47 protein-coding genes, 6 tRNA genes and 5 rRNA genes (2 of these 58 only partly in view) are annotated in these 57,671 nt (G+C 42.3%); 25 read left to right on the forward strand and 33 right to left on the reverse strand.

Annotated features, from left to right (window positions below):
- The 10 genes from L3V77_RS16905 to trxA all read right to left on the reverse strand — a co-directional run.
- A 23S ribosomal RNA gene (locus L3V77_RS16905) occupies positions 1 to 2,042 on the reverse strand (it extends 851 nt beyond the left edge of the window).
- Positions 2,043 to 2,478: 436 nt separating this feature from the next.
- Positions 2,479 to 2,554 (reverse strand) — tRNA-Val (locus tag L3V77_RS16910).
- A gap of 31 nt (positions 2,555 to 2,585) precedes the next feature.
- Positions 2,586 to 2,661: transfer RNA gene (locus L3V77_RS16915), tRNA-Lys, on the reverse strand.
- Positions 2,662 to 2,750: 89 nt separating this feature from the next.
- A tRNA-Glu gene (locus L3V77_RS16920) sits at positions 2,751 to 2,826 on the reverse strand.
- A 125-nt stretch (positions 2,827 to 2,951) separates the two neighbouring features.
- Positions 2,952 to 4,504: ribosomal RNA gene (locus L3V77_RS16925) — 16S ribosomal RNA — on the reverse strand.
- The 16S and 23S rRNA genes sit together here with 3 tRNA genes alongside, the layout of an rRNA operon.
- A gap of 619 nt (positions 4,505 to 5,123) precedes the next feature.
- Positions 5,124 to 5,834 carry an NAD(P)H-flavin reductase gene (gene fre, locus L3V77_RS16930; RefSeq protein WP_275135149.1) on the reverse strand — a complete coding sequence of 237 codons (711 nt, stop codon included), beginning with the start codon at positions 5,832 to 5,834 and terminating at the stop codon, positions 5,124 to 5,126.
- Positions 5,835 to 5,842: 8 nt separating this feature from the next.
- Positions 5,843 to 6,112: a 2Fe-2S iron-sulfur cluster-binding protein gene (locus tag L3V77_RS16935; RefSeq protein ID WP_275135150.1), complete on the reverse strand. Its 270-nt coding sequence runs from the start codon at positions 6,110 to 6,112 to the stop codon at positions 5,843 to 5,845.
- Complete coding sequence (gene ubiD, locus L3V77_RS16940; RefSeq protein ID WP_275135151.1) at positions 6,109 to 7,575, reverse strand: 4-hydroxy-3-polyprenylbenzoate decarboxylase; 1,467 nt, start codon at positions 7,573 to 7,575, stop codon at positions 6,109 to 6,111. Before ubiD ends, L3V77_RS16935 begins: the two co-directional genes overlap by 4 nt.
- A 211-nt stretch (positions 7,576 to 7,786) precedes the next feature.
- Complete coding sequence (gene rho / locus L3V77_RS16945) at positions 7,787 to 9,046, reverse strand: transcription termination factor Rho (RefSeq protein ID WP_195704683.1); 1,260 nt, start codon at positions 9,044 to 9,046, stop codon at positions 7,787 to 7,789.
- Positions 9,047 to 9,254: 208 nt separating this feature from the next.
- Positions 9,255 to 9,581 carry a thioredoxin TrxA gene (trxA, locus tag L3V77_RS16950; protein ID WP_195704684.1) on the reverse strand — a complete coding sequence of 109 codons (327 nt, stop codon included), beginning with the start codon at positions 9,579 to 9,581 and terminating at the stop codon, positions 9,255 to 9,257.
- Between the two features lie 113 nt (positions 9,582 to 9,694).
- On the opposite strand from trxA, the gene rhlB reads away from it, so the two are divergent.
- On the forward strand, positions 9,695 to 10,996 hold the full coding sequence (rhlB, locus tag L3V77_RS16955) for an ATP-dependent RNA helicase RhlB (RefSeq protein WP_275135152.1): 1,302 nt from the start codon (positions 9,695 to 9,697) through the stop codon (positions 10,994 to 10,996).
- A gap of 18 nt (positions 10,997 to 11,014) precedes the next feature.
- A complete protein-coding gene (gppA, locus tag L3V77_RS16960) occupies positions 11,015 to 12,508 on the forward strand; it encodes a guanosine-5'-triphosphate,3'-diphosphate diphosphatase (RefSeq protein ID WP_275135153.1) in 1,494 nt (497 codons plus the stop codon).
- A 30-nt stretch (positions 12,509 to 12,538) separates the two neighbouring features.
- Here gppA and L3V77_RS16965 read toward each other — a convergent pair whose 3' ends face one another.
- From L3V77_RS16965 to recQ, 3 genes are all read right to left on the reverse strand, one after another.
- Entirely contained in the window at positions 12,539 to 13,210 is a 672-nt protein-coding gene (locus L3V77_RS16965; RefSeq protein ID WP_275135154.1) for a 7-cyano-7-deazaguanine/7-aminomethyl-7-deazaguanine transporter, read from the reverse strand.
- A gap of 245 nt (positions 13,211 to 13,455) precedes the next feature.
- Positions 13,456 to 13,767: a DUF3630 family protein gene (locus L3V77_RS16970; protein WP_275135155.1), complete on the reverse strand. Its 312-nt coding sequence runs from the start codon at positions 13,765 to 13,767 to the stop codon at positions 13,456 to 13,458.
- Entirely contained in the window at positions 13,757 to 15,595 is a 1,839-nt protein-coding gene (recQ, locus tag L3V77_RS16975) for an ATP-dependent DNA helicase RecQ (protein ID WP_275135156.1), read from the reverse strand. The genes L3V77_RS16970 and recQ overlap by 11 nt, the downstream gene beginning before the upstream one ends.
- 173 nt (positions 15,596 to 15,768) lie before the next feature.
- Between recQ and rarD the strand changes: the two genes are divergently transcribed.
- Both rarD and L3V77_RS16985 read left to right on the forward strand, forming a co-directional pair.
- Positions 15,769 to 16,680 (forward strand): EamA family transporter RarD, encoded by a 912-nt coding sequence (gene rarD / locus L3V77_RS16980; RefSeq protein ID WP_275135157.1) that lies wholly within the window; start codon positions 15,769 to 15,771, stop codon positions 16,678 to 16,680.
- Between the two features lie 348 nt (positions 16,681 to 17,028).
- The gene (locus L3V77_RS16985) at positions 17,029 to 17,154 is read left to right on the forward strand and encodes a hypothetical protein (RefSeq protein ID WP_275135158.1); all 126 of its coding nucleotides are present in this window, start codon (positions 17,029 to 17,031) and stop codon (positions 17,152 to 17,154) included.
- A 178-nt stretch (positions 17,155 to 17,332) separates the two neighbouring features.
- Here the strand turns inward: L3V77_RS16985 and uvrD are convergent, their stop codons facing one another.
- Positions 17,333 to 19,504: a DNA helicase II gene (gene uvrD / locus L3V77_RS16990; RefSeq protein WP_275135159.1), complete on the reverse strand. Its 2,172-nt coding sequence runs from the start codon at positions 19,502 to 19,504 to the stop codon at positions 17,333 to 17,335.
- Between the two features lie 275 nt (positions 19,505 to 19,779).
- Between uvrD and L3V77_RS16995 the strand changes: the two genes are divergently transcribed.
- From L3V77_RS16995 to L3V77_RS17010, 4 genes are all read left to right on the forward strand, one after another.
- Positions 19,780 to 20,040, forward strand: coding sequence for a DUF2282 domain-containing protein (locus tag L3V77_RS16995; RefSeq protein WP_275135160.1), 261 nt, complete (start codon positions 19,780 to 19,782; stop codon positions 20,038 to 20,040).
- A gap of 79 nt (positions 20,041 to 20,119) precedes the next feature.
- A complete protein-coding gene (locus L3V77_RS17000; RefSeq protein WP_275135161.1) occupies positions 20,120 to 20,974 on the forward strand; it encodes a DUF692 domain-containing protein in 855 nt (284 codons plus the stop codon).
- Positions 20,971 to 21,732, forward strand: coding sequence for a DNA-binding domain-containing protein (locus L3V77_RS17005; RefSeq protein WP_275135162.1), 762 nt, complete (start codon positions 20,971 to 20,973; stop codon positions 21,730 to 21,732). Before L3V77_RS17000 ends, L3V77_RS17005 begins: the two co-directional genes overlap by 4 nt.
- A gap of 12 nt (positions 21,733 to 21,744) precedes the next feature.
- On the forward strand, positions 21,745 to 22,227 hold the full coding sequence (locus L3V77_RS17010) for a DoxX family protein (RefSeq protein WP_275135163.1): 483 nt from the start codon (positions 21,745 to 21,747) through the stop codon (positions 22,225 to 22,227).
- A gap of 29 nt (positions 22,228 to 22,256) precedes the next feature.
- Here the strand turns inward: L3V77_RS17010 and L3V77_RS17015 are convergent, their stop codons facing one another.
- Together L3V77_RS17015 and L3V77_RS17020 are read right to left on the reverse strand one after the other, a co-directional pair.
- A complete protein-coding gene (locus tag L3V77_RS17015; RefSeq protein WP_195704695.1) occupies positions 22,257 to 22,538 on the reverse strand; it encodes a hypothetical protein in 282 nt (93 codons plus the stop codon).
- Positions 22,539 to 22,649: 111 nt separating this feature from the next.
- The gene (locus tag L3V77_RS17020) at positions 22,650 to 23,834 is read right to left on the reverse strand and encodes a multidrug effflux MFS transporter (protein ID WP_275135164.1); all 1,185 of its coding nucleotides are present in this window, start codon (positions 23,832 to 23,834) and stop codon (positions 22,650 to 22,652) included.
- A 106-nt stretch (positions 23,835 to 23,940) separates the two neighbouring features.
- On the opposite strand from L3V77_RS17020, the gene L3V77_RS17025 reads away from it, so the two are divergent.
- Complete coding sequence (locus L3V77_RS17025; RefSeq protein WP_275135165.1) at positions 23,941 to 24,882, forward strand: LysR substrate-binding domain-containing protein; 942 nt, start codon at positions 23,941 to 23,943, stop codon at positions 24,880 to 24,882.
- Positions 24,883 to 24,965: 83 nt separating this feature from the next.
- Positions 24,966 to 26,753: an aminopeptidase P family protein gene (locus tag L3V77_RS17030; RefSeq protein ID WP_275135166.1), complete on the forward strand. Its 1,788-nt coding sequence runs from the start codon at positions 24,966 to 24,968 to the stop codon at positions 26,751 to 26,753.
- An 836-nt stretch (positions 26,754 to 27,589) separates the two neighbouring features.
- On the opposite strand, the gene crcB is transcribed toward L3V77_RS17030, so the two are convergent.
- The 7 genes from crcB to L3V77_RS17065 all read right to left on the reverse strand — a co-directional run bounded on the left by crcB (position 27,590) and on the right by L3V77_RS17065 (position 34,377).
- Positions 27,590 to 27,973, reverse strand: a complete 384-nt coding sequence (gene crcB / locus L3V77_RS17035) for a fluoride efflux transporter CrcB (protein ID WP_195704699.1) — start codon at positions 27,971 to 27,973, stop codon at positions 27,590 to 27,592.
- A gap of 747 nt (positions 27,974 to 28,720) precedes the next feature.
- A tRNA-Asp gene (locus tag L3V77_RS17040) sits at positions 28,721 to 28,797 on the reverse strand.
- A 94-nt stretch (positions 28,798 to 28,891) separates the two neighbouring features.
- Positions 28,892 to 29,007: ribosomal RNA gene (gene rrf / locus L3V77_RS17045) — 5S ribosomal RNA — on the reverse strand.
- 122 nt (positions 29,008 to 29,129) lie between these two features.
- Positions 29,130 to 32,022 (reverse strand): 23S ribosomal RNA (locus L3V77_RS17050).
- Between the two features lie 384 nt (positions 32,023 to 32,406).
- A tRNA-Ala gene (locus L3V77_RS17055) sits at positions 32,407 to 32,482 on the reverse strand.
- Positions 32,483 to 32,608: 126 nt separating this feature from the next.
- Positions 32,609 to 32,685, reverse strand: a tRNA-Ile gene (locus tag L3V77_RS17060).
- A 139-nt stretch (positions 32,686 to 32,824) separates the two neighbouring features.
- Positions 32,825 to 34,377, reverse strand: a 16S ribosomal RNA gene (locus L3V77_RS17065).
- A 642-nt stretch (positions 34,378 to 35,019) separates the two neighbouring features.
- Between L3V77_RS17065 and L3V77_RS17070 the strand changes: the two genes are divergently transcribed.
- Positions 35,020 to 35,568, forward strand: a complete 549-nt coding sequence (locus tag L3V77_RS17070) for a gamma carbonic anhydrase family protein (RefSeq protein WP_275136804.1) — start codon at positions 35,020 to 35,022, stop codon at positions 35,566 to 35,568.
- On the opposite strand, the gene L3V77_RS17075 is transcribed toward L3V77_RS17070, so the two are convergent.
- From L3V77_RS17075 to L3V77_RS17090, 4 genes are all read right to left on the reverse strand, one after another.
- Complete coding sequence (locus tag L3V77_RS17075) at positions 35,561 to 35,824, reverse strand: DUF1488 domain-containing protein (RefSeq protein WP_275135167.1); 264 nt, start codon at positions 35,822 to 35,824, stop codon at positions 35,561 to 35,563. The genes L3V77_RS17070 and L3V77_RS17075 overlap by 8 nt on opposite strands.
- Positions 35,824 to 36,657: a shikimate dehydrogenase gene (gene aroE / locus L3V77_RS17080; RefSeq protein ID WP_275135168.1), complete on the reverse strand. Its 834-nt coding sequence runs from the start codon at positions 36,655 to 36,657 to the stop codon at positions 35,824 to 35,826. Before aroE ends, L3V77_RS17075 begins: the two co-directional genes overlap by 1 nt.
- A 75-nt stretch (positions 36,658 to 36,732) precedes the next feature.
- On the reverse strand, positions 36,733 to 37,641 hold the full coding sequence (gene hemF / locus L3V77_RS17085; RefSeq protein WP_275135169.1) for an oxygen-dependent coproporphyrinogen oxidase: 909 nt from the start codon (positions 37,639 to 37,641) through the stop codon (positions 36,733 to 36,735).
- A 42-nt stretch (positions 37,642 to 37,683) separates the two neighbouring features.
- On the reverse strand, positions 37,684 to 38,241 hold the full coding sequence (locus L3V77_RS17090) for an L-threonylcarbamoyladenylate synthase (RefSeq protein WP_275135170.1): 558 nt from the start codon (positions 38,239 to 38,241) through the stop codon (positions 37,684 to 37,686).
- A gap of 170 nt (positions 38,242 to 38,411) precedes the next feature.
- On the opposite strand from L3V77_RS17090, the gene purE reads away from it, so the two are divergent.
- Complete coding sequence (gene purE / locus L3V77_RS17095) at positions 38,412 to 38,897, forward strand: 5-(carboxyamino)imidazole ribonucleotide mutase (RefSeq protein WP_275135171.1); 486 nt, start codon at positions 38,412 to 38,414, stop codon at positions 38,895 to 38,897.
- Positions 38,898 to 38,902: 5 nt separating this feature from the next.
- The gene (locus tag L3V77_RS17100) at positions 38,903 to 40,045 is read left to right on the forward strand and encodes a 5-(carboxyamino)imidazole ribonucleotide synthase (RefSeq protein WP_275135172.1); all 1,143 of its coding nucleotides are present in this window, start codon (positions 38,903 to 38,905) and stop codon (positions 40,043 to 40,045) included.
- A gap of 27 nt (positions 40,046 to 40,072) precedes the next feature.
- Here the strand turns inward: L3V77_RS17100 and L3V77_RS17105 are convergent, their stop codons facing one another.
- From L3V77_RS17105 to dprA, 3 genes are read right to left on the reverse strand one after another with little or no spacing between them, the layout of a single operon-like run.
- Complete coding sequence (locus L3V77_RS17105) at positions 40,073 to 40,648, reverse strand: topoisomerase DNA-binding C4 zinc finger domain-containing protein (RefSeq protein WP_275135173.1); 576 nt, start codon at positions 40,646 to 40,648, stop codon at positions 40,073 to 40,075.
- Positions 40,649 to 40,668: 20 nt separating this feature from the next.
- Complete coding sequence (locus L3V77_RS17110) at positions 40,669 to 41,142, reverse strand: DUF494 family protein (RefSeq protein WP_275135174.1); 474 nt, start codon at positions 41,140 to 41,142, stop codon at positions 40,669 to 40,671.
- A 2-nt stretch (positions 41,143 to 41,144) separates the two neighbouring features.
- Positions 41,145 to 42,251: a DNA-processing protein DprA gene (gene dprA, locus L3V77_RS17115; RefSeq protein WP_275135175.1), complete on the reverse strand. Its 1,107-nt coding sequence runs from the start codon at positions 42,249 to 42,251 to the stop codon at positions 41,145 to 41,147.
- A 226-nt stretch (positions 42,252 to 42,477) separates the two neighbouring features.
- Here dprA and def point away from each other — a divergent pair, with 226 nt between their 5' ends.
- The 6 genes from def to L3V77_RS17145 all read left to right on the forward strand — a co-directional run bounded on the left by def (position 42,478) and on the right by L3V77_RS17145 (position 48,809).
- Positions 42,478 to 42,990 (forward strand): peptide deformylase, encoded by a 513-nt coding sequence (gene def / locus L3V77_RS17120; protein WP_195704710.1) that lies wholly within the window; start codon positions 42,478 to 42,480, stop codon positions 42,988 to 42,990.
- A gap of 13 nt (positions 42,991 to 43,003) precedes the next feature.
- The gene (fmt, locus tag L3V77_RS17125) at positions 43,004 to 43,951 is read left to right on the forward strand and encodes a methionyl-tRNA formyltransferase (protein ID WP_275135176.1); all 948 of its coding nucleotides are present in this window, start codon (positions 43,004 to 43,006) and stop codon (positions 43,949 to 43,951) included.
- 108 nt (positions 43,952 to 44,059) lie between these two features.
- Positions 44,060 to 45,343, forward strand: a complete 1,284-nt coding sequence (gene rsmB / locus L3V77_RS17130; protein ID WP_275135177.1) for a 16S rRNA (cytosine(967)-C(5))-methyltransferase RsmB — start codon at positions 44,060 to 44,062, stop codon at positions 45,341 to 45,343.
- 56 nt (positions 45,344 to 45,399) lie between these two features.
- Positions 45,400 to 46,776, forward strand: coding sequence for a Trk system potassium transporter TrkA (gene trkA / locus L3V77_RS17135; RefSeq protein WP_275135178.1), 1,377 nt, complete (start codon positions 45,400 to 45,402; stop codon positions 46,774 to 46,776).
- Positions 46,777 to 46,794: 18 nt separating this feature from the next.
- The gene (locus L3V77_RS17140) at positions 46,795 to 48,240 is read left to right on the forward strand and encodes a TrkH family potassium uptake protein (RefSeq protein WP_275135179.1); all 1,446 of its coding nucleotides are present in this window, start codon (positions 46,795 to 46,797) and stop codon (positions 48,238 to 48,240) included.
- A gap of 14 nt (positions 48,241 to 48,254) precedes the next feature.
- Entirely contained in the window at positions 48,255 to 48,809 is a 555-nt protein-coding gene (locus L3V77_RS17145; protein WP_275135180.1) for a DUF3157 family protein, read from the forward strand.
- On the opposite strand, the gene L3V77_RS17150 is transcribed toward L3V77_RS17145, so the two are convergent.
- Together L3V77_RS17150 and L3V77_RS17155 are read right to left on the reverse strand one after the other, a co-directional pair.
- The gene (locus L3V77_RS17150) at positions 48,806 to 49,459 is read right to left on the reverse strand and encodes a hemolysin III family protein (RefSeq protein WP_275135181.1); all 654 of its coding nucleotides are present in this window, start codon (positions 49,457 to 49,459) and stop codon (positions 48,806 to 48,808) included. The genes L3V77_RS17145 and L3V77_RS17150 overlap by 4 nt on opposite strands.
- 100 nt (positions 49,460 to 49,559) lie before the next feature.
- Positions 49,560 to 50,363 (reverse strand): sporulation protein, encoded by an 804-nt coding sequence (locus L3V77_RS17155; RefSeq protein ID WP_275135182.1) that lies wholly within the window; start codon positions 50,361 to 50,363, stop codon positions 49,560 to 49,562.
- 301 nt (positions 50,364 to 50,664) lie between these two features.
- Here L3V77_RS17155 and L3V77_RS17160 point away from each other — a divergent pair, with 301 nt between their 5' ends.
- The 5 genes from L3V77_RS17160 to L3V77_RS17180 all read left to right on the forward strand — a co-directional run bounded on the left by L3V77_RS17160 (position 50,665) and on the right by L3V77_RS17180 (position 54,532).
- Positions 50,665 to 50,832 carry a hypothetical protein gene (locus L3V77_RS17160; protein WP_195704717.1) on the forward strand — a complete coding sequence of 56 codons (168 nt, stop codon included), beginning with the start codon at positions 50,665 to 50,667 and terminating at the stop codon, positions 50,830 to 50,832.
- A 92-nt stretch (positions 50,833 to 50,924) separates the two neighbouring features.
- Complete coding sequence (locus tag L3V77_RS17165; protein ID WP_195704718.1) at positions 50,925 to 51,191, forward strand: YihD family protein; 267 nt, start codon at positions 50,925 to 50,927, stop codon at positions 51,189 to 51,191.
- 202 nt (positions 51,192 to 51,393) lie between these two features.
- Positions 51,394 to 52,812, forward strand: a complete 1,419-nt coding sequence (gene ccoG / locus L3V77_RS17170; RefSeq protein ID WP_275135183.1) for a cytochrome c oxidase accessory protein CcoG — start codon at positions 51,394 to 51,396, stop codon at positions 52,810 to 52,812.
- 60 nt (positions 52,813 to 52,872) lie between these two features.
- Entirely contained in the window at positions 52,873 to 53,889 is a 1,017-nt protein-coding gene (locus L3V77_RS17175) for a serine/threonine protein kinase (RefSeq protein WP_275135184.1), read from the forward strand.
- Positions 53,890 to 53,932: 43 nt separating this feature from the next.
- A complete protein-coding gene (locus tag L3V77_RS17180; protein WP_275135185.1) occupies positions 53,933 to 54,532 on the forward strand; it encodes a thiol:disulfide interchange protein DsbA/DsbL in 600 nt (199 codons plus the stop codon).
- Positions 54,533 to 54,610: 78 nt separating this feature from the next.
- On the opposite strand, the gene L3V77_RS17185 is transcribed toward L3V77_RS17180, so the two are convergent.
- Positions 54,611 to 56,134, reverse strand: coding sequence for a YifB family Mg chelatase-like AAA ATPase (locus tag L3V77_RS17185; protein ID WP_275135186.1), 1,524 nt, complete (start codon positions 56,132 to 56,134; stop codon positions 54,611 to 54,613).
- 423 nt (positions 56,135 to 56,557) lie between these two features.
- On the opposite strand from L3V77_RS17185, the gene ilvG reads away from it, so the two are divergent.
- Positions 56,558 to 57,671: the 5' portion of an acetolactate synthase 2 catalytic subunit gene (ilvG, locus tag L3V77_RS17190; protein ID WP_275135187.1), read on the forward strand. It continues 533 nt past the right edge of the window; the window shows 1,114 of its 1,647 coding nt (coding positions 1-1,114); its start codon is at positions 56,558 to 56,560; its stop codon lies beyond the right edge, outside the window.

Genomic DNA, 57,671 nt, shown 5'->3' on the forward strand with positions numbered 1-57,671 from the left:
CTAGCCGCGGGTACACTGCATCTTCACAGCGATTTCAATTTCACTGAGTCTCGGGTGGAGACAGCGTGGCCATCATTACGCCATTCGTGCAGGTCGGAACTTACCCGACAAGGAATTTCGCTACCTTAGGACCGTTATAGTTACGGCCGCCGTTTACCGGGGCTTCGATCAAGAGCTTCGTCCGAAGACTAACCCCATCAATTAACCTTCCGGCACCGGGCAGGCGTCACACCGTATACGTCATCTTACGATTTTGCACAGTGCTGTGTTTTTAATAAACAGTTGCAGCCACCTGGTATCTGCGACTCCCGATAGCTCCATCCGCAAGGGATTTCACCGTCAAGAGCGTACCTTCTCCCGAAGTTACGGTACCATTTTGCCTAGTTCCTTCACCCGAGTTCTCTCAAGCGCCTTGGTATTCTCTACCCGACCACCTGTGTCGGTTTGGGGTACGATTTCTTATAATCTGAAGCTTAGAGGCTTTTCCTGGAAGCATGGCATCAATGACTTCATCACCGTAGTGACTCGACATCGGGTCTCAGCCTAACAATTTCCCGGATTTACCTAAGAAATTAGCCTACACCCTTGAACCTGGACTACCATCGCCAGGCTCACCTAGCCTTCTCCGTCCCCCCATCGCAATTATAAGAAGTACGGGAATATTAACCCGTTTCCCATCGACTACGCCTTTCGGCCTCGCCTTAGGGGTCGACTTACCCTGCCCCGATTAACGTTGGACAGGAACCCTTGGTCTTCCGGCGTGGGAGTTTTTCACTCCCATTATCGTTACTCATGTCAGCATTCGCACTTCTGATACCTCCAGCAGACCTTACAGTCCACCTTCAACGGCTTACAGAACGCTCCCCTACCCAACATAATAAATTACATTGCCGCAGCTTCGGTGTATAGCTTAGCCCCGTTACATCTTCCGCGCAGGCCGACTCGACCAGTGAGCTATTACGCTTTCTTTAAATGATGGCTGCTTCTAAGCCAACATCCTGGCTGTCTGAGCCTTCCCACATCGTTTCCCACTTAGCTATACTTTGGGACCTTAGCTGGCGGTCTGGGTTGTTTCCCTCTCCACGACGGACGTTAGCACCCGCCGTGTGTCTCCCGGATAGTACTTACTGGTATTCGGAGTTTGCAAAGGGTTGGTAAGTCGGGATGACCCCCTAGCCTTAACAGTGCTCTACCCCCAGTAGTATTCGTCCGAGGCGCTACCTAAATAGCTTTCGGGGAGAACCAGCTATCTCCAGGTTTGATTGGCCTTTCACCCCTAGCCACAAGTCATCCGCTAATTTTTCAACATTAGTCGGTTCGGTCCTCCAGTTGATGTTACTCAACCTTCAACCTGCCCATGGCTAGATCACCTGGTTTCGGGTCTATACCTAGCAACTCGACGCCCAGTTAAGACTCGGTTTCCCTACGGCTCCCCTATACGGTTAACCTTGCTACTAAATATAAGTCGCTGACCCATTATACAAAAGGTACGCAGTCACAGGACGCAATGCCTGCTCCTACTGCTTGTACGTACACGGTTTCAGGTTCTATTTCACTCCCCTCACAGGGGTTCTTTTCGCCTTTCCCTCACGGTACTGGTTCACTATCGGTCAGTCAGTAGTATTTAGCCTTGGAGGATGGTCCCCCCATATTCAAACAGGATATCACGTGTCCCGCCTTACTCGTTTTCACTTAAAATGATGTGTCGGTTACAGGGCTATCACCTTGTATCGCGATACTTTCCAGAATCTTCACCTGCATCATTAAAAGCTTAAGGGCTAATCCAATTTCGCTCGCCGCTACTTTCGGAATCTCGGTTGATTTCTACTCCTCCGGGTACTTAGATGTTTCAGTTCCCCGGGTTTGCCTTATTAACCTATGTATTCAGTTAATAATACTAGCTTTTGCTAGTGGGTTTCCCCATTCGGAAATCGTAGACTCAAGTGGCTTTTACTGCCTTATCTACGCTTATCGCAAGTTAATACGTCCTTCATCGCCTCTGACTGCCAAGGCATCCACCGTGTACGCTTAGTCACTTAACCATACAACCCCAAAGGGTTTCGCTTACGCGAAATAACAACGAATTGTTATTGTATTAGCAACCAAGGTTTCTATCGTTGCCTCATTATTTGAATGAGCGAGACAACATTTTCGATTTTGCCGGACTCAAATATTAAACATCTAACCGAAGTTAGGTGTTTCCAAGAACACTTGAATGTGTGTTGGTTTGTTATCACCGAAGTGACAACAAGATCCTAGAGTTTCCTTTTAAAAAAGGATCCAATAGGATTTGAGAACTTTTATTTTGATAAATAATAATCAATTATTTATCAGTCAGCTTTCCAAATTGTTAAAGAGCAAAATGTTCAATGCTTATAAAAATAAGCCAATCACATTTTCTAAAGACTTTCAGGGACCACAATAAACCAATAATTAGTAACCATTGGTTTGGATATGACACCAAAAATACTTAGAGAATGGTGGGCGATACTGGGCTCGAACCAGTGACCCCCTCCTTGTAAGGGAGGTGCTCTCCCAACTGAGCTAATCGCCCACGTTTGTTTTAATTCCTTCGTGGGAAAGAATGGTGGGTCGTGCAGGATTCGAACCTGCGACCAATTGATTAAAAGTCAACTGCTCTACCAGCTGAGCTAACGACCCAGTCTTGTTTTCTTCCTTAAGTAAGGCAAGTTGTAAGACAGTTTATATACAATAAACAGCGGGCAACTTAACGGATCATAAGGAGAAAATGGTATCCCGTAGGGGAGTCGAACCCCTGTTACCGCCGTGAAAGGGCGGTGTCCTAGGCCTCTAGACGAACGGGACACAGGTGCATAAAAGTGTTGGGCACTTTCACACTTATACCCGCAGTTAAGCAGGTACAAATACTCTCTTTACTTTTCTAAACCTATTTCAATCTGTGTGGACACTCATCATGTGCAATCATCGTTTAAGGAGGTGATCCAGCCCCAGGTTCCCCTAGGGCTACCTTGTTACGACTTCACCCCAGTCATGAACCACAAAGTGGTAAGCGTCCCCCCGAAGGTTAAACTACCTACTTCTTTTGCAGCCCACTCCCATGGTGTGACGGGCGGTGTGTACAAGGCCCGGGAACGTATTCACCGTAGCATTCTGATCTACGATTACTAGCGATTCCGACTTCATGGAGTCGAGTTGCAGACTCCAATCCGGACTACGACGCACTTTTTGGGATTCGCTCACTATTGCTAGCTGGCTGCCCTCTGTATGCGCCATTGTAGCACGTGTGTAGCCCTACTCGTAAGGGCCATGATGACTTGACGTCGTCCCCACCTTCCTCCGGTTTATCACCGGCAGTCTCCCCAAAGTTCCCGACATAACTCGCTGGCAATTAAGGATAAGGGTTGCGCTCGTTGCGGGACTTAACCCAACATTTCACAACACGAGCTGACGACAGCCATGCAGCACCTGTCTCAGAGCTCCCGAAGGCACGCCTGTGTCTCCACTGGCTTCTCTGGATGTCAAGAGTAGGTAAGGTTCTTCGCGTTGCATCGAATTAAACCACATGCTCCACCGCTTGTGCGGGCCCCCGTCAATTCATTTGAGTTTTAATCTTGCGACCGTACTCCCCAGGCGGTCTACTTAACGCGTTAGCTCCGAAAGCCACGGCTCAAGGCCACAACCTTCAAGTAGACATCGTTTACGGCGTGGACTACCAGGGTATCTAATCCTGTTTGCTCCCCACGCTTTCGCATCTGAGTGTCAGTATCTGTCCAGGGGGCCGCCTTCGCCACTGGTATTCCTTCAGATCTCTACGCATTTCACCGCTACACCTGAAATTCTACCCCCCTCTACAGTACTCTAGTTTGCCAGTTTCAAATGACCTTCCGGGGTTGAGCCCCGGGCTTTCACATCTGACTTAACAAACCACCTGCATGCGCTTTACGCCCAGTAATTCCGATTAACGCTCGCACCCTCCGTATTACCGCGGCTGCTGGCACGGAGTTAGCCGGTGCTTCTTCTGTAGCTAACGTCAAACAATAAGCGTATTAAACTTACTGTCTTCCTCACTACTGAAAGTACTTTACAACCCGAAGGCCTTCTTCATACACGCGGCATGGCTGCATCAGGCTTTCGCCCATTGTGCAATATTCCCCACTGCTGCCTCCCGTAGGAGTCTGGACCGTGTCTCAGTTCCAGTGTGGCTGATCATCCTCTCAGACCAGCTAGAGATCGTCGCCTTGGTGAGCCATTACCCCACCAACTAGCTAATCTCACTTAGGCTTATCCAATCGCGGAAGGCCCGAAGGTCCCCTCCTTTCCCCCGTAGGGCGTATGCGGTATTAGCTATCGTTTCCAATAGTTATCCCCCTCAACTGGGCAAATTCCTAAGCATTACTCACCCGTCCGCCGCTCGACGCCTATTAACGCTCCCGAAGGATTGTTAATTTCGTTTCCGCTCGACTTGCATGTGTTAAGCCTGCCGCCAGCGTTCAATCTGAGCCATGATCAAACTCTTCAATTTAAGTTCTTTTTGGCTCAATGAATACTGACTTTAAATTGCCTTTTACTTTAGATAACCAAAGGTTAAATAATAAAATGTTCTTTAAAGTTCTATCACTCCAACAGAGTGATATTTAAATAACTGTGTTCAACGTTAATTCGCTTTCACTTTTAAAAAAATAAAAACAAAGTAAGCATCAAATTAGGTCACTCAGTTCATTGAAACCGTTGTTGATTTCGTGCCCTAAAGCAGAGAATCATCTTCGATTGTCATCAACGAGTGCCCACACAGATTGATATAGGTTTAAATTGTTAAAGAGCGTTACTTCAATAGTAAGTAAATTATTACTTTTAAGCCTTTCGACTTTACCGTTGAAGTGGGCGGTCATTTTAGCGAGATAACTCTTCGTGTCAAACACTTTTTTAGAATTATTTCTCTAAGACCAAATTTTGTTCCTGTACGCTAATCCCTTTTCAAATAAGGTCTCGCCGTTAGGAGTTGCGCATTATAGGGAGATTTTTATGTGACGCAAGCCATTTTCTCAAAAAATTTCAATTTTTCTTTTTGATTGTTCTTTTTACCATCAAAAGTGAAAAGGGAGGTCGATAAATCTTCCTTTTACTTACATTTATATAACAAACTAGATAAATGAATAGGCGTCAGAGAACATTCGTTCTCTATTGGCATTTTTTTCTAGGCTAAATTGTTCTCTGGCTGCGCCTGCCATTTCAAATCGACCTGCTATATAGATATCAAAATCTTCTAAACTATCAAAATCGGCTAAAACAGCGGCCAATACATTACCTATTTTGCCATTCCATATATTAGGTGCGCTTTCTAAAACAGGTATAAAATGAATATTGCTGAACTTTTCAGATAACGTTTTCATTTCATCAAAGGCATAAAGTTGTCCGTCCGACCTTGCTCCCCAATAAAGATATATCGGATTTTCGATATTCTGGCTTACACAATGGTCGAGTATAGAACGCACATAGCTGAAACCTGTTCCACCCGCTATAAGCAATATAGGACGATTCCCTTCCTTAAGCCAAGCATCTCCGTGCGGCGCATCAACCTCAATGTAAATGCCTTTATCAAACGCGACTTTCATTTTATCGATAACTTCTGTCGCGTAAGCGTTCTCTTCGGCTGCACCTATATGAAGTTCAAGCTCTCCTTCATTCCGACAAGGGCTACTAGCAATAGAAAATGGGCGCCTATCTTTCTCTCCCATCACCACCATTAAATATTGACCCGCTTTAAATTCGACAGGCGTCTCTGGATGGAGCAATATTTTATAGGTATTGCATGCTAAGGGTTGAATGGACTTTACTTTACAACGAATAGTCATATTTCCTCTTACTCTTCAAAGGTAAGTTTAAGATTAGTTTCTGCAAATGCCTGACAAGGAAAGATCCATCCCTTTTGTATTTCTTTTTCAGTCAATACGGGGTCTAAATGATAAGAAACTTCACCTTCCACTTTTCGGCACATACACATCGCGCACACACCAACCTGACAACGATGTGGGAAGCTTATATTATTGTTGAGCGCGGCTTCTAGTATCGTCTGTCCTGTTGATACATCAAATTCCTTTCCACTAGGAAGTAGAGTGACTTTATGGCTCATAAAATACCGAGGTCATCCCAAATAGAATCTATTTTCTCTACTACTTTTGGATCCTTTTTGATGGGTCTACCCCACTCTCTTTGAGTTTCGCCTTCCCACTTATTGGTTGCATCTAACCCCATTTTTGATCCTAAACCAACGGTTGGAGATGCGAAATCAAGCGAATCTATCGGGGTATTATCAACCATCACTGTATCACGAACTGGATCCATCCTAGTCGTGATAGCCCAAATTACATCATTCCAATCCCGAGCATTCACATCATCATCACAAACAACGATAAATTTGGTGTACATGAACTGTCTCAAGAAAGACCACACTCCCATCATGACTCTCTTCGCATGCCCAGGGTATTGCTTCTTCATTGTCACTACAGCCATCCGATAAGAACATCCTTCAGGTGGTAAATAAAAGTCGACAATTTCAGGAAACTGTTTCTGAAGTATAGGAACAAATACCTCATTTAGCGCGACGCCTAGAACCGCGGGCTCATCTGGTGGTCTCCCAGTATAAGTACTGTGGTAAATGGGATTATTTCTCATGGTGATATGCGTAATAGTGAACACGCGATGTTGTTCTACTTCATTGTAGTATCCGGTATGATCGCCATATGGACCTTCAGCCGCAAATTCACTTGGATCGATGTAGCCTTCCAATACAATCTCAGCACTTGCCGGCACCTCTAATTCATTACTTATAGACTTAACGACTTCTGTTTTACTGCCCCGCAATAAGCCAGCAAAGGCGTATTCAGAAAGAGTATCGGGAACCGGAGTCACTGCACCTAAAATAGTTGCGGGATCAGCACCAAATGCAACGGAAACCGGGAATCGCTCTCCAGGATTACTTTGCATCCAATCTTGCAGATCAAGAGCGCCGCCTCTATGCGCTAACCAACGCATGATAACTTTGTTTTTAGACAGCTTTTGTTGGCGGTAAATACCCAAATTTTGACGTTTTTGATTCGGTCCCTTGGTGACAGTCAATCCCCATGTCAGCAGTGGCGCCACATCTTCAGCCCAACAACTCATTACGGGTAACTTGTCTAAATCAACGTCATCACCTTGCCAAATAACCTCTTGGCATGGGGCCTTCTTAAGCCTTTTGGTAGGCATATTTAAAACTTGTTTGAATACAGGGATCTTGTCAATCGCATCTTTAAAGCCCTTTGGTGGCTCAGGCTCTTTCAGGTAAGCCAATAACTTTCCAACCTCTCTGAGCTCAGAAACTTCCTTTCGCCCCATTCCCAGCGCGACACGTTCAGCTGTACCAAAAAGATTGGTTAGTACTGGCATGTCATACCCTACTGGATTCTCAAAGAGTAAAGCGGGACCACCAGCTCGCAAAGTGCGATCGCTAATCTCAGTCATCTCATAATGTGGGTCTATTGGGTGAGTAATGCGCTTAAGCTGACCCTTTTCTTCTAAAAGGGTAATAAAGTCACGTAAATCCTTAATACTCATAGGGCTCATTCGATTATTGAAATTGTTGCTATTTTATAACAAAAAAATAACGAAACCGACTTTTTAGCGTGGAATTGTTCGAAATATAATAAATAAGAGAGGTTCTTGGTTTTTAGATGCTGACTTAAAAACAAAAACGCCACTCGTATAAATACGCGTGGCGCTTCTTAGTAGCTCTATTCTTAAAAGCTATTAGTTCTAAAACGTGACGTTATTGTCTACGCATCGCATCGAAGAACTCGTTATTTGTTTTGGTCATTGCCAATTTGTCGATTAAGAATTCCATCGCATCAGATTCACTCATTGGGTGAACAATCTTGCGTAGAATCCACATCTTCTGAAGTTCATCTGACTTCGTTAGCAATTCTTCACGACGCGTACCTGAACGGTTAAAGTCGATGGCTGGGAATACACGTTTTTCTGCAATCTTACGATTAAGGTGCAGCTCCATGTTACCAGTACCTTTAAACTCTTCGTAGATGACTTCATCCATTTTAGAGCCCGTATCAACCAATGCAGTAGCGATAATCGTTAAACTACCACCTTCTTCAACGTTACGTGCCGCACCGAAGAAACGCTTAGGACGATGTAGTGCATTAGCATCAACACCACCCGTCAAAACTTTACCTGATGATGGAACAACGGTGTTGTATGCACGAGCAAGACGCGTAATAGAATCAAGCAAAATGACCACGTCTTTTTTATGTTCTACAAGACGTTTTGCTTTTTCGATTACCATATCAGCAACCTGTACATGTCGAGACGCAGGTTCATCGAAAGTTGACGCAATAACTTCACCTTTTACAAGGCGTTGCATTTCTGTCACTTCTTCAGGGCGTTCATCGATAAGTAAAACCATCAATATACACTCAGGGTGATTGTGAGCAATACTTTGCGCAATGTTTTGTAGCAACATTGTTTTACCCGCTTTTGGCGGAGCAACAATCAAACCTCGTTGGCCTTTACCAATAGGTGAAGCCAAGTCTAAAACACGTGCGGTAATGTCTTCTGTCGAACCATTACCACGTTCCATCGTCATGCGTTCATTTGCATGTAAAGGAGTCAAGTTCTCAAAGAGAATCTTGTTACGCGCGTTGTCCGGTTTATCGTGGTTAACAGTGTTAACTTTTAGCAAAGCAAAATAACGTTCGCCATCTTTAGGTGGTCGAATTTTACCCGCTATTGAGTCGCCAGTACGCAAGTTAAAACGGCGTATTTGGCTTGGTGATACATAAATATCATCTGGACCCGCAAGATAAGAACTATCTGCACTACGTAAAAACCCAAAACCGTCTTGAAGGATTTCTAATGCACCATCTCCAAAAATGTCTTCACCGCTTTTTGCGTGGGCTTTGAGAGTAGAGAAAATAATGTCTTGTTTACGTAGACGAGCAAGGTTTTCCAGACCGAGGCTTTCACCAAGCTTGACAAGCTCAGGTATAGGCCTGTTCTTCAATTCAGTCAGATTCATAGTAGTGGATGCTTTAGCTTTTGTTGTCAAAATAGGATCTGTTTGTTTAGTTATGATTTTTTCGGTCTAAGGAGCGACCAAGAAATGAACATTTGTTTATTTATCGTGCGACAAACTAGCACTAAATGAAAGACTAGTCTAGTTTTACAAAAAACAAAACCGCGCAAATGTTAAAGTGCACGGTTTCTCGCTCTATATCAAAACTAAACTACAGGTTTGTGTCTAAAAACTCTTTTAATTGAGATTTAGAAAGTGCACCAACTTTCGTTGCTGCTACACTACCATCTTTAAAAAGAAGTAACGTTGGAATACCACGAATACCAAATTTTGGTGGTGTACCAGCATTTTGGTCGATATTTAGTTTGCCGATAGTGAGTTTGCCTTCGTATTCATCTGCGATCTCATCTAGAATAGGTGCAATCATTTTACAAGGTCCACACCATTCAGCCCAAAAATCAACTAATACAGGCCCTGCAGCTTTGATTACATCGTTTTCAAAACTTTCATCTGATAGCTGCAAAAATTTATCACTCATCTTCCACTCCAATGTGTTTATATGCTACTGGTTGGATGATAACCAGGAAATAGATTCCCTATTGGAATGTATTTGCTTCCGTATTGCAACCCTTAACTGATATTCTATAACTTATGAAAAACACTCATATCACAGAGCACAAATTCGCCGACTTCGGTTTACTGCCGCAAGTCATTGAAGGTTTAGATAAAAAAGGGTTCGAATATTGTACCCCTATCCAAGCTTTGGCGTTGCCGGTACTGCTCACCGGCCAAGATATTGCAGGCCAGGCCCAAACGGGTACTGGTAAAACGTTAGCGTTTCTTACTGCTGCTTTCAACCACTTACTAACCACTCCGGAGCAAGAAGGGCGGAAACCAAACCAACCTCGCGCAATTATTATGGCGCCGACTCGTGAGCTAGCGATTCAGATCTACAACGATGCTGAGTCTCTAGTTGAATCGACAGGGCTAAAAGCTGGACTTGCTTATGGTGGCGAAAGTTACGATAAACAAGTATCAAAATTAGAACAAGGCGTAGACATCCTCATTGGTACAACAGGCCGAATTATAGACTTTTACAAACAAAAAGTTTTTAATTTGAACCACATCCAAGTCGTTGTACTTGATGAAGCCGATAGAATGTTCGACTTAGGTTTTATTAAAGATATTCGCTTTCTTTTCCGTCGCATGCCGGAACCGACTGATCGCTTGAATATGCTTTTTTCCGCCACACTTTCTTATCGTGTACAGGAATTAGCCTTTGAGCACATGCATAACCCAGAGCATGTTGTTGTTGAACCAGGACAAAAAACTGGGCATCGCATCCAAGAAGAGCTCTTCTATCCCTCAAACGAGCACAAAATGTCTCTTCTTCAGTCTATTATTGAAGAAGAATGGCCAGATCGCGCGATTATTTTTGCGAATACAAAATACAAGTGTGATTCAATCTGGGGTCATTTAGCTGCAGATGATCATCGTGTTGGCCTTCTAACTGGCGATGTCCCACAGAAAAAAAGAGAGCGGATCCTAGAGCAATTTACTCAAGGTGAAGTCGATATTTTGGTTGCAACGGATGTTGCTGCTCGTGGATTACATATTCCTCAAGTAACTCATGTATTTAACTACGATCTACCTGACGACTGCGAAGATTACGTCCATCGAATTGGTCGTACGGGTCGCGCTGGAGAAAGTGGCAATTCCATCAGCTTTGCTTGTGAAGAGTACGCGATTAACTTGACCGCAATTGAAGAATTCATTGAGCACACAATACCTGTATCAGATTATGACCCGAGCGCTTTACTCGATGATCTTCCACAGGCACTTCGTACGCGTACAAGACCTAGCAACAACCGTAGACCGACAGGTGGTCCACGTAACGGTAATCGCAGCAATAATAAGCGAAGTAACTACCGACCACGTCAACCACGTAGTTAAGGGATAGATAAAGTAAATATGGATCAAGCAATCTCATCACCGCTTTATGCGGCCATTGACCTAGGCTCGAATAGCTTCCACATGCTCGTTGTACGGCATATTGATGGAAGTGTTCAAACAATGGCAAAGATTAAGCGGAAAGTTCGCTTGGCTGCTGGACTCAATGAGAATAACGCTCTCAGCCCTGAAGCGATGCAACGAGGCTGGGACTGTTTAAGATTGTTTGCTGAAAGATTACAAGATATCCCTGAAGAGAATATCCGCATTGTTGGCACAGCAACACTACGAACGGCCACTAATGTGGATATTTTTCTGAAACGCGCAAATCATATTCTTGGATATGACATAAATATCATATCTGGTAAAGAAGAGGCTGGAACGATATATAAAGGTGTCGCTCATACATCTGGTGGCTTAGGTAGAAGGCTTGTTGTCGACATTGGTGGTGCAAGTACCGAACTCATCATCGGAGAAGGCTTCAACGCAAAAGCATTAACCAGTGTAAAAATGGGGTGTGTCACTTGGTTAGAAAAACACTTTAAAGATCGTCAGCTTAATACACACAATTTTGACGCTGCAATTGAGGCAGCAAAAACAACTTTACATCCAATTCTTAACCAATATAGCGATATCGGTTGGGATGTATGCGTAGGCGCCAGTGGAACTGTTCAAGCTCTGCAAGAGATAATGCTTGCACAAGGCATGGACGAAGTGATCACTCACTCCAAACTTAAGCGATTGCAAAAACAGGCGATGCAAGCCGATCATTTAGAAGAACTAGAAATAGACGGTTTGACCTTAGAAAGGGCGTTGGTATTTCCAAGTGGATTATCCATATTAATCGCCATTTTTGAACTCCTAAAGATCGACACCATGACATTAGCAGGCGGTGCTCTGCGCGAAGGAATGGTCTATGGGATGATGGCTGAAATGCAACACGATGATATTCGCTCTCGAACCATTAACAGCGTTCAGTCTCGTTATCAAATAGATAAACTCTATGGAGAGCAAGTGTTCAACGTATCACTTTCTCTACTTCAGCAGTGCGGTGCTAGTACTTGGGTACCTGAATCCCAAGCATCAATATTACTTGAAGCCGCAGCCAAGCTTCACGAAATAGGACTCGCTATTGATTTTAAAAAGGGTGGTCAGCACAGCGCCTACCTTTTGCAAAACCTCGATCTACCGGGCTTCACCCGTGCACAAAAATACTATATTAGCGAATTAACTCGTCGCTATAGAGATCCGCTCTCTTCATTGCCAGAGCAGCATGCTATTTCTGAACTAAGTGGTAAGAGATTACTCCGTCTACTAAGAATTGCGATTATCTTAACGCATCGAAGAAGCTCTGAATTAGAGCCACAATATCGTATTGAAGCGGATCAAAATTCGCTGATTATGTCGATTCAAAAATCATGGTTAGAACAAAACCCACTGACAACGGCTGAACTTGAAATAGAGTCTAACCGTCAATCCGATATAGGATGGCCGTTGATAATAAATGCTGAATAATCGGAAGTTAGAGTTAGATTATTTTAATGTCTAAACATTTATGCCAGTTACTTTCAAGTCAGAGTTCATCGCAGTCATTCTCTTAACTAAGTAGTTGAGAAACATACCGTACATAGGTACGAATAATCCCAAGCTGATAATTAACTTAAAACCATAATCAACCAAGGCGATTTCTTTCCAATGTTGAGCCATAAATGCATCTGGGCTTTGATAAAAAGCAATAGCAAAGAAAGCTAATGTATCAAGAGCATTACCAATTAAGGTTGAACACGTTGGTGCTATCCACCACTGTTTCAACTGACGCAGGCGATTAAATACATGGACATCGAGAATTTGACCCAATAGGTATGCCATGAAACTGGCAACAGCTATACGTGCAACAAATAGATTGAATTCCGTTAATTGTCCAAAACCTTGAAATTGTCCTTCAAAGAAAACCACAGACAATAAATATGAGACGATTAGAGCCGGTAACATTACTAAGAATATTATTTTCCTGGCCAACTTGGCACCAAAAACACGTACTGTAAGGTCCGTTGCTAGAAAAATAAACGGGAAGGTAAATGCGCCCCAGGTGGTATGCATACCAAAAATGGTAAATGGCAGTTGAACCAAGTAATTGCTAGACGCAATAATCACCAAGTGAAACAGAACAAGTATAGAGAGTGCTTTACGCATTTGCGCAGGGGTAAAATTATTCATTTTGTACCTTTTTAGTTTTGCTTGGGGTTGAGGGAACCCAAGTAGACAACATGTCTTCTTTAAAGCAGTTAACAATGCTCTTACGAGCGGGCGACGATTATACATCAATCAAATGAAGCTTCAAGAGCCTAAAAGAATAGCAAACGTTTAAGTCTGCAAATTTATTTATACTGGATGTTTGGTTACGCTACGACGGATTCCTTGATAATAATGAATTGGTCAGATAGTGATGAGCATCCTTAAAACTAAAATCCTTGTGAAAACAGACTCGCTAAATAAGCGACCTCTTCCCAGCTTTCTTCTTTGTACAAGGCCTCGAGCCACACAGATTCAGAGTAATGCTCTGCCCTTAAAAAAAAGAGACAACCTTCAAAATCAATCAACCAAGAATGGAGATCGGCATCAAGTTGCTTCTCTTTAATCTCAGCCGATAATAGACAGACTAGCTCTTCACCAACTTTGGGGAAAGAATCAACATCAAAAGATGGCGAAGACAAGATTAGCTTGCCTTCCACCTTTATATGTTCAATTAACCCCCAGCGTTTGTTAATCTCCATGGGTAACATGCTCCTGTATAGCATCTAAAAACTTGTCAGCGTACTTCTCGAGTTTGACCTGCCCCACGCCATTCACTGCAAGCATTTCACCATATGAAGTCGGTAAAATTTCAGCCATATCAATCAATGTCGCATCACTAAATACGACATACGGAGGTAAGCCAACTTCATCCGCGATAGACTTTCGCAGCTTACGTAACTTGGAAAATAATTTTTTGTCATAATTACGATTCGCGAGCTTGTTCGATTTCGCCGCCCTAACAGCCGTATCTAATCTTGGAACGGCGAGTTCAATTGCCATCTCTCCTTTTAAGAGTGGTCTCGCCTCTTCCGTTAGTTGCAATGTCGAATTACGAGTAATGTTCTGACATAGCATTCCTTTATGAATAAGCTGACGCATAATACTAATCCAGTAATCGTGACTATGTTCACGCCCTAGACCGTAAGTAGAGAGCTTATCGTGACCGTTCTCTCTAACACGTATATTTTGCATTCCTCGCAAAACTTCCACTACATAGCCCATACCAAAGCCTTGATTGACACGGTACACACAAGATAGTGCTTTTCGTGCTGCTTCTGTTGCATCAAAATGTTTTGGCGGATCCAAGCATATATCGCAGTTTCCACAAGGTTCATGCCTATATTCACCAAAATAGTTGAGCAATACTTGTCGACGACAAGTTTGCGCTTCAGCAAATGCACTCATGGCGTTGAGTTTATGTGTTTCTACTCTTTTTTGATCACCTTTTGGCTTTTCGTCCAATATTTTTCGTAACCAACCCATATCTGCCGGATCAAATAGCATCATAGCTTCAGCAGGAAGACCATCACGACCTGCACGTCCTGTTTCTTGATAATAAGATTCAATATTTCTTGGTATATCAAAATGAACAACAAACCGAACATTCGGCTTATTTATCCCCATACCAAAAGCAACGGTAGCAACCACAATCTGAACATCATCTCTTTGGAAAGCATCTTGAACATAGGCTCGTTCATCAGAATCCATGCCTGCATGATAACCTGCAGCACGAATGTGGTTATTGCACAGTTTTTCAGTCAGCATTTCTACTTTCTTTCGACTACCACAATAAATAATTCCACATTGGCCTTTTTGAGTTGCCAAAAAACGGACCACTTGTGAAACAGGTTTGTGTTTCTCTACAAGATTATAACGAATATTGGGACGGTCAAAACTCCCTAGATAGATCAACGCTTGGCTAAGATGCAGTCTAGAAACAATATCTTTTCTTGTTGCATCATCGGCTGTCGCAGTTAAAGCCATAAACGGAACGTTAGGAAATTGCATCCTTAATTGACCTAAGGCAGCGTATTCCGGCCTAAAATCATGCCCCCATTGTGAAATACAATGTGCTTCATCAACTGCAATCATTGAAACTTGCACCCACGACAATCGTTCAGTGAAATCTTGGCTTAACGCTCGCTCAGGAGAAACATATAACAGTTTCAGTTTCCCGTTGTTCATTCTAGCGAAAACAGTGCTCAACTCTTCCCTTGTCATTGAAGAATTCAGGCATCCAGCGGCAACACCATTTGCTTTTAACTGGTCGACTTGATCTTTCATCAACGAGATAAGTGGCGAGATAACTATTGTTAGCCCTTCCTTAACCAATGCAGGTATTTGATAACAAAGCGATTTACCACCCCCCGTTGGCATAATCACTAAACTATCTTGGTCATTTAGAACGGCAGTAATAACTTCCTCTTGGCCGTCACGATAATTCTGATAACCAAATACATCATTAAGTATCGACTTTGCATCAGGTTTATCAGCATCGATTTGCTGAGCTAAAAGCTTGGAAGTCATTAGTATCCTAATAGATAAAGTACGGAGTAGTCATTTAAGAAATGGGGTTCTTAATATAGCGAGACATTGTAGTTGGGTTTAGCAGGGAATAACACATCAAATTATTAGGTGAATATGTGATATCGCTTTTATACTTGCTCTCTTACTCCAAATAACTAATAAGTTTAAAAAGCATGACATCCGAACAACAGGCTAGATCAAAACAAGGCGTATTACTGGCGATTGCCGCATACACCATGTGGGGCATAGCGCCTATCTATTTTAAGGCCATCATTGAAGTTGCACCATTAGAGATACTTAGCCACAGAATTATATGGTCATTTGTCTTTCTTGCTTTTCTTTTGCACCTAGGTAAACGATGGAAAGTCGTCGCAAAAGTTCTGACCCATAAGAAAAGCATGCTTTTTTTAACTATTACTTCACTGCTTGTTGCGACAAATTGGTTAATTTTCATTTGGGCGGTGAATTCTGAACATATGATTGACGCGAGTTTAGGCTATTACATTAATCCACTCTTTAATGTATTGCTGGGCATGTTTTTTCTAGGGGAAAGACTCCGAAAACTTCAATGGTTCGCAGTGCTACTTGCCTTCATAGGTGTGGCTATTCAAATATTCGCGTTTGGTCGAGTTCCTGTCGTGGCTCTTGCTTTAGCGACTAGTTTTAGTTGTTATGGGTTACTTCGAAAAAAAATCAATCTAGATGCCCAGACTGGGTTATTTATTGAAACGATGATTATTCTACCCGCAGCGCTCATTTACCTCACCTTTATTGCTGATAGCCCAACCTCAAGCTTACTCAATAATGATTTGAATCTAAATTTACTCCTTCTTACTGCGGGTATTGTCACCACCCTGCCTCTGCTCTGCTTTAACGGCGCGGCGACTCGTATCATGTTATCAACATTAGGTTTTTTCCAATATATTGGTCCCAGCTTGATGTTTTTGCTTGCCGTGTTTATATATAACGAACCTTTCTCAGCAGACAAGGCGATAACTTTTGCCTTTATATGGGGTGCATTGTTCATCTTTAGTTTAGATGGCTTAAAGTTCGCCAATCAAAATAGAAAAAAACGAAAAGCCTAGAAATGTGCAAAATATGACTTTTCACTCCGTTTTTTATCTAAGAGATTAGACTATTTCTTTGTGAGAGATCTCTTACAATGGCGTAAGCCATTCCGTGTTTCTCTATTGAGAAACAGACTCTTACTTAACATTAATCCTTTAAAATCAATATCTAACAATGACAGGCATGACTTTTTAAAATTAGGAAGATATTTACCCCTCTTGTTGATAGGCAGATAATTGCTATTATTTGTCTTGTCGGAAGGATACTGACACGGAACAGGAAAGCACCAAGGATCAGGTGATCTTCAGGATGAAGATATGATTATTCAGGATGAGTAATCTGCAAGGAAAGCGATTGGACATTGAATGGACGCAATAGTAACTAGGATGGTTACTACTAAGGAAAGACAATGGACACCTCTGGAAGAGGCAAGGATTGAACATCAGGATGATGTAAAGGACACCGCTCAAGGATCAAGTGACGGACGCTGACGAGGATTGTTAGCAGATCAGGATAAGATCAAGGACACCGCTAGGAAGGCGATGAAAAGGAATACGCTGAAGGATTACAGCACACTATCATGGATTTGATGCATGGAGCATATTTAGTAGCCGGATTGCTGCAAGTAAGACTATGACCCCGATACTTTTGTATCGGGGTTTTTCTTTTCTACATTTTTTCTAATTTTGCGTATTGCGTAACCAGCCATTTTATCCCTTCACCATTAAAGGCAACTTGAACTCGGCTTTGTGGACCACTACCTTCAAAGTTTATAATTGTTCCTTCACCAAATTTGGGGTGAGTGACTCTTTGACCTAAACTAAATCCAGTTTCATTGAAATTCTCTTTCACTATTGTTTGGCTAAAACGTCCGCTTGTGGCTGGTCTGCTAATCTGGGCTTTCATGCGAACTTCTTCTATACAGCTTTCTGGTAATTCTTTTATGAATCGAGAAGGTTTATGGTATTTATCTTGGCCATATAAACGACGCATTTCTGCGTAGGTAATAAAGAGTTTCTCTTTCGCACGAGTCATGCCAACATAACAAAGTCGTCTTTCTTCTTCTAAGCGACCCGCTTCTTCTGCTGACATCTGGCTTGGGAACATGCCTTCTTCAACCCCAACCATAAAGACCATTGGAAATTCTAAACCCTTAGCGCTATGTAAAGTCATCAATTGAACGGCATCATCAAACTCATCGGCTTGCCCTTCACCCGCTTCCAATGCAGCATGTGATAAAAATGCTGACAACATTGTCATATCATCCGCTTCTTCAGGTTTTTCGAACTGTCTCGTTGCGGTGACGAGTTCTTCTAAGTTCTCAATACGGGCTTTGGACTTTTCTCCCTTCTCCTGCTCGTACATTGCAAACAAACCTGAAGACTTAATTACATGATCGGCCTGTTGATGAAGAGATAACTCAGCCGTGTCATCTTCAAGGGCATCAATCAGTTCGATAAATCGGCTTAAAGCGCCTGCTGCTCTGCCAGCAAGTACTCTTTCGTTAAGCAATGCCACACTTGCTTCCCACATCGTAGCGCCGCGCTCACGAGCAGCTAACCGTATTGTCTCTAACGTCTTATCTCCCATACCACGGGTTGGAGTATTAACTACCCGCTCAAACGCTGCATCATCTCGTCGATTTGCCGTCAAACGCAAATAACTCAATGCGTCTCTAATTTCTTGGCGTTCGAAGAATCGCATACCACCATATATTCGATAAGGCAATTTGGCCTGGATGAGCGCTTCCTCTAAAACTCGAGATTGGGCGTTATTTCTATATAGCATTGCAGAGTCGACAAGCAGGCCGCCTTTCTCTTGCCACTCTTTTATTTTACTCACAGTAAAGCGAGCTTCATCCAACTCATTGTAGGCAGAATAAACAGAAATCTGTTCGCCATCTTCTCCGTCAGTCCAAAGCTCCTTACCCATTCGTTCCGTATTATTTTCGATTAGCTCATTGGCTGCTTTCAATATTGTTTTGGTCGAACGGTAATTTTGCTCAAGACGAATAGTCGCGACGCTAGGGAACTCTTCGGTAAATTTGTGGATGTTTTCTATTTTTGCACCGCGCCAACCATAGATAGATTGATCATCATCCCCAACTATCATCACATGGCTTGTTTTGCCTGCCATCAATCGAAGCCAAGCGTATTGGATATTGTTAGTATCTTGAAACTCATCAACAAGAATATGTGAGAAACGAGCTTGGTAGTGTTCTCTGATAAACTTCTTATCACGAAGCAATTCTGTTACACGTAACAAAATTTCTGCAAAATCGACCAACCCAGCTCTATCACATGCCTCTTGATATGCAGAATAAACTTGAAGCCAAGTTTGTGTGATCGGATCTTGATAAGCATCTATATGCTTAGGTCTTAAGCCTTCATCTTTCTTGCCGTTTATCCACCAAGCAGCTTGTTTTGCTGGCCACTGCTTTTCATCTAGGTTCTGCGCTTTTATTAACCGACGAAGTAAACGCTGTTGATCATCAGAATCAAGGATCTGAAAATCTTGCGGTAAGTCAGCATCTAAATAATGAGCTCTGAGTATCCGATGACAAATGCCATGAAAGGTACCATTCCACATTCCAGAGGCACTGCCCTTCATCAATTCTTCAATCCGCCCTCGCATTTCTGCCGCGGCTTTGTTCGTAAATGTAACGGACATAACTGAAAACGGAGATGCATTTTCTACCGTCATTAACCAAGCAATTCGATGGACCAAAACTCTTGTTTTACCACTACCTGCTCCGGCTAATACCAGCATATTTTCTAACGGTGCGCCAACCGCTTCTCTCTGCTTATCGTTAAGGCCATCAAGTAGTAATGAAGCATCCATCGTTTATTCCTAAATACAGTTACTGGTTATTTATACATAAGTTAACGATTATACATTAAACATCTTATTTAGCGCCGTTTAGTCCAAATAATTTTTTAATATTTTATGTCTTTATTTTCAATCAGTTAAAATGGAAATGAGAATTAATTGTAAGTAGTTGAAATTTTTCGTCAAAAGAACAGCTCCTATTCAATAAGCAAGTTAATGAATGGCTCAACAATAACAATATTAACTCTGCCTAACTAAACTATGGAATAAGTTCAAAGGAAAATATTATGAAAAAGTCTAATCTAGCCGTTACAGCAGTCGTTACCAGCCTTCTAGCAATTGGTGCAACAACACTAACCACTACCCATGCCGTTGCTGCAGATAAAGAGAAATGCTTTGGGGTAGCTAAAGCAGGAAAAAATGATTGCGCAACGAAAAACAGCTCTTGTGCAGGAACTTCAAAAGAAGACGCCCAGAAAGATGCGTTCATCATGGTACCTGCAGGCCTTTGCGATCGTCTGGCGGGTAGCAGTACTTCATCTAGTTAATCTTTTCTCTAGAGCAATCTAATAATCTTTCCCGATTTAAATGATTGTTCTAGGTAAAAGAAAGTCAAAGGGTTCTATTATGCTATCTGATTTACATTACCAAGTTGGTGTTGGTCTTCGAACGCCACACATCGATTTTTTTAAAGAAAGTACACCAGAACTTAGCTGGTTAGAAATTCATAGCGAAAATTATTTTGATATACGCTCTCAACAAAGAAATGACCTTCACGTTTTACGTGAACATTACGATATTAGCTGTCATGGTATTGGCCTTTCTCTTGGATCTATCGCGCCTGTAAACGAAGGTCACATGGCAAAACTTAAAGCTTTGGTTGACGATATCGATCCTATCTTTGTTTCCGATCATCTAAGCTGGAGTGAGAATGGAGGACATTATTTCAATGATCTACTTCCATTACCTTACACTGAAGAAGCACTCCGTGTCTTTTGTCGAAATGTCTTAACAGTTCAAGATTATCTAAAACAGCCAATATTGGTCGAGAACCCTTCTAGTTATTTAAGCTTTAACCATTCGACAATTGATGAGTGGGTATTTTTGTCTGAAGTACAGAAACGCACTGATTGCCAGCTCTTGCTTGATTTCAACAATATACATGTATCCTCATTTAACCACGGTTTTTCTAGCGAGAAGTACCTAGATGGTATCGATGCAAATACAGTAAAAGAGATCCATTTAGCTGGATTTACGAGGAAAATCACCGAAAAAGGCGAAGTCTGGATAGACACACACAGCCGACCTGTGAGTGATGAAGTTTGGGCACTTTTCTCTAATTGGATAGCAAAGCATGGTTCGAGGCACACTCTTATAGAGTGGGACTTGGATATACCCGAACCGGACGTGTTGTTAGCTCAGGCTGAAATTGCTAGCCGCCATTTACATTCTTTGGGGAACCAGATACGGAAGGTATCATGACGTTATCGTTATCAGAACTTCAACGGAACTTCTCAAAAGCACTTCACTATAAAGCGAACGGTGATGATTGCGATATTTGCAGTAATCATTTCTCCTCTGACGAACGCTTGCAGATATATCGAAATAGTTTCATTATCAGCCTTAGTGAAGTTCTATGTTCTACCTATCCGATCGTCTTAAGCCTAGTAGGACAAGAATGCTTCGATGGCCTTGCTCGAAAGCATATCCTTTCCTACCCTCTGCAAGAGGGAAATGTTGCTGGTTATGGTGATGGTTTTTCAGAAACCATAAAATCCGTTGAGCAGGTTGTTGCAGCCGTGCCCTATTTGGCAGATATAGCAGCCTTGGAATGGGCAATCGATGATAGCAACCAAACGTGTAATCAACCTGCTCCAACACCAAACCTTTATACCTTCGATAGACTTCAAACATTCAGTGCAGAACAACAAGCCGATATATGCTTATTTTTAAATCCAGCACTTAATTTAGTCACCTCAAATTACGCTGTTTTTTCCATCAGAAAAGCGATCAAAAATAATAATTTTGTTAATTTGGAAATAAACCAACCAGAAAGCGGTATTGTATTAGTTTTAAACAAAGATGAATTATTAGTTGTAACACTTAATAATGAGGAAATATCACTTCTTGAGCAAGTTAACGCCAAGACGCCACTTGGTAAAATCAATCAGAACTTAGTCGTACACCTACAAAAATTAATATCTTTAAACTTATTTATCGGTTTTCAGGTACATATATAGTCAGGGGATAATATGCCAGTTTTAATTCAAAGAATATTTACACAATATCAATCCGCATCCAAGCAATTTCAACAGATTTCTATCCCTTTTCTTTTACTTTTTTGTCGGTTGTGGGTTGCGTGGGTCTTTTTAAATTCAGGACTCACTAAAATAGCTACATGGGATAGCACGCTCTATTTATTTGAATACGAGTACGTCGTTCCGTTCTTGCCGTGGGAACTTGCTGCATATTTGGGGACCGCGGCAGAATTAGCATTACCAGTATTTATCGCATTAGGGATATTAACTAGACCGATGGCGGTGGCGTTGTTTGGATTTAACATCATAGCGGTGGCCTCATACCCATTACTTTGGGAGAAAGGGTTTTATGACCACCAGTTATGGGGCTTGATGATATTAATAAATATTGTTTGGGGTGCAGGTGCGCTATCAATAGATTATTTAGTTAAATCTAAAGTTTTTAATATCAGATCAGAAAATAGCTACCTGAATTAGAATAAATAGGCTCTATCTAAAATAGGAGCCTATTTATCTAAGAATTTTTGTAACTCTTCTGCAGAAATTCCTTGCTCGGCTAGTTCCTTAGCCATAAGTTCAACCTGCTCACCTTTTCGTGATTCGATTACTCTTTGAAATTGATAAACGATATCTCGCAGTATATAAAGTGGTACTTGTTTGGCTGCGCTTCGAATTCGTTCTTCACTTTGATTACCTAACTCGTTGAGCAATTTGCCAAACATTATTTTTTCTGGCGATTCTTCTAGTTGCTCTAATATGCGAGCCATTTCATAAGTCGTTAATGACATTAGATGTATATATTTCCAACGGTTAATAGTAGGTATGCACGGTGTGCACTCTGAATATACACTGTATTCTTTGCTTGGAAAACAAACATTCTACTAATTGTTGGAATTATATTAATGACAAGGTTGATGCCACAATCTTCCACGCTTGCTAAATAAGATAATTAAAGCGGGCGCGATGAAAAACATCTGTAATGCAATCCCATTCTGAGCATCTAGACCCAATCTTTGTACCGTTCCAACAACAATACCTGCTCCACTCATTTGAAACAGTCCAACCAATGCTGCAGCTGTGCCCGCTCTATCACCAAATGGAGCCAGAGCTTTTCCTGCTGAGATCCCTAATACAAGTGCGAAACCGACAGATGATAAAAAAATTGGCAGCATAAACGCCCAAGGGTATTGGTGGCTCGGCAATAGCAGCATTAATGTGCCACCAAGAAGCATCGTTACAATGCCTATAATTAGCGCACTATGTGTTCCTTTACTGTCCATTAACCTAGGAGCCAAAAAGGCCGCGAGAATATTAACCACGGCATTAACACCAAACCAAAATGTAAACGCGTTCATACTCAACCCCATTTGCTCCATCAGTACAATTGGTGCTGATGTAACGTAGGCAAGGATTACCCCCATTGAAAGCATGCAAAGTGACGCATGAAACAAGAAATTTGTATTTGAAACTACACTTAAATATCGCTGTAACTTAAATACCTTTTGATTTTCTTGAATAGGATTCGTCTCTTTCATTCCAAGTAATATAAGACTACCCACTACGAGAGCGAATATAGCCATAAATGAGAAGTTACTACGCCAACCGAATTGCTGAGTAATATAACTGCCTAGTATCGGCGCAAGAGCGGGAATAAAGCATATGGCGCCATTAAGGTAGCTAATCATTCTGCCACTTTTTTCAGCACCAAACATATCCCTAACCGTCGCAAAAGCCGCAACAGCTGTCGCGCATGCTCCAAAACCTTGTAGTAATCTAGCAATAAGTAAGAATTCAATACTACTTGCTAACCAAGCTAAGTAAGCACTCACCCCGTATATCATAATTCCAGTCAACGCTATTTTCTTACGACCATATTTATCAGCTAAAGGGCCAGCGAACAGTTGTCCAACCCCCATAGAAAACAGAAACCAGGTCACCGTGTCTTGTGCCAACGCATGTTCCACGTGGAACGTTTCGGAGATTAAAGGTAGTGCTGGTAGGTAGATGTCGATAGCTAACGGGCTAAACAGAACCAACATGACTAATAATGCCATTTGAAACTTATCTGTCGTCTGATTATTCATTGTGATCACTTGCCATATCATGTTGTGGACTCGCATAATATAGAGCTACTGATATGAACTCAAATGGCTTATAATCATTACAACTATTCCTCCTTGGAATTTCACGATGAACCTAGAGAACCTGTCTCGGATAGATTTAAACCTTCTAGTTTGCCTTAAAGTTCTATTTGAAGAACTTAACGTCACAAGAGCAGCAAACCGTTTGTATGTCAGTCAATCGGCAGTGAGTAAGTCGCTTGCAAAATTACGCGTTCAATTTGAAGATCCTCTTTTCGTACGTACATCGCATGGTCTAAAACCAACACCGAGAGCACTTAATTTACACCCAAAGCTAGACCGTCTAATACATCAATTAGAACTTATTAACCAACCTGATATTTTTTCCCCAGATTCTTCTCGGATTAAGTTCAATATTGCTTTAGTTGAAAGCGCTTATCCCCTCATACTTCCACACTTTTTACCCGCACTGTTCAGTAATGCCCCCCACATCACCATAAGTTCTCATAACTGGACAGATGAAACATTTCAAAATATTCGTAACGGTGAATTGGATATTGGGATAACGGGTAGAGATATAGACATGACTCACGCCGCGTTAACGATGCCTACGCCGAAATATATCTCTGAAACCGAAATATACCGCGATAGACAGATGTGCGTCGTTAGAAAAAATCATCCAATATTGGATGAGGAGTGGACGCTAGATCGCTACCTCGCGCTTAGGCATATCCAAGTACGTTGTGATGGGAGTGATCGATGGTTATTGGACTACAAGTTGGCTGAACAGGGGTGCGAACGTGATATTGCTATCACTGTCCCAGATTTTAATAGTGCTTCTGCACTTTGTACCTATAGTGACTTTATATTTACTGCACCAAGCTATTTTACTAAACTCGTAGCGAATCATTATGACCTAACTTTAGTGCCTCTTCCTTTGGACTTTCCTCCTATGGCATACACACTTTTTTGGAGCGCTGAAAGGGAGAATGACCCAGCATTGAACTGGTTAAAAACACTTATCATAGAGAAAACTCGACATCTAAGGTAATGGTTCAAAATATATCAACTATAGCGTTCTGGTAACAGTTCGATTCTCAAACGTTCGACATCTATACATTAAAAGGAATGTTAATGAACACTACAATATCGCAAAGGGTTGAATCCTTACGTACGTGGCTTGCCACCCATAATTATGACGCAATTATCATTCCTCATGAGGATGAGTTCCTAGGGGAGTATATTCCCGCGCATAACGAACGACTCCATTGGGCGACAGGATTTACTGGGTCTGCTGGCGCAGCAATTATCACTAGGGACAACGCAGCCATATTTGTTGATGGTCGGTATACGGTACAAGTCAAAAATCAAGTACCTAGTGATATATTTGAATATCACCATCTAACCGAAGCACCCTATTGGCAATGGCTAAATGCCCACAAGAATTTGATTAAGACTGTCGCTTATGACCCTCGAATGCACCCAGCGTCATGGCTTGAAAATATTGGAAATCTGCTAGATACCGATATGCGATTGGTGGAAACGTCGAACAACGCTGTCGACGATTGTTGGGATGACCGGCCGAATGCAAGCCTGACGAACATGCGCCTTATGAGTAAAGATATTGTAGGTTTAGACAGTTTGTCGAAACGAGAAAGTATCGCTGAAATGCTTTCCGACAAAAACGCCGATGCGGCAGTCCTGACTCGTTTGGATACTATCTGTTGGCTATTGAACATACGAGGTTTAGATGTGTCTCGACTGCCAGTCTTGTTGTCACACGCCATTATCTATTCTGATGCTAGTGTTGATTTCTTTATTGAGCAAGAGCGTGTTTCCTCTAACTTTGATACGCATGTAGGCGGTGGTGTTACCATTGTCCATCCGACGCAACTCACCCGACACTTAGAGAATCTAAGTGGTAAAAGTGTATTATTTGACCCCACCTCTAGTAGCGCTTGGTTCAAGCTCCAGATGGATCATTTTTCAGTTAAAATGATAGATGAAGCTGATCCTTGTTTATTACTCAAAGCAGTTAAAAACTCGACCGAGATTAAAGGGATGATTTCAAGCCACATCACTGATGGCGTGGCAATGGTGAAATTCTTGAATTGGCTTGATACCGAAGTTGATTCTGGGAGATTACATAATGAAGCATATCTGTCAGATCGATTACAAAACTTCAGAGAAGAACATGAAGAACTGGTCGACCTTAGTTTCGATACTATTTCGGCAGCGGGTTCTAATGCTGCTATGTGTCATTATAATCATAACGATCAAGAGATTCCGGGGAGCCTAACGCTCAACTCACTCTACTTAGTTGACTCTGGGGGTCAGTATCCTAACGGCACGACGGACATAACACGAACCGTAGCTATTGGTACACCAACAGATGAAATGAAGACACTCTTTACTCTCGTGTTAAAAGGTCATATTGGGATCGCGACAGCCGTCTTCCCTCATGGTACAACGGGAAGCCAGATAGATGTGTTGGCTAGGCAACATCTGTGGGCTAATGGTTTTGATTTTGACCACGGGACCGGTCACGGTGTCGGCCACTTTCTAAGTGTTCATGAAGGACCACATAGTATATCTAAGAGACCGAATACCGTCGCTTTGTTACCTGGAATGGTCGTTTCGAATGAACCCGGTTATTACCGAGCCAATAATTTTGGTATACGTATCGAGAATTTAGAGCTTATTATTTCAAAGGTCACGACTGGCGACTTTTCTGGGCTTGGCTTTCAAGAATTAACGCTCTGCCCTATCGATCTAAGATGTATAGATGTTGATCTTTTGACTAAACCAGAATTACGATGGTTAAACGCCTATCATGAAAAAGTACGTACAATCTTATCTCCACTCGTAAACCGCGAGATTGGCGTATGGCTGGCCAATGCCACCTCGTCATTAAGTCATTAAGTCATTAAGTCATTAAGTCATTAAGTCATTCTTAAGTTGAAGTTAACATGCAGCGTAAAACGCTGCATGTTTCACGTGAAACGTATCAAGATAACCTCACCATGAATTACCTACGAGCAATATTCTATAGTAATGTTGTACGTCAAAGTTTCAATCGAACGAGTATCGATTAAGCCCAAACATACTCGTTCCAACTATTTCACGCTTCTTAAAATCGAATGATTCGAAACATCCCATTAGATGACTTGGAAACCCATAGTAAATGTAATTTAACGCCAAAAACATTAGAGGAAGAAGAATCTCGTTGCTCCAATTCGGTACTCAGCTAGATATAAACCCTCCGAAAAGGGCCTCTGACCATCTAAAATTCAGATCGATATCTAACTAGAATCTCAACAAATCTTATTGTCTCTCGAAAACAACTCGCCACATTTAGTAACCTACCTCAATACCACTCTCCAATAGGGCTATTATTGACGAATGATTATCGAAAATAGTTACCCTATTGAAAAATCGACAGCTAGTTTTTGATTGGGTAGAAAGTTGGTTTACCGCTTAATTTTGAAAAGTACAACCTCAGATCATAGAATGGTAGAGTAACTATCGTCTTTGTTTCACGTGAAACATTAGAGTGCATCAAATAGGCCTTAGATGTTAGATCGCTATTTAACAAGGGCACTACATAATAGATATTACCAACACATTTCAATAGCTATCATTAATGGGCCACCCAGGTCATTATCTTGGTTTAGCAAATATTAAGCATCAATTTTTAATATCACCTTAAACAAAAAAACATCGACAGTAATGTCTATTCGCCAGAATAATGACTCAATCTAGGTACGAGTCAGAAGCTGAAAACCTAACCATGCAGCTGAAATACTTAGAATTACATTAAGTAATATATTGAGTCCCATCTTAAAAAAAGCACCTTGCTGCAACAATAAAACGTTATCCATCGAAAAAGTAGAAAACGTTGTTAGAGCACCTAAAAAGCCAAGACCGATAACTTGTCTCCATGGAACCTGAGCCAATAACTCAGTTTCAAAAGCAGCAATGAGCAAACCCATAATGAAAGAACCCACAACGTTAACTGTTAATGTTCCATACGGGAATCCCCTCCCCATCAACATAACGCAAAGCTCGGAGATCAAATATCGAGAGCACGCACCAAACGCTCCTCCTATCGCGATAAAACCTAAGATTGTAAACTGACTCATAATTAACCAAAGAAAAGAAGCTTGACGATATTCTATAGATTTAGCTATAAATTAACCAATAAAAATAACGCATAAGCAGTATAGTTATGCCAACTAATTCGTTAGATTTTAAATGTTACAGGCGTAACTTAAGCTGTATATACATACATACTTAAGCTGATTGGTTAGTTTTCTTCTTAGGTTATCTAAGATTCACTATCTAACCCTTCATTCCTCGGAGCGTTATCGAAATCTGTGTTTTGAATCTAAGATCTAAGTTCATCTGATTATAAACTTCACGATTAGGAGTTACGTTTATTAAATTCGGAACTGCTAAGCATTAGAACGTTCTCTACACAATAAAAAGCTAACCAATTGAGTAACCACTTTAGAGGGTATTCTAAAGCGCCCGGCAAGTTTGTGACCATTTACTCAAGACGTCCCTGTACGCTCAACAATGAACCTCTTTGTCCTTTGAGCTCCGCCCCATGGTAATCATATTGTGGATTAGGTCATTTTCCTGATTCATGAGAAGCCTCAGCATGTCCGCTGAGGCTTCTTAACTTTTCTTGTGAGCTTGTGGCGGAGTGGACGGGATTCTCTCTCTGTGTACAACACGCGCGTCTTCCGGCGTGACAGGTAGGCTTCGCCAAACAAAAGTGAACCAACTGAACAACCACTCCTACTACACAGGGTATTCTTTTCTTCTATAAACGCAAAAAAGCCCCAGCATTTCTGCTGAGGCTTCTGAACTTTTCTTGTAAGAACTGGCGGAGTGGACGGGACTCGAACCCGCGACCCCCGGCGTGACAGGCCGGTATTCTAACCAACTGAACTACCACTCCACATGGTATTCTTACGCTAATTAAAGTCTCATAAACAATGCTTTAACTAGTTTTTGCCTTTATCTTTCCTAAAAAAGATAAAAACGATATTAAAACCTGGCGATGTCCTACTCTCACATGGGGAGACCCCACACTACCATCGGCGCTGTTGCGTTTCACTTCTGAGTTCGGCATGGGTTCAGGTGGGTCCACAACGCTATGGTCGCCAAGCAAATTTGGTCAAGCTTCCTATCACGATAGAAAACTCTAATAATCTGGATTACTGACTTAAATAAAAGTTCACACACATTCAATGTTCTTACATTGAGTCCACAAAACCCCTTGGGTGTTGTATGGTTAAGCCTCACGGGCAATTAGTACAGGTTAGCTCAACGCCTCACAACGCTTACACACCCTGCCTATCAACGTTCTAGTCTCGAACAACCCTTTAGGACACGTAAAGTGCCAGGGAAGACTCATCTCAAGGCTCGCTTCGCGCTTAGATGCTTTCAGCGCTTATCGATTCCGAACTTAGCTACCGGGCAATGCCATTGGCATGACAACCCGAACACCAGTGGTTCGTCCACTCCGGTCCTCTCGTACTAGGAGCAGCCCCTTTCAATCTTCCAACGCCCACGGCAGATAGGGACCGAACTGTCTCACGACGTTCTAAACCCAGCTCGCGTACCACTTTAAATGGCGAACAGCCATACCCTTGGGACCGACTTCAGCCCCAGGATGTGATGAGCCGACATCGAGGTGCCAAACACCGCCGTCGATATGAACTCTTGGGCGGTATCAGCCTGTTATCCCCGGAGTACCTTTTATCCGTTGAGCGATGGCCCTTCCATTCAGAACCACCGGATCACTATGACCTGCTTTCGCACCTGCTCGAATTGTCATTCTCGCAGTCAAGCGGGCTTATGCCATTGCACTAACCACACGATGTCCAACCGTGTTTAGCCCACCTTCGTGCTCCTCCGTTACTCTTTGGGAGGAGACCGCCCCAGTCAAACTACCCACCAGGCACTGTCCGCAACCCCGATAAGGGGCCGACGTTAGAACATCAAGCATACAAGGGTGGTATTTCAAGGTCGACTCCACTCCATCTAGCGACGAAGTTTCAAAGTCTCCCACCTATCCTACACATGTAGGGTCAATGTTCAGTGCCAAGCTGTAGTAAAGGTTCACGGGGTCTTTCCGTCTAGCCGCGGGTACACTGCATCTTCACAGCGATTTCAATTTCACTGAGTCTCGGGTGGAGACAGCGTGGCCATCATTACGCCATTCGTGCAGGTCGGAACTTACCCGACAAGGAATTTCGCTACCTTAGGACCGTTATAGTTACGGCCGCCGTTTACCGGGGCTTCGATCAAGAGCTTCGTCCGAAGACTAACCCCATCAATTAACCTTCCGGCACCGGGCAGGCGTCACACCGTATACGTCATCTTACGATTTTGCACAGTGCTGTGTTTTTAATAAACAGTTGCAGCCACCTGGTATCTGCGACTCCCGATAGCTCCATCCGCAAGGGATTTCACCGTCAAGAGCGTACCTTCTCCCGAAGTTACGGTACCATTTTGCCTAGTTCCTTCACCCGAGTTCTCTCAAGCGCCTTGGTATTCTCTACCCGACCACCTGTGTCGGTTTGGGGTACGATTTCTTATAATCTGAAGCTTAGAGGCTTTTCCTGGAAGCATGGCATCAATGACTTCATCACCGTAGTGACTCGACATCGGGTCTCAGCCTAACAATTTCCCGGATTTACCTAAGAAATTAGCCTACACCCTTGAACCTGGACTACCATCGCCAGGCTCACCTAGCCTTCTCCGTCCCCCCATCGCAATTATAAGAAGTACGGGAATATTAACCCGTTTCCCATCGACTACGCCTTTCGGCCTCGCCTTAGGGGTCGACTTACCCTGCCCCGATTAACGTTGGACAGGAACCCTTGGTCTTCCGGCGTGGGAGTTTTTCACTCCCATTATCGTTACTCATGTCAGCATTCGCACTTCTGATACCTCCAGCAGACCTTACAGTCCACCTTCAACGGCTTACAGAACGCTCCCCTACCCAACATAATAAATTACATTGCCGCAGCTTCGGTGTATAGCTTAGCCCCGTTACATCTTCCGCGCAGGCCGACTCGACCAGTGAGCTATTACGCTTTCTTTAAATGATGGCTGCTTCTAAGCCAACATCCTGGCTGTCTGAGCCTTCCCACATCGTTTCCCACTTAGCTATACTTTGGGACCTTAGCTGGCGGTCTGGGTTGTTTCCCTCTCCACGACGGACGTTAGCACCCGCCGTGTGTCTCCCGGATAGTACTTACTGGTATTCGGAGTTTGCAAAGGGTTGGTAAGTCGGGATGACCCCCTAGCCTTAACAGTGCTCTACCCCCAGTAGTATTCGTCCGAGGCGCTACCTAAATAGCTTTCGGGGAGAACCAGCTATCTCCAGGTTTGATTGGCCTTTCACCCCTAGCCACAAGTCATCCGCTAATTTTTCAACATTAGTCGGTTCGGTCCTCCAGTTGATGTTACTCAACCTTCAACCTGCCCATGGCTAGATCACCTGGTTTCGGGTCTATACCTAGCAACTCGACGCCCAGTTAAGACTCGGTTTCCCTACGGCTCCCCTATACGGTTAACCTTGCTACTAAATATAAGTCGCTGACCCATTATACAAAAGGTACGCAGTCACAGGACGCAATGCCTGCTCCTACTGCTTGTACGTACACGGTTTCAGGTTCTATTTCACTCCCCTCACAGGGGTTCTTTTCGCCTTTCCCTCACGGTACTGGTTCACTATCGGTCAGTCAGTAGTATTTAGCCTTGGAGGATGGTCCCCCCATATTCAAACAGGATATCACGTGTCCCGCCTTACTCGTTTTCACTTAAAATGATGTGTCGGTTACAGGGCTATCACCTTGTATCGCGATACTTTCCAGAATCTTCACCTGCATCATTAAAAGCTTAAGGGCTAATCCAATTTCGCTCGCCGCTACTTTCGGAATCTCGGTTGATTTCTACTCCTCCGGGTACTTAGATGTTTCAGTTCCCCGGGTTTGCCTTATTAACCTATGTATTCAGTTAATAATACTAGCTTTTGCTAGTGGGTTTCCCCATTCGGAAATCGTAGACTCAAGTGGCTTTTACTGCCTTATCTACGCTTATCGCAAGTTAATACGTCCTTCATCGCCTCTGACTGCCAAGGCATCCACCGTGTACGCTTAGTCACTTAACCATACAACCCCAAAGGGTTTCGCTTACGCGAAATAACAACGAATTGTTATTGTATTAGCAACCAAGGTTTCTATCGTTGCCTCATTATTTGAATGAGCGAGACAACATTTTCGATTTTGCCGGACTCAAATATTAAACATCTAACCGAAGTTAGCTGTTTCCAAGAACACTTGAATGTGTGTTGGTTTGTTATCACCGAAGTGACAACAAGACCCTAGAGTTTCCTTTTAAAAAAAGGATCCAATAGGATTTGAGAACTTTTATTTTGATAAATAATAATCAATTATTTATCAGTCAGCTTTCCAAATTGTTAAAGAGCAAAGATTCATCAAATGAACCATTTTTAAATATTCTTTTCTCTATGCAGAGTAAAAACACTTAAAGATGGTGGAGCTATGCGGGATCGAACCGCAGACCTCCTGCGTGCAAGGCAGGCGCTCTCCCAGCTGAGCTATAACCCCATCAGTTGGGTGTTTTTTTGATAACTCATTAAACTAAACTGAGAAAATTCTTTTTATGCAAGGCAAGTTAGGAGGAGGCATAATAATAATATGCGACGACTGACTTAACGCGGCAGAAGAAGATTTTGGTGGGTCTGAGTGGACTTGAACCACCGACCTCCCGCTTATCAGGCGAGCGCTCTAACCAGCTGAGCTACAGACCCATTCTTGCTTTATGTTTTCTCTTAGTTGAACGAAGAAAAATCATGACGCAATAACAGAAGATATTTCTGAGTTATCATCTCTTTGCTTTTCTAAACCTATTTCAATCTGTGTGGACACTCATCATGCGCAATCATCGTTTAAGGAGGTGATCCAGCCCCAGGTTCCCCTAGGGCTACCTTGTTACGACTTCACCCCAGTCATGAACCACAAAGTGGTAAGCGTCCCCCCGAAGGTTAAACTACCTACTTCTTTTGCAGCCCACTCCCATGGTGTGACGGGCGGTGTGTACAAGGCCCGGGAACGTATTCACCGTAGCATTCTGATCTACGATTACTAGCGATTCCGACTTCATGGAGTCGAGTTGCAGACTCCAATCCGGACTACGACGCACTTTTTGGGATTCGCTCACTATTGCTAGCTGGCTGCCCTCTGTATGCGCCATTGTAGCACGTGTGTAGCCCTACTCGTAAGGGCCATGATGACTTGACGTCGTCCCCACCTTCCTCCGGTTTATCACCGGCAGTCTCCCCAAAGTTCCCGACATAACTCGCTGGCAATTAAGGATAAGGGTTGCGCTCGTTGCGGGACTTAACCCAACATTTCACAACACGAGCTGACGACAGCCATGCAGCACCTGTCTCAGAGCTCCCGAAGGCACGCCTGTGTCTCCACTGGCTTCTCTGGATGTCAAGAGTAGGTAAGGTTCTTCGCGTTGCATCGAATTAAACCACATGCTCCACCGCTTGTGCGGGCCCCCGTCAATTCATTTGAGTTTTAATCTTGCGACCGTACTCCCCAGGCGGTCTACTTAACGCGTTAGCTCCGAAAGCCACGGCTCAAGGCCACAACCTTCAAGTAGACATCGTTTACGGCGTGGACTACCAGGGTATCTAATCCTGTTTGCTCCCCACGCTTTCGCATCTGAGTGTCAGTATCTGTCCAGGGGGCCGCCTTCGCCACTGGTATTCCTTCAGATCTCTACGCATTTCACCGCTACACCTGAAATTCTACCCCCCTCTACAGTACTCTAGTTTGCCAGTTTCAAATGACCTTCCGGGGTTGAGCCCCGGGCTTTCACATCTGACTTAACAAACCACCTGCATGCGCTTTACGCCCAGTAATTCCGATTAACGCTCGCACCCTCCGTATTACCGCGGCTGCTGGCACGGAGTTAGCCGGTGCTTCTTCTGTAGCTAACGTCAAACAATAAGCGTATTAAACTTACTGTCTTCCTCACTACTGAAAGTACTTTACAACCCGAAGGCCTTCTTCATACACGCGGCATGGCTGCATCAGGCTTTCGCCCATTGTGCAATATTCCCCACTGCTGCCTCCCGTAGGAGTCTGGACCGTGTCTCAGTTCCAGTGTGGCTGATCATCCTCTCAGACCAGCTAGAGATCGTCGCCTTGGTGAGCCATTACCCCACCAACTAGCTAATCTCACTTAGGCTTATCCAATCGCGGAAGGCCCGAAGGTCCCCTCCTTTCCCCCGTAGGGCGTATGCGGTATTAGCTATCGTTTCCAATAGTTATCCCCCTCAACTGGGCAAATTCCTAAGCATTACTCACCCGTCCGCCGCTCGACGCCTATTAACGCTCCCGAAGGATTGTTAATTTCGTTTCCGCTCGACTTGCATGTGTTAAGCCTGCCGCCAGCGTTCAATCTGAGCCATGATCAAACTCTTCAATTTAAGTTCTTTTTGGCTCAATGAATACTGACTTTAAATTGCCTTTTACTTTAGATAACCAAAGGTTAAATAATAAAATGTTCTTTAAAGTTCTATCACTCCAACAGAGTGATATTTAAATAACTGTGTTCGACGTTAATTCGCTTTCACTTTTAAAAAAATAAAAACAAAGTAAGCATCAAATTAGGTCACTCAGTTCATTGAAACCGTTGTTGATTTCGTGCCCTAAAGCAGAGAATCATCTTCGATTGCCATCAACGAGTGCCCACACAGATTGATATAGGTTTAAATTGTTAAAGAGCGTTGCTTCGATATTCCCGTTAAGGTCTGTCTTAAGCAAGGCGGCCATTCTAGCGATTTCACGTGAAGTGTCAAACACTTTTTTATTTATTTTTCACTTTACAAAAAATGAGAATAAACTTCGTTTCACTAGGCTGTTCACCTAACTGACATTCTGCGCTAACCCTTGTGGGCTGTGCCGTGTCAGTGTTGGCGCATTATAGAGAGCTCAAGGATATTGGCAACCCCTTTTTTAGGATTTTTACGATTTATTTACTGTTTGGACAGTTTTCATCCACTAAAGGCCAGTTTTACTAACTTTACTATTTGCATATACTCTATATAAGTAAATAAAAGGGATAAATGATGAGCAAATTGAAAAGCTTTAAAGGAATACACCCTGAAATTGGTACCTCCGTGTATATAGACGAGACTTCAGTTTTAGTTGGTGATGTAAAGGTTGGAGATGATTCGAGTATCTGGCCTTTTGTGTCAGCTAGAGGCGACGTTAATCATATTCATATAGGTCAACGCTCAAATATCCAAGATGGCAGTGTGTTACATGTTACTCATAAGTCAGAAGACAATCCCAGGGGTTACCCACTCATCATAGGAAACGACGTAACCATTGGACACAAAGTAATGTTACATGGATGCACAATTAACGATTGTGTACTTATCGGTATGGCTGCCATTGTTTTAGATGGTGCCACGATAGAGGAAAATGTCATGATTGGTGCAGGTAGCCTAGTACCACCAAATAAGATATTAGAAAGTGGCTACCTCTATGTCGGCAGCCCAGTTAAACAAGCCCGACCTTTGAAAGAACAAGAACTGGCCTTTTTAAAGAAATCGGCAGATAACTATGTAGCAAATAAAAACGACTATCTAGAACACGTCAACCCTATTAAATAATTTCAACTTGATCGAGGTCGTTAAAGCGTTCGTCCTCGATCATGTCTTCGGCTATCTCTTCAATATCGAATCGATACTCAGAAAAAACATCTAAAATAATATCTGAATGTAGCTCAATGGTTCCTGACATCGCTGTCAGTCGTTGTCGTGAGATAGTGCATTTAATTAACGAACCCGCCTGTTGCGCAGTAAATTCTACAACCTCTCGTTTGTCATTCCATTCTTGGATATCAGAGAACAATATCGATTGATTCATTACTGACCCTCCAAATTTTTTCGAAGCTCTCTTAGTATCTGTTTGGTTCCCGGACGTAGCCCTCGCCACAGCATAAAACTTTCGGCCGCCTGACCAACCAACATACCAAGCCCGTCATGAATCTGTGCAACACCATTCTCCCTTGCCCATTGGTTAAAGGTGGTCATCCCTGCGCTATAGGTCATATCATAAGCGACAGTGTTCGCACCAAAAATTTTAGGGCTGATACTCGGAACTTTTTTGTATAGGCTAGCAGAAGTTGAATTGATAACCACATCAAATGGACTATCTATTTCATCTATATATTCCGTAGTGACATTACCGAAAGGTGTAAATATCTGGGCAAGTTGTTCTGCTTTCTCGAATGTTCGATTGACTAAGGTAAGCTTACTTGGTTTTTGATCTAATAAAGGTTTAATCACGCCCCTCGCAGCTCCGCCAGCGCCGAGTAACAAAATACGGCGACCTTCTAGTGGCACTTGATACTGAATAAGATCCTGAACAAGACCCTCACCATCTGTGTTATCGCCGATTATCTCACCATCATCGAGCTTTTTAAGCGTATTGACCGCGCCAGCCAATTCCGCTCGTTTAGTCAGCCTATCAGCAAATTGAAATGCTTCTTCCTTAAATGGTGCCGTAATATTGCACCCTCTCCCCCCTTCCCTGAAGAACCGCTCCACGGCGGTTAAAAAAAGACCGACTTCAGGTCCACAGCTTGAATACTCCATGTTTTGCGCAGTTTGTCTCGCAAACAGAGTATGAATAAAGGGAGATTTGCTTTGTGAAATTGGGTTGCCAAATACGAGGTATTTATCAGTGGTACCAGCCATATCCTTGCCTACTGTAATAAATAAAAAGGGCCATCTAAGATGACCCTATCATTTCAAGTTCGCTTAGCCAATAACTTAAACCCACTCTTTGGGCTTCAAATACTCTTTATAGAGTAGCGCCTCTGCGCTATTGGCCTCTGGTTGAAAATCGTATTCCCATCTAACTAATGGGGGCATCGACATCAGTATCGACTCTGTCCTTCCTCCACTTTGCAATCCAAATAGCGTACCTCGATCGTACACTAAGTTGAACTCAACGTAGCGTCCACGTCGATATAGTTGAAACTGGCGTTCACGATCGCCATATTCCATTGACTTTCTTTTGTCTACTATCGGTAAATAGGCACAAGTGAACCCTTCACCTACGGCTTGAATATAGGAAAAGCATTTATCAAACTCCCATCGATTCAGGTCATCAAAAAACAGACCACCAATGCCACGCGTTTCATCTCTATGCGGTAAGTAAAAATAGTCGTCACACCATTTTTTGTGCTCGGCGTAAACCTCTTGTCCAAACACTTCACAAATAGATTTCGCTTTTTGATGCCATTGAATGCAATCTTCTTCAAAGGGGTAAAAAGGCGTCAGATCAAACCCTCCACCAAACCACCAAATGGGTTCTTCTCCTTCTTTTTCTGCAATAAAAAATCGAACATTAGCGTGAGATGTAGGGATATAAGGATTTTTAGGATGGATAACTAGTGAGACCCCCATAGCTTCAAATTTTCGGCCAGCTAATTCTGGCCTATGAGCAGTAGCAGAGGCTGGCATTTTTTCACCATAAACATGAGAGAAATTTACTCCCCCCTGTTCGAATACAACACCGTTTCTAAGAACTCGAGTTCGACCTCCCCCCCCAAGCTCTCTTTTCCAAGCATCTTGCTCAAATGTGGCTCCACCGTCTGCCTGTTCTACTTGGAGACAGATGCTATCTTGTAATCCTAACAAAAATGATTTTACTTGCTCTTTATTCACTGTAGACATAATTTTTCACCGCAGATGTAATTTTAATCACTGTAGATACCGCTATCCATGTCTTAATATTGTAGAACTACATGCATCTCTTATCTCTGAAGGTTTACTTCTACCTCCAGTATTGCCTTCCAACACAATAACACCAGTATTCCCAAGTTGAGCAGTAACTTCTTCTGTCGTCATGCACGCTGGTTGCCCCGATAGGTTCGCACTTGTCGAGGTAATTGGTTTCCCAAACGCCATACAAACTTTTTGAGCCAACGGATGATCGGTCACCCTAACCGCCACCGTATCGAACTGACCCGTAACGAGATTAGATGTCAGGTGACTAACAGGCATAACCCAAGTAACTGGTCCCGGCCACGATTCTTTAATTTCAATTAATCGTTCAGTACTCAATGAAGAGGTGTCAATGTAAGGAGCAAGCTGTTCGTAGGTGGCCGCAACTAATATAAGTCCTTTTTCTACGGCTCTTTTTTTTACATCGAGAAGCTTGTTTATTGCTTCATCATTATCTGGATCGCAGCCTACACCGAAAACACCCTCTGTTGGATAGGCAATTACGTTACCACTCATTAACGCTTCAATTACTTGGTCAAAGTTACTCATTTTTCTACTTTATGGCCCCAATACTCATCTTAGTGTACAAATTCTTATGCTAAGCCGCTAATGACTATTTAAAAATAACTAACGCAAACGTTTTCCTTGTGTCATTTTAACCTTATAATGCGCGGAAAATATCAACTAACAATGAATGAACTAATTTGTAGGAGTTAGCGATGAAAGTCGGAATTATTATGGGTTCTAAATCAGATTGGCCCACCATGAAACTTGCTGCTGAAATGTTAGATCTATTTGGTGTAGCTTACGAAACAAAAGTTGTTTCGGCTCACCGGACTCCGCAGCTATTAGCTGATTATGCAAACAGCGCAAAGGAACGCGGGCTAAAGGTCATCATTGCTGGCGCTGGTGGTGCGGCTCATCTTCCTGGTATGGCAGCGGCCTTCACTTGTTTACCAGTATTAGGTGTCCCCGTTCAATCCCGTGCATTAAAAGGAATGGACTCACTATTATCGATTGTCCAGATGCCAAAAGGTATTGCAGTTGGAACGTTGGCGATTGGCGAAGCAGGTGCAGCAAATGCAGGTATACTCGCAGCACAAATAATTGGAACGAATGATGAAGCAGTAATGGCAAAAGTAGAAGATTTTCGTAAAGAGCAAACCGAAACCGTTTTGGCGAACCCTAACCCTGCAGAGGATTAATACTAATGCACGTTCTTGTACTAGGTGCTGGCCAATTGGCCAGAATGATGTCACTAGCTGGGGCTCCTCTCAATATTCAAATCTCTGCATTTGATGTGACGAGTGAAAATATTGTCCACCCTTTGACTCAAGCACTACTTGGCCACGGGTTAGAAAACGCTATCGATCAAGCCGATGTTATCACAGCCGAATTCGAGCATATTCCGCATAACATTTTGGATATTTGCCAAGCAAGTGGAAAGTTTCTACCTAGTACTGAAGCCATTAAGATTGGTGGTGACCGTAGATTAGAGAAAGCCTTATTAGATAAAGCGGGCGTAGCTAACGCCAAATACCACGTAGTAAATACACAAGAGGACTTTGCAAAAGCCATCGAAATAGTCGGTATGCCCATGGTTTTGAAAAGCACGCTCGGAGGTTATGACGGAAAAGGCCAGTGGCGACTCAAGAGTCACTCAGAAGCAGACAATATTTGGCCCGAAGTAAAAGCTTGCATCGCTGAATCACCAAACCAAGCCATCGTTGCAGAAGCGTTTATACCATTTGATCGAGAAGTTTCTCTAGTAGGAGCCAGAGGTAAAGATGGCAAAATTGCTGTTTATCCACTTGCGGAAAACATCCATACCAATGGTGTTTTATCTCTTTCTACCGCAATAATCGACCCAGCCCTACAATCACAAGCTAAGCAAATGTTTACCAACGTAGCAAAGACATTAGACTATGTTGGCGTACTCGCTTTAGAGTTTTTCGATGTTGGCGGTAAATTGCTAGTCAATGAAATCGCTCCACGAGTACACAATTCTGGACATTGGACTCAACAAGGCGCAGAAGTATGCCAATTTGAAAATCATCTACGGGCGGTTTGCGGACTACCACTAGGTGGCACCAATCTAATTCGACCAACAGCGATGATAAATATTCTCGGTGAAGACTCGCTTCCAACGGGAGTATTAAAAGAACAAGCATGCCATATTCATTGGTATGGCAAAGATAAACGCCCGGGAAGAAAGATGGGACACATCAATGTCAGTGCTGACAATTACTATGAACTAAGTGAGCAATTACTTACCCTATCAGAGATACTGGATGAGGCTTCATTTCCTGCCCTCAAACACTACGCTATCAAACTAGAGCACAGCGGGAACTAAAATAAAAAAACGGCGCTATCTGCGCCGTTAGTTTTTTTGAATATGCTGACATTTTCGCTCGGCACATTGAAGACCAACTCCCTTAGAGCCGTTTTTTTCAACTAAAAGGGGATACCCGCAGTTTTCACATTTACCGTTCTTAGGCGGTTGATTAACTGCAAATTTACATTCGGGATAATTATCACAAGCCCAAAAAATCTTTCCAAAACGAGATTTTCGCTCGACAAGATGACCCCCAGCACAATCAGGGCACTTAAACGACTCTGTTTCTTCTTCGCTGGGCTGATCAAGTGATTCAATATGATGACATTCAGGATAACCGCTACAGCCAATAAACATGCCATAACGACCTTGTCGAAGAACCAACTCGTTTTCGCACTCAGGACATGGGATACCTAAAGGCTTAACGATATGTCCGTCATTATTATGAAGCGTTTTGATGTACTCACAATCGGGGTAGCGAGTACACCCAAGAAATCGTCCTGATTTTCCATGTCGAAGGGCAAGCTCTCCTCCATGTGTATCTCCACATAAAGGGCAAGAATCATGCTCTAGTGCATGTTCATGTGCTTCAAATAGCTGGTTATTTATCTTTCCGCTCATACATGCCTTGACGATCCAGTTTAGTGTAATATGCCCGTTTCTGCGGTATAGAGTAACTCTTCCATAAGCGTATAAGCATTCTCATTTCCAGGTACATTAAACAGCACCATTAAAATGATCCATTTTAAATCATCAAGCAGTAGCTCTTGTGTTTCTAACCCCATAACCCGATCAATAACCATCTCTCGAGTTTCAGTTGTTAACACATTAACCTGTTCTAAAAAGAGTAAAAAACCTCTGTTCTTAACATCAAGGCGACATTTTTCGTCTTCAGTGTAGATTCTTGTCGAGGTTGACGCGCCCTTTGCAATCGCAGAACGCTGATCACTCTGTTGAAGCGCCGCCAAATCTTCGAGCCAATCGAGCGCCTTATAGATTTCCTCTTGGTGGAAACCCGCCCTTAGTAACTCATCTTCAAGTTCGTCTTGGTCGACTATTAACTCTGCATCATTATGGATGTAGGTTTCGAACAGATACATCAAGATGTCCATCATAGCTAACCCCTCCTCGTTCGAATATAACCGCCAGATACAGCTGCAACATGCCCCTGAAGTTCTAGCTCTAGAAGCTGCATCATAATTTCATTCACTGGGATATGGGTCCTCTGTGCCAAAATATCAACCGATACAGCTTCTTCTCCCCCTACGTTAGCCAAGAGTGCCGAAAATGGCAATTGCTCTTTTTCATCTTCAGTAGAAAATAGCTCTCTTTGATTGTTAATCGACCAGTTCAACAAACTGTCTATCTCTTTCAGCATATCACTTGAGGACTGAACAAGGCTTGCTCCCTCTTTTATTAGCGAATTTCCTCCCTTGGCGTGAGGATTATGAATAGAACCTGGCAGCGCAAATACTTCTCTACCCTGATCATTCGCATACCTTGCCGTGATCAACGAACCGCTTTTTTGCGCAGCCTCGACAATAAGCACACCTAAAGACAGTCCACTAATGATTCTATTTCTACGAGGGAAGTGTTCGGGTTTAGGTAACCCATTAGGTCTAAACTCCGATACCAAAGCACCATTTTCTATAATTCTTTCCGAAAGGTCACGATGCTTAGCAGGATAAATACTCTCTAAACCCGAACCAAGCACTGCAATTGTTTTTCCTCCCGCTTTTAGAGCACCATCATGCGCGTGACCATCAATACCCAATGCTAACCCACTAGTAATCGTTATTCCCTTACGAGCCAAGTCACCAGAAAAAGCTTTCGCATTATTTAAACCATCAACGCTCGCATTTCGACTTCCAACGATGGCAATTTGTGGCTCAGACAGACAATCAACATCCCCTTTGATAAACAAGATAGGAGGAGGGAGCCCGATTTTCTTGAGGAGTTCCGGGTAATCATTATCGATTAAAGTCATCACTCTATTAGCTGAACCGGATTGTTGCCATGAAAGACAATAATCCACATCTTTCGCCGCATCTCGTTTGATGTAATCGATCTGTTGTGGTTTTAACCCTAAGTATTCTAATTCTTTTCGAGAAAAACTGACGATATTCTCCGGAGAAGAAATAGCAACTAACTTACTGAAATTACGACTACCTATATAGGGGGTAAAACTAAGTGTTAACCATGCCGAAAGCGTTTTTTCACACATTAATAACCTCTCTCTAGTGCAGATTTAGATCGAACTGGTATACAAAAAAAAGAAGAGACTAAAAAAAATACTAATTTCGAGTAAAAAAAGAGTAAAATAGTCAGATCGTGGCTTTTATTCCTGAATATTGAGATTTCAGGATGCTGTCATTTGATCTATTAAATGTCTAGAATTGCGTTATTCACTGTTTCGCGGTTTGGACACAGTTCAATTTTTAGAGTTATTTATGTCTGTATTAGAAGTATTAACATTCCCGGATGATCGCCTTCGCACTGTCGCTAAACCAGTCAAGGTAGTCACTCCACAGATCCAAAAATTCGTCGATGACATGATTGAAACCATGTACGAAGAAGAAGGCATTGGCCTTGCAGCAACTCAGGTTGATTTCCATCAACGTATCGTCGTTATCGATATTTCCGATTCTCGCGATCAGCCGATGGTATTAATTAATCCAGAAATCACTGATAAACGTGGTGATGATGGTATAGAAGAAGGCTGTCTATCCGTTCCCGGAGCAAGAGCTTTAGTCCCAAGAGCTTCGGAAGTATCGGTAGAAGCATTAGACCGCAATGGCGAAAAATTCAGTTTTGAGGCATATGACCTTTTAGCTATATGCGTTCAGCACGAATTGGACCATTTAGAAGGAAAGCTTTTTGTTGATTATTTATCGCCTTTAAAGCGTAAGCGAATTAAAGATAAGCTCGAAAAAATTAAACGCTTCAACGAAAAAAACAATTAACAACGAGGTTACCTTGAGCCAATCACTACGTATTGTCTTTGCCGGTACTCCGGATTTCGCCGCCCGCCACTTGGCGGCGTTGTTGTCTTCGGAGCACGAGGTCATTGCTGTATATACTCAACCAGATCGCCCAGCAGGTCGCGGTAAAAAGCTAACCGCTAGTCCTGTGAAAAATATCGCAATAGAAAATAATATTAGCGTTTTTCAGCCAGAGAATTTCAAGTCAGATGAAGCGAAACAACAACTCATTGACCTCGATGCCGACATAATGGTTGTTGTTGCGTATGGTTTATTACTACCACAACGAGTATTAGACACTCCAAAGTTGGGCTGCATTAATGTACATGGTTCGATTCTTCCGCGTTGGCGAGGTGCCGCTCCAATTCAGCGTTCAATTTGGGCTGGGGATGAGCAAACAGGTATCACTATCATGCAGATGGATATTGGGTTAGATACAGGGGATATGCTCAATATAGATACGTTGCCAATTGAAGCAACAGATACAAGCGCGTCAATGTACGACAAATTGGCTAATCTTGGACCGAGTGCACTGATTAACTGTTTGTCTGATATAGCGGGCGCTGAAGCAAATCCTATAAAACAAGATGATGCGTTTGCTAATTACGCAAAAAAACTATCGAAAGAAGAAGCAAAGATAGACTGGTCACTCGATGCAGAACAAATTGAACGTTGCGTTCGAGCTTTTAACCCATGGCCAATGAGCTATTTTAGTGTTGCAGATAACAATATTAAGGTTTGGCGTAGCAGAGTCGAAAACATCAAAAATGACAGAGAAGCTGGGACGATATTACAAGCCGATAAACATGGTATATATATCGCCACTGGAAATAATGTTCTAGTGCTAGAACAGATTCAAATTCCAGGGAAAAAACCCATGCCTGTTCAAGATGTCCTCAACTCACGCAGTAGTTGGTTTGAAGTAGGTAGACAATTACTCTAGAGACAGATAATTAAGGCTAGCCTCCCGCTAGCCTCTTCTTTTTAGATCATACTAATGTGCCCGTTTTTATAACGATCACTACTGTTAAAATGAAATTAGGTTTTTAAAATGAATGTTCGTGCAGCCGCAGCCACCGTTCTTTTCCAAGTAGTAGATAAAGGTCAATCTTTATCTACTGCTCTTCCTGCCGCCCAACAAACCATAAAGCCACGTGACCATGCATTACTGCAAGAAATTTGCTATGGCTCGCTCCGCTACTTGCCAAGGCTCGAAACCATTGCAAATAAACTAATGGATAACCCTTTAAAAGGGAAAAAACGAGTGTTTCATCATTTGGTGTTAGTTGGTATTTACCAATTAAGTTTTATGCGCATTCCTGCTCATGCGGCCGTTGGCGAAACGGTCGAAGCAACAAAAAACCTTAAAGGACAAAGCTTAAGCGGCCTTATCAATGCAGTATTAAGAAGCTACCAAAGAAATCAACAAGAATTAGACCAATTCGCAGTAAGCAATGACGCTGGAAAATATGGCCACCCAGGTTGGTTACTTAAGCTACTGAAAAGTGCCTACCCTGATAATTGGGAATCGATTATTGAGGCTAATAACAGCAAGGCACCAATGTGGTTAAGAGTGAACGAAGTACATCACAGTCGAGATGAATATTTAGCTTTATTAAAGAATGAAGAGATCAATGCAACCATTCACCCTCATGCTAAAAATGCCTTAAAGCTAGAAAAACCAACAGATGTCAGCAACCTCCCAGGATTTGATAAAGGTTGGGTTTCCGTTCAAGACGCGGCAGCACAGTTGTCGGTCGACTTCTTGAAACCACAAGAAAATGAACGCATTCTTGATTGTTGTGCCGCTCCAGGTGGAAAAACGGCTCATATATTAGAGCGCATCAAAAACAGTCAAGTCGTCGCCATAGATTCCGATGAATATAGGCTAAAAAGGGTCTATGAAAACCTTGACCGACTAAACCTAAGTGCAAAAGTAATATGTGGTGATGCCCGTAAACCAGAAGAATGGTGGACAGGTGAAAAATTTGACCGCATCCTTCTAGATGCTCCTTGTTCGGCAACGGGCGTTATTCGACGTCACCCTGACATAAAATGGTTACGTCGCGCCAATGACATTGTGGCTTTAGCACAACTTCAAAGTGAAATTATTGACGCTATGTGGCAGCAACTTAAAACAGGTGGCACAATGGTTTATGCTACCTGTTCAATTACCCCACAAGAAAACAGTGAACAAGTAATTGATTTTTTAAAAAGAACGAATAACGCAGAGCTTATCGGCTCTGATATTGAAAGCCCGGGGCGACAGATTCTCCCCGGGGAAGAAGATATGGACGGTTTTTATTATGCCGTACTAAAAAAGAATGCCAAATAAACTATTTTATTTGCATTAACAACGACATATTAGCTTTTTAAAGAGATGGCACAGTTATGAAAATCATTATTCTTGGAGCAGGTCAGGTTGGTGGCACACTCGCTGAAAATTTAGTGGGTGAAAATAACGATATCACCATCGTAGACAAAAACAGTGATCGCTTAAGGGAGCTTCAAGATAAATACGATTTACGAGTAGTCAATGGACACGCCAGTCACCCGAACACGTTACGCGAAGCCGGTGCCCAAGATGCGGACATGTTAGTGGCTGTGACCAACTCTGACGAAACCAATATGGCGGCTTGTCAGATTGCATTCACTATTTTTAATACACCTAATCGAATCGCTCGTATTCGTTCTCCTGAATATTTGAAAGAGAAAGAGACACTCTTCCACTCTGGCGCTGTGCCAGTTGATCACTTAATTGCTCCTGAAGAGCTCGTGACTAGTTACATCGAGCGTCTAATTCAGTACCCTGGCGCGCTGCAAGTTGTCAGTTTTGCTGATAAGAAAGTAAGTTTGGTGGCAGTTAAAGCCTATTATGGTGGCCCTCTCGTTGGTAACGCACTTTCCACTCTGCGTGATCACATGCCTCATATAGATACGCGTGTCGCCGCTATTTTCAGACAAGGTCGACCTATCAGACCTCAAGGTACGACAATAATAGAAGCGGACGATGAAGTATTCTTCGTAGCGGATAGCTATCATATTCGTTCTATTATGAGTGAACTACAAAGACTCGAGAAACCTTACAGACGTATTATGATCGTTGGTGGAGGTAATATCGGCTCTTCATTAGCGAAACGATTAGAGTTCGATTACAGTGTGAAACTAATCGAACGCAGTTTAGCTCGAGCAGAAAAATTATCGGAAGAACTAGAAAAAACCATCGTCTTTTGTGGTGACGCTGCCGACCAAGAGCTGCTGATTGAAGAAAATATTGATCAAGTGGATGTTTTCATCGCGTTAACTAATGAAGACGAAACCAACATTATGTCTGCCATGTTAGCAAAGCGTATGGGTGCAAAAAAAGTAATGGTACTCATCCAACGTGGCGCTTATGTTGACCTCGTTCAGGGAGGCAATATTGATGTGGCCATTTCACCTCAACAGGCCACTATTTCTGCTCTATTAACTCATGTAAGACGTGCTGATATTGTTAACGTATCTTCATTAAGACGCGGAGCAGCAGAAGCCATTGAAGCCATTGCGCACGGTGATGAAACCACATCAAAGGTTGTTGGCAGACCAATCGGTCAATTAAAACTACCTCCTGGTACCACAATAGGCGCAATTGTCCGTGGCGAAGAAGTAATGATTGCTCATGACAAAACGGTGATAGAGCAAGATGATCATGTTGTTATGTTTCTTGTGGATAAAAAGTATGTTCCTGACGTTGAACTGCTTTTCCAACCTAGCCCGTTCTTTTTATAACTAGGCTACGCGTTTATCATGGTTAACTTTCGTCCGATTATGTTTGTTATAGGGTTAGTATTATCCAAACTAGCCCTGTTTATGTACATTCCAACATTGGTCGCTTTCTTTTCTGGTACTGACGGTTTTCTCGAGTTTGGCAAAGCGGTTGTCATCACGCATATCGCTGCATTTCTATGTATTTCACTCGGTAAAACCGAACATTTCCGCCTTGGCGTAAGAGATATGTTTCTAATCACATCCTTGGTTTGGATGATAGCGAGCGTATTTGCAGCACTCCCCTTTGTGTTTATTAACCATATCAGCTTCACGGATGCTTATTTTGAGACGATGTCTGGCATTACAACAACAGGCTCTACCGTTTTAAGTGGCCTAGACAATATGGCACCAAGTATATTGTTATGGCGCTCAACCCTTCAATGGTTAGGAGGAATTGGTTTCATTGTCATGGCGGTAGCAGTCTTGCCAATGTTAAATGTTGGTGGTATGAGACTATTCCAGACAGAATCATCCGATTGGTCTGATAAAAGTTCACCTAGAGCAAAAACCGTCGCAAAAAATATTGTTGCTGTTTATCTTTCACTAACGGCAGCCTGCATTCTTGGTTACTTAATCACTGGTATGGGCTTCTTTGATGCGGTAAATCATGGGTTTACGACACTATCCACAGGTGGTTACTCAACATCAGATGGCTCAATGAACCATTTTTCTAATGGCGCTCATTGGGTTGCGACATTATTTATGTTTCTCGGTGGCTTACCTTTTCTGCTCTTTGTTAGCGTATTACGAAACAAAACCTTTACCGCCCTTTATCTCGATGCTCAAGTTCGTGGATTTGCCTTGTTATTTATCATCGCTAGTGCGGTGATAGCCAGTTGGTTAATTGTACATAACGGCTACACTACATCGGATGCTATTCGTGTATCCATGTTCAATATTGTCTCTATTATCACAACCACTGGTTATGGGTTAGAAGATTTTACGGCATGGGGAGGACTACCTACCGTTCTCTTTGCTTTTTTAATGTTAGTAGGCGCATGCTCCGGGTCTACCTCTGGTGGTATCAAAATATTTCGGTTCCAAATTGCGATGACGCTATTCAACAAACAAATGCTAAAGTTGATCCATCCATCCGGTATATTTGTACAACGTTACAATAAACGCCCTGTAAGTGACGATATCGTTCGCTCAATGGTCGCATTTGGTATCACCTTTTTTGCCACAATAATCATTATTGCAGGCTCTTTATCCGCCATAGGGTTAGATCCCATCACAAGCATTTCAGGTTCTATTACTGCCGTTGCTAATGTCGGCCCAGGCATGGGGGACATAATCGGACCTACTGGAAATTTTGCGCCGTTGCCTGACTTGGCAAAATGGATACTCGGATTAGGAATGTTAATGGGACGACTAGAAATACTCACTATTCTTGTACTCTTCTTTCCCGCTTTTTGGCGCACGTAAACTAAGGCTTATAAATGAAACAACTCTTATTGATAATCGCTATATTGGGAACCAGCCCTGTGTTTGGTTCTCAAAATCTAACCCTACCGGATGGTAGACAAGTACAACTTAACGATGACTTTACATGGCACTATAGTGAAGATATAAAATCAGTACCTAAGCAAAATAATATTGAGGAAGGTTCAGTAGCCCTCATTCCTGTAAAGAAAATCACGGCCACAACAATAGTTCCAAATAGCAATAAAAATACACTACAACTGTCTGACAGTGGTGTTGATGTTTTACTTGGTAAAGCAACCTATAGCGAAGGGAAACTAACAATACCTACATCAATAACAAATCAGGGTTCATCATCAATAATTCTAATTGAACTTGAATACCAAGTTTTTGATTCTGCCGGTAAAGCATTAATAAAAGACAACAAAGCTATTTGGCAATCCGTTAAGAGGATGTCTGATACCTATCTCAGACCAGATGAGTCAAAATTAGGTAAAGAACTAAAAATTGAACTTCCAGAACAACCACAATACCAAATGACGAGTAAGATTATTTCCGTTGAATTTCGCTAACTTGGATCGACATAATAGTAGATAGAAAGGAAATGACATACACACCCAGCCAATACAAAACCATGCCAAATGGCGTGATTAAATGGTATTTTTTTAGCCACATAAAAAATAACGCCTAACGAATAGACCACTCCTCCAACAGCCAATAGCGCTAATCCACCTATATCGATATTCATCGCTAGTTGATAAATTACAATTAGCGATAACCATCCCATCGTAAGGTAAATCCAAAGAGACAGTTTTTCAAATCGATAGATAAAGGCAAACTTAAAGATAATCCCAAACAAAGCTATCGACCAAATAACAGCCATTAATCCAATCGCTAATGGGGTTCTTAAACTCACTAATAAGAAGGGTGTATAACTGCCAGCAATGAGTACATAAATAGCACAATGATCAAAAGTCTTAAGTGCTCGCTTGGTTTTTTGATACGGGATAGAGTGATACAACGTTGAGGCCAAAAAAAGTACAATAACGCTGGTACCATAAAGACTCATGCTGATTATCGTTAACGTATCTGCATTGTTCTCAACAGCTTTTGTTACTAGAAAATAGGATCCAACGACACCAAAAATGACCCCGAGACCATGAGACACACCATTAGCGATCTCCTCCCATACACTGTATTCATTTTCTGGTTTAGTCGACATACTTCAACTTCCTCATAGAGCTAAGAAACAGAAGTATGTCACATTAAGCTTACACGTGTAAGCTGAAATTATTTGCATTGTTTGATAATTGAGACAATATTTAACTCGTCGAAACCAAATACTCTATAACCTGCTTACCGGCTTCACTGCCTTCTGTACCTTTAGGTATCAATAAATTTCTCTTTATTTTTCCTGCACCTAAAAGGTTCGAAAGCATACCTCCCAACCCTTGCTTCTGACGATCCACCTCAAACCAAAGTTCAAGTGCATCATCATGCTGATAAGCCACAATTTCCAACTCTCTCCATCGACCATGAAACTGACCCGTAGTAGGCACGAGTTCGAATTCTTGAACGAAAGGGAGAGCAAACCCTTTCGTCGCTTCACACTCCACCTGCCGAATACGCAAACCTTCTTCTTCAAGAGCAGTAAATACACCATCCAAAACAGGGGTTGGCCTTACCGTTAAAATATCCTTATCAGTAGGATCTTTAGCCAAGGAAATATCTAATCCTGTTTCCAACCAAACTTTGGTATCTCCTATTGTTACCGGAGTATTAGCAGGTAAATCTAGCTCAATATCAAAGCTCCTTTGTTGCCCAGACTCAATAGTAAAAGAATAAGGAAGCTTCCAGCTCGCCAATACATAATCACGGGGAACACGCCTCATTCTTCCCACATAGTTATCACTTTTACTTTTATCATTATCTGCAGGAACTTCGTCGATATATCGACAATAGATTTTCAGATCTATATTATCGATATCCTGAGGGGTGGAACCACCATAGACCTCGATTACAATCTTCGCCTTTTCACCTGGAATTAGGAATTCTTGCTGTAAGATTGAGTCAACTCTCGCTGAACCAACACCGAAACTGGCTAAAGTTTTTTTAAGAAACGACATTGCCTTACTCCTTTAGAAGACATCTTATTCATACTAACCACTCTAGACCAAAAAAACTCACCACAAAATAGCAAAATAGAACTAACCACACTCTTTACAACTAATTAGTGTTTAAAAAAACAACTATTTTTTGAACCATATCTCGATAAGATCCTATCTGGGTGATATTATTTATAACGATATGCAACGCATATTGTTATTCCTGATTATTTGTTGGAATGGTTTACACCAAAGAGATTTATCTCGTAGATAATCAGGCCATTAACTTGGCAAAGGAGTTGCCTGACTGTTAGGTATTTTGATGCGACCAACATCCGTCAGGTTTTCACGCACCACTAGAAGCGTGTCTCTACGTCGCTGTGGAGCTGTTTCAGCACCGATGGCTAAAGCTCCAACCTCTGCAAAGAGTTTGGTAGAAAAAAAAGCAATCAGTAAGCAGCATGATCAACAAATCATCCAAGCGGCATAATAAAAAAGCGCAGTCTTAATCTCTGCGCTTTTTTCTTTCCACTCTATTTGATAACGTGCACTGTACATCAATAAAAAAGTTGTGGAGAAATCATGAAGTGTCACCGAGTTAATGAGGTAATTGAGTTACTTCACCCTGAATGGCAAAAAGACCCAGAGACCAATCTGATTCCATTTATCCTTAAACTATGTAAAGAAGCAGGCTATAACGGTAAATTGGACGATCTCACCGATGATGTTTTGATCTATCACCTTAAGATGAGAAACAGCAACAAAAATGAGATGATACCCGGCCTTGCCAAAGATCAGGAAAATGACTTCAAAACAGCGATATTAAAGGCCCGTGGAATAATTAAATAGGTCAACTGGAATGAAGAATGTAGAGCGACACAAGTGTGTCGCTTTTTTGTTTCTAGATCACAATTTTTGTTAAAAATAGACATCAATAAAGAAACCGATTTGTTAAGGGATATATAATCGTCGTCTAATAAATACTAAAAGCATAAAAAGTAATGTCATATAAGTACGTATCGCTTAATCAAAAGCCCAAAAAGGAACATTCATGAGTCAAGATAAAATAGACATAAAAGATGTGACTCCCAAAATATTTAACCCTAAAACACATAAGGGAAAAAAAGATAGATTTAATCCTAGTGATGGTATTTATGTACGAGAAAGCAAAGGAACCTTTCAAAAATTAAGACGCTATGGCGCTTGGTTCTTACTCCTATTATTCGGATTGGTTCCTTGGATACCATACGGTGAAAGACAAGCTATATTGCTTGATATTGGCAATCAACAATTCAATTTTTTTGGTACCACCTTATACCCACAAGATTTAACCTTGCTTGCACTCTTGTTCATGATAGCGGCATTTGGCCTGTTTTTTATTACGACATTTTTAGGCCGAGTATGGTGTGGTTACCTTTGTCCCCAAACTGTATGGACATTTATGTATATCTGGTTTGAAGAAAAACTGGAGGGGGCGGCAAATAAAAGACGGAAACAAGATGGCGGTAAGATGACATCAAACCTTCTGCTGCGAAAAACCATCAAACATATAGCTTGGCTTGGTATTGCCCTTGTTACTGGATTTACTTTCGTTGGGTACTTTGTCCCGATAAAAGATCTTGTAGTCGACTTCTTAACGCTAAATACGACGTTCTGGGCTGGTTTTTGGGTTGTGTTTTTTGCGGTATGTACTTACGCAAATGCAGCTTGGATGCGATCTATTGTCTGTATCCACATGTGTCCTTACGCTCGCTTCCAATCTGCAATGTTTGATAAAGATACTTTTATTGTCGGTTATAACCAAGAACGAGGAGAATCTAGAGGCCCTCGTCCACGTAAGGCTGATCCGAAAAAACTGGGATTAGGTGACTGCATTGATTGTGATTTGTGTGTTCAAGTTTGCCCAACAGGCATTGATATACGTGATGGGCTTCAATATGAATGTATCAACTGTGGTGCATGTATTGATATTTGTAATCAAACAATGGATCGTATGGGTTATGAAAAGAATTTAATCAGTTATACCTCAGAGCATAAATTATCTGGTAAACAAACAAAAGTAATGCGACCGAAACTAATAGGTTACGGCGGTATCATGGTGTTAATGCTTGTCTTGTTTGCCCTTCAAATTGCCAGTGTAGAACCCGCTGGAATGAGTGTATTAAGAGACAGAAACCAACTATTTAAAGTCAATTCCGAAGGTTATGTCGAAAACACCTATAATCTAAAAATAATAAACAAGACTCAGCAACTACAGAACTACTCTCTGGATGTAACGGGTCTAAATGATATTACTTGGTACGGAAACCAAACCATTCAAGTCCAACCGGGTGAAGTTGTCAACTTACCAATAAGCTTAGGAGTAGCAACTGAAAACTTAAGCTCTCCTGTTGCTACGATTCAGTTTATACTCACCGATAGTAACCAATTTACTGTCGAAGTTGAGAGCAGGTTTGTTAAAAAACTGTAACTTAGCAAAACAATTAGAAAAAGGGCTCTAAAGGGCCCTTTTTTATTTCTGGATCCATTTATGACTATCGATTCTAACAATACAGACATTTCAAAAGACACTGCATTCAATTTTGATGCTCTTACACCAGACTTCATGTGGTACGCAATAGAAAGCATTGGAATAAGAGCTGAATCAGGTTTGCTTGCACTAAATAGTTATGAAAACCGTGTATATCAATTCGTGGATGAAGAAAAACAGCGTTACGTGGTTAAGTTTTATCGCCCACAAAGATGGACGACAGAGCAGATCCAAGAAGAACACGACTTTACGTTAGAACTACTTGAACAGGAACTCCCTGTCGCGCCTCCTTGCATTATTAATGGACGCACGCTTCATGAATACAAAGGTTATCATTTCACCTTATTTGTCAGTGTAGGAGGACGACAGTTTGAAGTTGATAATGCGAATCACCTTGAATGGGTTGGTCGCTTTATGGGTAGGATTCACAATATCGGTAAAAAACAAACTTTTATTCATAGACCAAGTCTCGGCTTAGATGAATACCTTTACCAACCCCGTAAGCTTTTACAGCAATCTACTTTTATACCGCCTCATTTAGAAAATAGTTTCTTTAGCGACCTCGATTTATTAATCGCGCGTATTGAAGACAATTGGAATGACGATTTCACCTCAATTCGCTTACATGGCGACTGCCATCCTGGTAATATTTTATGGCGGGATGGACCAATGTTTGTCGATTTAGACGATGCTCGCAATGGTCCTGCAGTACAAGACTTATGGATGCTTCTAAACGGCGATAGACATGACCGACTTGCTCAATTAGATATATTACTTGAAGGCTATGAGGAATTTTGCGATTTTAATCCGTCAGAGCTGAAACTTATTGAACCATTACGTGGATTGCGAATGGTACACTATATGGCTTGGCTCGCAAAAAGGTGGCAAGATCCAGCATTTCCACTCGCTTTTCCTTGGTTTGGCGACCCAAAATATTGGGAAAACCAAGTGCTTGGATTTAAAGAACAGATATCGGTTCTACAAGAACCCCCACTTTCACTAATGCCTCAATGGTAATATAAAAATTAAAAAAATAACGACAGATGGAGTCAAAGTTCAAATGAAAAAATTATTTATGTTACTCGCTACCCTGATATTAAGCACATCAATACAAGCCGCTCAGTTTAATGAAGGAACGCACTATGAAGTATTAGACTTGGAAAAGACTTCTACTCCAACAGTCACCGAGTACTTCTCTTTCTTTTGTGGGCACTGTAATAATTTTGAACCCGTAATTCAGCAGCTTAAAACAAAATTACCCAAGAACGCCAAATTTCAAAAAGTACATGTTTCCTTTATGGGTGGCAACATGGGCGTTCCAATGGCTAAGGCTTATGCAAGCATGATCGTATTAAAAGTTGAAGATAAAATGGTTCCTTACATGTTCAACCAAATACACAAACTTCGAACTCCACCCAAGACAGAAAAAGAAATACGCCAAATGTTTATCGACAATGGTGTAGACGCAAAGAAATTTGATTCTGCATACAAGGGATTTGCCATTGATTCTATGCAGAAACGTTTTGATAAACAATTTAAAGCCGTTAAGTTAAGCGGAGTTCCAGGGGTTGTTGTCAACAATCGTTATATTGTTAAAACAGATGGGATTAAAAACTACGACGAGTATTTTGACTTAGTTAATTATCTACTTGCGCTATAGGCGTCAAATTAGAAACGGAGCTTAAATGCTCCGTTTACAACCCATATTCGTAAACGTGATGGCCATTCTGGCCATATCCTAGATCACCTGAGCGTTTAATAATTTCAATAACCTATCCATAGAACGGTACCCCAGCGCTTCAGCTAAGTGTGCTCGACTAATTAGTTCATTCGACTCCAAATCAGCGATAGTACGAGCAACCTTTATTATTCGATGATATGCACGTATTGATAACCCTAACCTATGTAGCGCATCTTCTAAAAACTCGGCGTCTTGTTTGTCCAAAATACAAAATTTCTCTATTTCTCTACTTGTTAGAAGTGCATTTATTTTTCCTGATCTTCTTAACATATACGCTCGGGCTTCTTCTACCCTACCCTTTATAACATGGGTAGTTTCTCCTCTATCTCCACCTTCCGCTAGCATTCCTTTCGGCAATAAAGGGATCTCTAATGACATATCAAACCTATCCAATAGAGGCCCCGACAGCCGACTCAGATAACGAAGTACTACCTGAGGGTTTATCCGAGCCTTATCGCCATCATAATAACCTGTGGGACTTGGATTCAGTGCTCCAACGAGCTGGAATCGAGCTGGAAAACGGGTCTTTCCCGCCGCTCTAGAGATAACAATCTCTCCAGACTCTAGTGGCTCTCTCATTGAGTCCAACACCTTTCTTTCAAATTCAGGCATTTCGTCAAGGAACAACAATCCATTATGTGCCAAGGAAATCTCACCTGGACGAGGAATCGAACCACCACCAACTAAGGCCGCCATAGAAGATGAATGATGAGGAGACCGAAAAGGTCTTTTCTTCCAATTAAACTTATTTATGTCTTGCTCCGTTAAAGAAGCCACAGAGGCCGTTTCGAGCGCTTCGTCATCACTCATTTCAGGCAGTAAGTCACAAAGTCGAGAGGCTAGCATGGTTTTTCCTGTGCCTGGCGGACCGAGAAAAAGAAGATTATGTCCACCTGCCGCAGCTATCTCCAATGCTCTCTTTCCCTGTTGCTGACCAATGACATCTTGTAAATCTCGGCTGTGCACCCACTTATCTTCGGACCTTTCTACCTGAAATAAAGACAAGTTATCTTGCCCGCATAACGCCGAACACACCTCCAACAAACTTGCAGCGGATTTATGCCTCTCTTTGCCAACCAATGCCGCTTGATCTCCATTTTCTTCAGGTACAACTAAGCATCGTTGAATTTTATTGGCCGCCAACGCTGCAGGCAATACACCTTTGACCGGGCGTAACGCCCCAGAAAGCGCTAACTCACCAACAAACTCATATTCGCTAAGTTTATCAACGGCTATCTGTTCAGCCGCCGCGAGGATCCCTAGCGCGATAGGTAAATCAAATCGTCCCCCCTCTTTAGGTAAATCAGCAGGAGCAAGGTTTACTGTGATCTTTTTGCTCGGGTACTCAAAATTTGAGTTAATTATCGCGCTTCTAACTCGATCCCTAGACTCTTTTACGGTGGTTTCAGGCAAGCCAACAAGTGTAAAACCTGGCATACCATTGCTTATATGCACCTCAACAGTGACAGGAGGAGCGTCTACCCCAACACTTGCTCGGCTGTGAATGACCGCCAATACCATATCTATCCTTATAATTATTTAAAATCAAAAAATTACTTATAGTTCACACTATATAGCGTGCATTTAGGCTAAATAAATATGGAAAAAGACTGAATTTTTCCTTGTCAGCTAACAACAAATTATGTTACCACTAGAGATGCAAACACATTCGCTAGAAAAATAGACAACAAATGAAATTATCCGCTCACATAAATGTGCTCATTATCCTGATTATCGTGGTCATTATTGACACCGCGCGGGGGCGTATAAGCGGAACAAAATAACAAGAGTTAAAAAAAACCCCCGCACTGAAAAGTTCGGGGGTTTTTTACTATTCAATACAACAAACTTTGGCTTACATTTAGCAAAACCGGAAGTATAGGAGCACTGTATGTGCACAATTAAATTAGCGTTGAGAGCAACGCAAACAAGCTGGAGGCATGAATGAACGGATCCGACTTGGTAGTAGCGGCCCTTAAACAGCAAGGTATAACCACAGTATTTGGATACCCAGGTGGCGCCATCATGCCAATTTATGATGCCCTTTATGATGGTGGCGTTGAGCATGTACTTTGCAGACATGAACAAGGTGCTGCAATGGCTGCCATTGGTATGGCACGAGCAACACAAGATGTTGCTGTCTGCCTAGCCACATCTGGCCCCGGAGCGACAAACCTCGTGACAGGTTTAGCTGATGCACTTTTAGATTCTGTGCCACTCGTTGCCATTACTGGTCAGGTTGCTAGCCCACTCATTGGTACAGATGCATTCCAAGAAATAGACGTTATTGGTATATCTTTAGCTTGTTCCAAACACAGTTACTTAGTTACCGACATCGATGACTTAGCGCCAACGTTGGCTGAAGCCTTTGAGGTAGCAAAGTCGGGTAGGCCTGGACCGGTTGTGGTCGATATTGCTAAAGATGTCCAGTTAGCTGAAGCTCCGACTCATCTTCTTCCATTTATCGAACCACCCGCAATTCCAGTGGCCGATCCCAAAGCGCTAGAAAAAGCGCAAAGCCTGCTTAATAAAGCGGATAAACCCGTTCTTTACATTGGTGGGGGCGTTCAAATAGCTAAAGCGACGGATACGGTGCGACAATTTCTTATTAACAATCCAATCCCGACAGTGAGTACTTTAAAAGGCTTGGGTAGCGTCGAGCGTCACGATCCTAATTACCTAGGAATGGTTGGAATGCATGGAACGAAAGCCGCCAATCTAATCGTTCAAGAGTCCGATCTATTAATCGTGGTTGGTGCCCGTTTCGACGATAGAGTGACTGGCCGATTAGATTCGTTTGCCCCAGATGCGAGAGTCATTCATATCGATATTGATGCAGCAGAATTTAACAAGCTGCGCCGCTCAAATGCATCACTGCAAGGTGATATCAACGTTATTCTTCCACAACTTGCGCTTGAACAAGATATATCTCCATGGCTTAAACAAACATCTAATTTAAGAAAAGAGTTCAAATGGCGCTATGACCATCCCGGAGAGCTTATCTATGCGCCTCTACTATTAAAGCAACTTTCAGACTCAATGCCTGACAGCTCTATAG

The sequence above is a fragment of the Vibrio sp. DW001 genome, assembly GCF_029016285.1.
Lineage (GTDB): Bacteria > Pseudomonadota > Gammaproteobacteria > Enterobacterales > Vibrionaceae > Vibrio.

Excerpts from the sequence above, each read along its gene's own strand:
- fre (WP_275135149.1), bottom strand. The coding sequence starts at position 5,834 with ATGACTATTCGTTGTAAAGTAAAGTCCATTCAACCCTTAGCATGCAAT.
- L3V77_RS16935 (WP_275135150.1), bottom strand. The coding sequence starts at position 6,112 with ATGAGCCATAAAGTCACTCTACTTCCTAGTGGAAAGGAATTTGATGTA.
- ubiD (WP_275135151.1), bottom strand. The coding sequence starts at position 7,575 with ATGAGTATTAAGGATTTACGTGACTTTATTACCCTTTTAGAAGAAAAG.
- rho (WP_195704683.1), bottom strand. The coding sequence starts at position 9,046 with ATGAATCTGACTGAATTGAAGAACAGGCCTATACCTGAGCTTGTCAAG.
- trxA (WP_195704684.1), bottom strand. The coding sequence starts at position 9,581 with ATGAGTGATAAATTTTTGCAGCTATCAGATGAAAGTTTTGAAAACGAT.
- rhlB (WP_275135152.1), top strand. The coding sequence starts at position 9,695 with ATGAAAAACACTCATATCACAGAGCACAAATTCGCCGACTTCGGTTTA.
- gppA (WP_275135153.1), top strand. The coding sequence starts at position 11,015 with ATGGATCAAGCAATCTCATCACCGCTTTATGCGGCCATTGACCTAGGC.
- L3V77_RS16965 (WP_275135154.1), bottom strand. The coding sequence starts at position 13,210 with ATGAATAATTTTACCCCTGCGCAAATGCGTAAAGCACTCTCTATACTT.
- L3V77_RS16970 (WP_275135155.1), bottom strand. The coding sequence starts at position 13,767 with ATGGAGATTAACAAACGCTGGGGGTTAATTGAACATATAAAGGTGGAA.
- recQ (WP_275135156.1), bottom strand. The coding sequence starts at position 15,595 with ATGACTTCCAAGCTTTTAGCTCAGCAAATCGATGCTGATAAACCTGAT.
- rarD (WP_275135157.1), top strand. The coding sequence starts at position 15,769 with ATGACATCCGAACAACAGGCTAGATCAAAACAAGGCGTATTACTGGCG.
- L3V77_RS16985 (WP_275135158.1), top strand. The coding sequence starts at position 17,029 with ATGGACGCAATAGTAACTAGGATGGTTACTACTAAGGAAAGACAATGG.
- uvrD (WP_275135159.1), bottom strand. The coding sequence starts at position 19,504 with ATGGATGCTTCATTACTACTTGATGGCCTTAACGATAAGCAGAGAGAA.
- L3V77_RS16995 (WP_275135160.1), top strand. The coding sequence starts at position 19,780 with ATGAAAAAGTCTAATCTAGCCGTTACAGCAGTCGTTACCAGCCTTCTA.
- L3V77_RS17000 (WP_275135161.1), top strand. The coding sequence starts at position 20,120 with ATGCTATCTGATTTACATTACCAAGTTGGTGTTGGTCTTCGAACGCCA.
- L3V77_RS17005 (WP_275135162.1), top strand. The coding sequence starts at position 20,971 with ATGACGTTATCGTTATCAGAACTTCAACGGAACTTCTCAAAAGCACTT.
- L3V77_RS17010 (WP_275135163.1), top strand. The coding sequence starts at position 21,745 with ATGCCAGTTTTAATTCAAAGAATATTTACACAATATCAATCCGCATCC.
- L3V77_RS17015 (WP_195704695.1), bottom strand. The coding sequence starts at position 22,538 with ATGTCATTAACGACTTATGAAATGGCTCGCATATTAGAGCAACTAGAA.
- L3V77_RS17020 (WP_275135164.1), bottom strand. The coding sequence starts at position 23,834 with ATGAATAATCAGACGACAGATAAGTTTCAAATGGCATTATTAGTCATG.
- L3V77_RS17025 (WP_275135165.1), top strand. The coding sequence starts at position 23,941 with ATGAACCTAGAGAACCTGTCTCGGATAGATTTAAACCTTCTAGTTTGC.
- L3V77_RS17030 (WP_275135166.1), top strand. The coding sequence starts at position 24,966 with ATGAACACTACAATATCGCAAAGGGTTGAATCCTTACGTACGTGGCTT.
- crcB (WP_195704699.1), bottom strand. The coding sequence starts at position 27,973 with ATGAGTCAGTTTACAATCTTAGGTTTTATCGCGATAGGAGGAGCGTTT.
- L3V77_RS17070 (WP_275136804.1), top strand. The coding sequence starts at position 35,020 with ATGAGCAAATTGAAAAGCTTTAAAGGAATACACCCTGAAATTGGTACC.
- L3V77_RS17075 (WP_275135167.1), bottom strand. The coding sequence starts at position 35,824 with ATGAATCAATCGATATTGTTCTCTGATATCCAAGAATGGAATGACAAA.
- aroE (WP_275135168.1), bottom strand. The coding sequence starts at position 36,657 with ATGGCTGGTACCACTGATAAATACCTCGTATTTGGCAACCCAATTTCA.
- hemF (WP_275135169.1), bottom strand. The coding sequence starts at position 37,641 with ATGTCTACAGTGAATAAAGAGCAAGTAAAATCATTTTTGTTAGGATTA.
- L3V77_RS17090 (WP_275135170.1), bottom strand. The coding sequence starts at position 38,241 with ATGAGTAACTTTGACCAAGTAATTGAAGCGTTAATGAGTGGTAACGTA.
- purE (WP_275135171.1), top strand. The coding sequence starts at position 38,412 with ATGAAAGTCGGAATTATTATGGGTTCTAAATCAGATTGGCCCACCATG.
- L3V77_RS17100 (WP_275135172.1), top strand. The coding sequence starts at position 38,903 with ATGCACGTTCTTGTACTAGGTGCTGGCCAATTGGCCAGAATGATGTCA.
- L3V77_RS17105 (WP_275135173.1), bottom strand. The coding sequence starts at position 40,648 with ATGAGCGGAAAGATAAATAACCAGCTATTTGAAGCACATGAACATGCA.
- L3V77_RS17110 (WP_275135174.1), bottom strand. The coding sequence starts at position 41,142 with ATGATGGACATCTTGATGTATCTGTTCGAAACCTACATCCATAATGAT.
- dprA (WP_275135175.1), bottom strand. The coding sequence starts at position 42,251 with ATGTGTGAAAAAACGCTTTCGGCATGGTTAACACTTAGTTTTACCCCC.
- def (WP_195704710.1), top strand. The coding sequence starts at position 42,478 with ATGTCTGTATTAGAAGTATTAACATTCCCGGATGATCGCCTTCGCACT.
- rsmB (WP_275135177.1), top strand. The coding sequence starts at position 44,060 with ATGAATGTTCGTGCAGCCGCAGCCACCGTTCTTTTCCAAGTAGTAGAT.
- trkA (WP_275135178.1), top strand. The coding sequence starts at position 45,400 with ATGAAAATCATTATTCTTGGAGCAGGTCAGGTTGGTGGCACACTCGCT.
- L3V77_RS17140 (WP_275135179.1), top strand. The coding sequence starts at position 46,795 with ATGGTTAACTTTCGTCCGATTATGTTTGTTATAGGGTTAGTATTATCC.
- L3V77_RS17145 (WP_275135180.1), top strand. The coding sequence starts at position 48,255 with ATGAAACAACTCTTATTGATAATCGCTATATTGGGAACCAGCCCTGTG.
- L3V77_RS17150 (WP_275135181.1), bottom strand. The coding sequence starts at position 49,459 with ATGTCGACTAAACCAGAAAATGAATACAGTGTATGGGAGGAGATCGCT.
- L3V77_RS17155 (WP_275135182.1), bottom strand. The coding sequence starts at position 50,363 with ATGTCGTTTCTTAAAAAAACTTTAGCCAGTTTCGGTGTTGGTTCAGCG.
- L3V77_RS17160 (WP_195704717.1), top strand. The coding sequence starts at position 50,665 with ATGCGACCAACATCCGTCAGGTTTTCACGCACCACTAGAAGCGTGTCT.
- L3V77_RS17165 (WP_195704718.1), top strand. The coding sequence starts at position 50,925 with ATGAAGTGTCACCGAGTTAATGAGGTAATTGAGTTACTTCACCCTGAA.
- ccoG (WP_275135183.1), top strand. The coding sequence starts at position 51,394 with ATGAGTCAAGATAAAATAGACATAAAAGATGTGACTCCCAAAATATTT.
- L3V77_RS17175 (WP_275135184.1), top strand. The coding sequence starts at position 52,873 with ATGACTATCGATTCTAACAATACAGACATTTCAAAAGACACTGCATTC.
- L3V77_RS17180 (WP_275135185.1), top strand. The coding sequence starts at position 53,933 with ATGAAAAAATTATTTATGTTACTCGCTACCCTGATATTAAGCACATCA.
- L3V77_RS17185 (WP_275135186.1), bottom strand. The coding sequence starts at position 56,134 with ATGGTATTGGCGGTCATTCACAGCCGAGCAAGTGTTGGGGTAGACGCT.